This is a genomic window from Parasphingorhabdus sp. (assembly GCF_039977335.1).
Classification (GTDB): domain Bacteria; phylum Pseudomonadota; class Alphaproteobacteria; order Sphingomonadales; family Sphingomonadaceae; genus Parasphingorhabdus.
Window position 1 is genome coordinate 542144 of sequence record NZ_JBDWDI010000001.1, and the last position, 57671, is coordinate 599814.

A 57671-nucleotide genomic window follows, 5' to 3' on the forward strand; every position below is an offset into this window, starting at 1 on the left:
CACCCGATGGCAAGACGCTCTATGCTGCGGAAACCTATACCTGCCGCCTGATAAAATTTAACATTACCGAACCGGGTAAAGTAGCGCCCGATGCAGGCCCTGGCGGCCCGGGCATCCCTGTTTACCGCCCCGCTGGCTATAAGTTTTTCGACAGCCTTGCGATTGAGGAAAGCGGCAATATCTGTGTTGCCACCATCGGCGAATGCGGGATCAGCGTGATCTCGCCAACTGGTGAGCTGGTCGAATTTGTCGGCACCGATGATATCTTTACCACCAATATCTGTTTTGGCGGCGATGACATGATGGATGCATGGCTCTGTCTGTCGGCATCAGGCCGCCTTGTTAAAACCCGCTGGAAACGACCCGGCCTCAAACTGGAATATCTCAATAAATGAACACTAATGTTATGAACTACGACACCGTAATTTTCGATTTCGGCGGGGTCATTACGTCCTCGCCTTTTGATGCGTTTAACCGGCTGGAGGCGGAGCAGGGTGTGCCGATCCATAGCGTGCGGACGATCAACAGTACCAATCCGCATGATAATGCCTGGGCCAAGTTTGAGCGCTCGGAAATTGATGCGGCGGGTTTTGATGCCCTTTTTGCCGAGGAAGCGCGCGCCATTGGTATCGAATTGAAGGGCAGCGATGTGCTGGCCTGTCTGGCTGGCGATATCCGGCCAGCGATGGTGGAGATGCTGGATACGCTCAAGGCCAAGGATTTCACCATTGGCTGTATCACCAATAACGTGCCGTCCGGCAAGGGCTCCGGCATGGCGCTGGATGATGGCAAGGCAGCGGCAATCGCGGCGATCATGGCGCGGTTCGATCATATTATCGAGAGCAGCAAGGCGGGTATCAGAAAGCCCGACCCGCGCATTTATCAAATGATGTGCGAGGCGTTGGACGTTAAGCCGGAGCAGTGCATTTATCTCGATGATCTCGGCATCAACTGCAAACCCGCCGCGACTCTGGGGATGGCGGCAATCAAGGTGACGGGCGAGGAGCAAGCGCTGAAAGACTTGCATGCATTGCTGGATATGCCGTTCGGATAGCTTCAGCTCGCGCGAATTTTTACAGATCACTGCAAGATTTAACATGCTGAAAGCAAAGTGCTTTCGGTTCCAAACACCATTGGAGCACGCTGCTAAATGACTCTTCAATGACACAATTATTACAGTTATGTTGCAACATAAGTCACAAAAGTGTAATAAAGGGTCAAAGAAACAGGAGAGTGAGTATGAAAAACGCGAAGAATATTGCGGTTGCCGTGGGCCTGACCATGGCCGCTTTGCCCGCACTGGCACAGGCGCAAGAAGGCGAAATTGGCTATGCCAAGGGCGCTTTGGCATATGATGCCCTGATGGCTGGCGATAATCAGGCGGCTGTGAAAAAGCTTGAGAGCGGCAAGCTGAAAGATCCCGCTGTCATGATCAATCTGGGCCAGGCCTATGCCCGCACCGGCCGCACTGGCGATGCAGCGAAAATGTTCACGGCGGCGATGAATAGCAACCGCAGCTTTGATCTGGTTCTGGCTGATGGTGAGGTGATCAATTCTCGCAAGGCGGCCGAAATCGCTCTCAACGACCTCAACGGACGGTTGGCTTCGCGCTAAACCGGCATTACCGATCAATGTAATCAGGCGGTCGTTATTGCGGCCGCCTTTTTTGTTTTAACAATATTCACGGCGATGCGTTTTTGCATCTCAGCTTGAAAAACCAAGTGCTTCAGCCACTCCTGAACCAGCTGCAATAATCCTGAAATATTATTGTCTCCAAAGAGTCATGCAAACAGCATCGGCAGGTCATTTGCCGCGCCTAGTGCCCAAGCTCGAAGGCGATGGGGGCATCTTTGATTCGTTTCCACATCATCTGATCTGAATTGTTTGAAATCAGTAATCTGCGGAGACTCTATCCATGTTGAATAAGCAAATTCGTTCTGTTCTGTTTGCAAGTGCTGCGGCGCTCGCGGTAACGGCATGTGGCGCTGATGATGTGGCTTCCCCGGGTGAAGGTGTAGTCATTATACCACCAACCCCGACGCCCACACCTACGCCGACACCAACCCCCACACCAACCCCCACACCAACCGGTCCTGCGGCGGATTGCCCCACCGGCACATCTAATGTCGGAACAATCACGACTGGCAATAATGAAGAGCTACGCAACTGCCAGATCTCAGGCGTAATCACCGGAAATCTGGTTGTCCCCGATAATGATGGCACAATCTACTCGCTCAACGGCGCGGTTGAGATTGGCGTTGATGGCGGTGCAACCGGGATCATTACCATCGAACCTGGCGTTGTCATGTTCGGTTCTTCTGGCGGCGATTTCCTGCTGGTCAATCGCGGGTCCCAGATTTTTGCGGAAGGGACAGCCTCTGAGCCGATTATCATGACCTCGCGTCAGAATATTGAAGGCTCGACCAATGTGAACAGCATCGGCCAATGGGGCGGTGTGGTCATATTGGGCCGCGCTCCGATCTCAGATTGCGCCACCGGCGGTGCATCCAACCCGGGTGGTACGAGGACAGATTGCGAAGCGATTGTCGAGGGTCCGACCAACGCGGTTTACGGCGGCACCTTGCCAACGGATTCCAGCGGCCGGATGTCGTACGTGCAGGTCCGCTATCCCGGTTTCGAAGTTTCTCCCGGCAACGAGCTTAACGGTATCACCTTGGCCGGTGTTGGCAGCGGAACATTTTTCCAGAATATTCAGGTCCACAACAGCTCGGACGATGGTGTCGAATGGTTTGGCGGCCGCGTAAACGGCAAAAACCTGGTGATGACCGGCATTGACGATGACTCGGTTGACTCAGACTCCGGCTATAAAGGCAACAACCAGTTTGTTCTGGTCGTACAACGTGCCGGTGGCGGTGACCACGTCATGGAAGCGGATTCGAATGGCGACGAGGACGCCGAGCCACGTCAAGATCACAAGCTGGCCAACGTCACGTTCGTGTCCAGTGGTCAGGATCACGTAATCCTGCTGCGCGGTGGCGGCGATTATGCTTTTTACAACAGCGTCTTCAATAGCCCAGCCGCGTGTATCGATATCGACAGTGCGACCACCATTCAGGCCGCGGGTGCAGCAGCGGATGAAAACGGCCCACCGGTGTTTGAATCCTTGTTCATGAGCTGCGCAACAGCATTTGTGGATGATAGCAATATCACGGTGGCGCAGATCCAGACGCTGTTTAACGCCGGTAGTAACAATACCGAATCCGGTACATCGACCCTTGCCAATACTGCAGCAGCCTTCCCGTTCATCAATGGCGCCAATGAAAATGCAGTGACCCCATTTGCAGTCAGCGGTGTCGACGCTTTCTTCGAAGATGCGGCTTATATCGGCGCGGTGCAGGACGCGAATGACACCCGGTTCCAGGGTTGGACATGTGGTCTCTACGCAGATGACTGTGCGACCGCTCCAACAATTGGTTGATTGAAAACATAATGTTGGGATGGCGGCTCGCGCAGTCGCCATCCCCTTTTTTGAGTTATAAAAAGGAAAATTTCCGATGACGAAGCGGGCATCTTTGGTCACCAGTCTATTTTTGAGCACGGCGCTGTTTTCGCCTGCTGCATTGGCACAAACCACAACGGATGATGCGGCCGCACAACCGGAACCAGCCGATGATGGGCCTGTGGACGATGAAGATGTTGATATTTCTGCGCCTGGCGGAGATTTCAGCGGAGAGATTATCGTTCGCGGAAAGTTTATTCCAAATCCAATCCGGGCGACGTCGGAAGTCGTGTCGGTCCTTGGCGAAGAAGAAATTGCGCGTGCGGCTGACGGCGATATCGCAGGATCACTCCAACGTGTTACCGGTTTGAGCGTTGTCGGCGGCCGCTTTGTTTTTGTCCGCGGCCTTGGTGAGCGCTATTCGCTGGCTCTGCTCAATGGTCTGCCATTGCCATCTCCCGAGCCACTGCGACGGGTTGTCCCGCTTGATCTTTTCCCAACCAGCGTGATTGCCTCGACCGTCGTGCAAAAAAGCTATTCGGTAAACTATCCCGGCGAATTTGGCGGCGGCGTGATCAACTTGACGACCAAAGCGACCCCGGAAGAGCCGTTTTTAAAGTTCAACTTTGGATTAAGCGGCGACACCGAAACCACCGGAAATCTGGGCTATACCTATGACGGTTCGGATCTGGACATAATCGGCTATGATAGCGGTGTCCGTTCAATCCCCAACGGACTGCAGCAAGCCATCGGCCAGAATGTACCTATTTCTGTTGGCAATAATTTCTCCAGCCTCGACTTGCAAAATTTTGCAGCCAGCCTGAACAATGCCGAAACGTCTTTGATACAACGGAATAATGATATCCCTGCCAATTTTTCGGCAGAGGTGACCGGCGGTACCACTGTGGATGTAGGTGATGCCTTTGTCGGCATCATCGCAACGGCGGGTTTTGAAAATAGCTGGCGCACGCGCGGTGGTGTCCAGCAAACATCGCAGGGCATTGTTAATATCGACGGCACGCCGGGACTGCGACCCGATCAGAATTTCAATTTCCTGACCACTGAAAATCGCATCATTGTCAATGGCTTGCTGGCGCTGTCAGCCGAAATTGGCGAACATAAATTACGGTTTACCAATCTCTATATTCATGACACGGTCAAAGATGCTTCGATCAAACAGGGCATTGATGCGATTAATGTCGATGAAGAAACCTTGCTCAATCAAGGCCGGACCAGTTGGTTTGAGCGTCAATTGTTTACGACCCAGTTTGTTGGCGAGTTTAAATTTGACGAACTGTCTGTCGATCTGCGCGGCAGTTATGCGAACTCGAAACGCGATGCGCCCTATCAGCGTACGTCAAGCTATGCCTTTGATCGGCTTATCGCCAATGACTTTGTCAATGACCTGACGTCGCCTGGCGAATCCGCCCGTATTCGGTTCAGCAATTTGAATGACGATGTTTATGGTGCCGGGATCGACTTCGGCTACGAGACCAATATTGGCGTGCCGATCAACTTCACCGCCGGTTATAACTATTATCTGAATGACCGCGATGCCGAACGCCGCGACTTCCGCTTTGTTCCAGCCAATGGCTTGGATAACCCGTTTGATCAACAGCGGATTGATTTCCTGCTTTCCGATTTCAATATCTTCACGCAGGAAATTGAGTTGCGTGAAGTAGCGGCTCAAACCTCGGTGCCTGCTTATACGGCGGAACTTGAGATTCATGGCGGCTATGGCCAGATTGACGCTGAATTGACAGAGGGCCTGCGTTTGAATGTCGGTGTGCGCTACGAAGACGCGCAGCAGGAGGTCTTGCCGATTACGTTGACCGGTGGCCAAGCCACCGTGGCGACCAGCTTGGGCAATGACTATTGGCTGCCCGCCGGGACGCTTACCTGGAACTTTGCGGATGATATGCAATTCCGTCTTGCTGCATCCAAAACCGTGGCGCGCCCGCAATTCCGCGAATTGGCGCCGCAACAATTTCTCGATCTGGAAACTGATCGGACATTTATAGGTAATCCGCTGTTGCAGGACAGCGAGCTGGTCAATCTGGAAGGCCGTTTTGAATATTATATCGGCCGTGGTGAGCGGATTACGCTGGCCGGCTTCTACAAGGATATTGATAATCCGATAGAAAATGTCGCTTTCGTGCAAGGCGGGGGTACGCTTTTTACCGGTTTTTCCAATGCCCCCAATGCGAAACTCTACGGAGCGGAAGTCGAACTGGTGAAATATTTTCCGCTCGATACCGTATTTGGCGGCCAATTTTTTGAAGATCGCCGCCTGTTGCTGGCAGCAAATTACACCTATACAAAATCGGAAATAAGCGTTTCCGATGGGGATACTGCGATCAACCCGGTTACGCTGCAACCCACAAGCGCTTTGAACCTGTTTGATGATGGCGACCGCCTGACCGGGCAGTCCAAACATGTCGCGAATTTGCAATTCGGCATGGAAGCAGAGGAAGGCTTGTCACAGCAGACATTGTTGGTGAGCTATAACAGCCCCCGCGTCACCGCACGTGGGCCGCAGGATCAACCTGACCTGATTGAACGCACTGGCTGGCAACTGGATTTCGTGATGCGCGAAGCCCTCGAAATTGCGGGTCAGGAGTTTGAACTAAAATTCGAGGCGCGCAATCTTCTGGGGACGGACTATCGCGAATCCCAGACGCTGAACGACAGCACCATCATAAATAACGGTTATGATATTGGTACGCGGCTTTCGATGAGCATTGGTATCAACTTCTGATCATTGGATTTTATGGTCAATTCCCGCTGAAACGAGCCGCTGACAGGACGGTGTAATTTTTCTGTCATCAATGAGTCGCAGGTTGGTCACCAAACCGTTATAGCAACTCTGGGAAGCAGAGTGCGGGGATTCGTGGTTATTCAATCTTCTAACCAATTTTGGGGAAAGGGCCGGGGTATATCCATGCCGGGCCTTTATCCGGTCTTATTGGGCATATTGGCAGTTTTGCTGGTGATTCAGGTGGTCAGATTGATCTGGTTGCTGGTCACGCCCTTGGGGCCGGTGGGGGATTGGCAGGCGCGGGAGGTGCAGATTTTGTCGCCGCAATCGCGTTTGTCACTGTTTAACAGTTTCGATCCATTTTACCGCAAAGGTCCAGCGACAACTGCCAATGTCGTCACTTCACTGCAACTCACCCTGTTCGGTATTAGAATGAATGAAGGCTCCGGCCTGGGATCAGCCATATTGGCTGGACCAGACGGCGTTCAGGAAAGCTATGCCGTGGGTGAGGAGATTATGTCTGGCGTGAAGCTGGATGTTGTCCACTTTGACCATGTCGTGATCGATCGCGGCGGGACCAAGGAAAGCCTGTATCTGGATCAATCGGTCCCGGCACAGACTGTGGGCGGTGAGGATACAGATGCAGAAGCACAGCAAACAGCCGGATTGCAGGTTCAATCGTCAGAAGGTCCAATCGGACAAGCTCCGGCAGCGGCAGTAATTGCCAATGCGCTTGATCTGGCGCCGCGCAGTGCGGATGGCAAGGTGACGGGTGTCGTTGTATCACCGCGTGGTGATGGTGACTTGTTTCGGGCGGCCGGTTTCATGGATGGCGATATCATCGTTTCGGTCAACGGGCAGCCAATCTCGTCGACCAGCGATATCGCAGCTTTGAAAAACCAGCTTGCACCGGGTGGACGGGTTTCTGTTGAAGTAGAGCGCGGTGCCGATACTGTTCCCATAGCGATAAATATGGGGGCACAATGATGAAGCACACTCTAACCAAAATGGCGGCGAAATTGTCGGTATCGCTTGCGGTTCTTGGACCTTTGGCCGTCGCGCCGGCTCTTGCACAGCATAGCTTGAATGTGCGCGATGCAGATATCCGCGCGTTTGTGCAGGATGCGGCCCGGGTCACGGGGCGCACCTTCATTGTTGATAGCCGGGTGCAAGGCAAAGTGTCGGTTGTGACCGACCGGCCGCTGTCCCGGTCCGAATATTTTGAGATTTTCCTGTCGACATTGCGCGCGAATAATCTGGTGGCCATTCCGACCACGCGCGGGGCTTATCGTATCCAACCTGCCGATGGTGCAGCCACTCAGCCAACTCGGATAGGAACAAAGCAGTCTGCGGCCAATCAATTTGTCACAGAGGTCGTACGGCTAAAATCGATTGAAGCGACCGCTGCCTTGGAAACATTGCGCCCGCTCATCAGCAAACAGGGTGCGATTACCGCCAATCGCAATGCCAACAGCCTGGTAATTGTCGATTATGCGGATAACATCCGCCGTATTCGTGCTCTTGTCCGCAAGATTGATCAAGACAGCGCTGCATCCACTATCGTGAACCTCAGAAATGCGGGTGCCCGTGAAATCGCGACATCTTTACAAGCGCTTGCTCAGCAAGGCGGTGAAGGTACGGTTGCCCCGGTCACAGTGGTGCCGATTGACAGCAGCAACAGCATCGCGCTGCGCGGTGATCCAGGTGCTGTGGCAAAGTTCGCGCAAATGGCGCGGGAGCTAGACCAGCGCGCAGAATCCGGCACGGAAATCCGCGTACACCAACTGGATTATGCCAATGCAGAACAATTATTGCCGGTGATTGAGCAACTGATGGGACAGGGCAGTGCAGGGTCTCCCGCGACGGCTCCGTCCTCGGTTGCACCGGCATCCGGAACCAATGGTGGCGGTAGCAGCGCCTCTGCTCCTGCGGTAACACCCGTGTCAACGGGTTCGGGTAACGGTATATCCCGCCATGGACCGGCTGTGGTCACCCGCTATGAAGGCACTAACGCGATCATCGTCGCCGCCAATCCCGATGTGCAGCGCATGGTCGGTGAATTGATCCGGCAGCTTGATAAGCGGCAGGAGCAAGTCTCGGTTGAAGCAATTATTGTTGAAATTTCGGACTCACTGGCCCGCGAGCTGGGCATCCAGTTCCTGATCGGCGGCAAGGACACACCCTTTGCTGTCACCAATTTCTCCAACGCTGGTCCGAATATTGTGGATATTGCAGGGGGCTTGCTCGCGGATCAGTTCGATACCACGACGACAACCACCACCGATACGGCGACGACCACCACCACGAATAGTGCGGTTGGCGACAAGCTGCTGGAAAATGCGGCTGATGCCATATTGGGCTCACGCGGTTCCTTTACCGGTTTTGCGACCTCGTTGGGTGGTGACACGATTTTGGGGACAATCATCAATGCCGTGCAGCGGGATTCCGATTCCAACCTGTTGTCGACGCCTTCGCTGACGGTGAACAACAACCTGAAAGGCAGTATTTTATTCGGTCAGGAAATTCCGGTTTCTACCGGCGAAGCCTTGTCTGATAATTTCGATAATGCTTTTCGTACAATACAACGGCAAAATGTCGGTATTGAGCTGGAAGTGACTCCGCAAATTAACGCCGGAGATGAAGTGCGGCTCGACCTCCGTCAGGAAGTCAGCTCCATCGCCGGACCAGTTTCGAATGATTTTAACGAGCTGATCATCAACAAGCGCGAAATCAAGACCACCGTAACCGTTGGCGATGGTGAGATTATCGCATTGGGCGGTTTGCTCGACGACAATGAACGCCGCACGATTGAGAAAATCCCTTTCCTCGGGGATATTCCGCTGATCGGAGAGCTGTTCAAGTCGCGCGGGAAGGAGCGGGTCAAAACAAATTTGATGGTGTTTATCCGGCCTAAGATTCTTCGTAACCGTGCAGATGCACGAGCTTTTTCAGCACGTCGTTATGGTTATATCCGGAACCGCCAGTTGGCCCGCGACCCAGAGCTTGAACCTTCGCTGGATGTGCTTATTCGAGACTATATGGGGGCTGTACCGCCAGCGGACGAAACAAGGCCTGATGATCAGATTATCTATGCGCCGGGGGCGGTCGCCGCACCACAGAATAGCGGCTCTGTTGAATCTGTACCGGTGACGCCAAGCAGATCTGATGCGGAGAAGAATGACTGATGAAAATCGCGAAGGGAACAGATGCTGAGGTTTCCGGCGATAATGATAAGCCTGTCGGTGAAGAACTGGCATCTTCGCCCCTGCTAGATATTCCCTATGCGTTCGCGCGCGATCACGGCGTGTTGTTGATGCGCAGTGATGGCGAACGTCTGTCCGTCGCCATGCGAGAAGGGGCTGATCCGCAAGCTTTGCTTGAACTGCGTCGCTATCTCGCCATGCCCTTCGATGTTGATCTGGTATCACCAGAGGTTTTTGAGCAATCCCTGTCGGACCATTATGCGATGGATGGCAGCGCCGCCGCTATGGCGGGCGACATGAGCCTCAGCAATGATGCTCTGGATGACATTGCCGGTGATATTCCCAGCGCCGAAGACTTGCTCGACAGCGCCGATGATGCGCCGACGATCCGGCTGATTAACGGGATCATTGCAGAAGCGGCCAGACAGGGCGCTTCGGATATTCACATTGAACCATATGAAACCGGTCTTGTGGTGCGGATGCGTGTCGATGGCGTATTACAAGAAAAACTGCGCATGCCGCCGCATGTCGCCTCAGTTATTGTCAACCGGATCAAGGTCATGGCGCGGCTCGATATAGCCGAGCGGCGTATTCCGCAAGACGGTCGGATCAGTCTGACTCTGGCTGGCAAATTGCTGGATGTGCGTGTGTCCACTTTGCCTAATCGCGCCAATGAACGGGTTGTTATGCGGATATTGGACAAGGAAAGCGCGGCGATATCGCTGGACCTGCTTGGCATGTCTGAAACGACGCATGAGATTTTGACCGAAGCTTTGGCAGAACCCAATGGTATCATATTGGTCACCGGGCCAACTGGTTCGGGTAAGACAACAAGCCTCTACGCTGGTTTGAAACAGTTAAACGACGGCAGCCGCAATATCCTGACCGTCGAAGATCCAGTGGAATATGCGATTGAAGGCATTGGCCAAACACAGGTAAACGCCAAAGTCGGTTTGACCTTTGCCGCTGGATTGCGCGCCATTTTGCGCCAAGATCCCGACGTCGTAATGGTCGGTGAAATTCGTGACCGGGAGACGGCGGAAATCGCCGTGCAAGCCTCGTTGACCGGGCATCTTGTACTGTCCACAGTGCATACCAATGATGCTGTCGGCGCGATTACGCGGATGCGCGATATGAAGGTGGAACCGTTTCTGCTCGCCTCAACTCTCCGCGCCGTGATCGCCCAGCGGTTGGTGCGGAAACTATGCCCGCATTGCCGCGTGCCGATACAAGCGGATGGTAGTCTCGCCTCCTTGCTCGGCTTTGACAATGGCACTGTTGTGTACCGTGAGGTCGGGTGCGATGAATGCAATCACACCGGTTTTCAAGGCCGAATTGGTGTCTTCGAGGCGATCCGTGTCGATGAAACCATTCGCAAATTGATCAACGATGGGGGAGATGAAGCCCGCATTGCGGCCCATGCTTTCCTGAAGAAGCCCAATCTGGGTTCGGCGGCGCGTGCGCTGGTCCGTGAAGGGCTGACTACGGCAGAAGAAGGTATCCGCATCTCGCGCCGCGAAGTGCTGGATGAACAGGTCGATGCCTGACTTTTCTTATACGGCGATTGATCCGAAGGGACGCGAGAAAACTGGGCGATTGGCGGCGGAAAGCAATGATGCGGCACGCGCCAAACTGACCGAACGTAATTTCTATGTTGTGAAGGTGGAAAACGCTCAGGGAGCCGAGGCCAAACCGGCTCGCGCTTTATTTGGTGCCAAAAAGCTGCGGTCCAAAGAGCTGACCTTGTTCACTCGCCAATTGTCGTCGCTAGTGCAAGTCAGTCCGCTCGAAGAAGCATTGCGGACCATTGGTAACCAGAACGAAAAAGCCCATGTCCGCGACAGGATCGGGTCCGTTCATAGCGGTGTTATTGAAGGGCAGCGACTGGCTGAGGCCATGCGCCGCGAACCAGCAAGCTTTCCGCCGCTATATCGCGCGATGATTTCGGCGGGCGAAAGTTCCGGTACATTGCCGGATATCACGGAGCGTCTGGCCAATCTTCTCGAACGCCAGGCAGAGATGCGCGGCAAGCTGATCAGTGCGCTGGCTTATCCGATCGTGCTTGCCTTGGTGGCTATACTGGTTGTCGCTTTGTTGATGATCGCGGTTGTGCCCAAAGTGGTCGAGCAATTTGATGATGTGAATCAGCAGCTTCCATTCGTTACCCGGCTGGTGATCGGAATTTCTGATTTTCTCGCCAATTGGTGGTGGGCGCTTCTCGCTGCCATAGCGGTTCTTGTTCTAATCGCCTGGCGCGCTTTGAAAGAGCCGCATATTCGATATCGTTTTGACAGTTTTCTGCTGCGTCTTCCCTTTTTCGGTCGTTTGCTGCGGGATTTGAATGCTGCCCGTCTCGCCCGAACATTGTCGACAATGGTGGCGAGCCGTTTGCCGATATTGGAAGGTCTGCGGCTCACAACTAACACGATCAGTAACTCGGTGCTGCGTAAGGCTTCAGAGGATATGGTTGAATCGATTAGAGGCGGCGGCAGCCTATCCAAAGCGCTTAAGAATACCGGTGTTTTCCCGCCGATGCTTGTTTATCTTACCGCCAGCGGTGAAGCATCGGGACAATTGGATGATATGCTGGCCCGGGCCGCGGATTATCTGGAACGCGAATTTGATAATTTCACCTCCACCGCCTTATCGTTGTTGGAGCCGCTGATCATTGTTTTGTTGGGCGGTGTTGTTGCCGTTGTGATTTTGGCTATATTGCTCCCAATATTACAGCTTCAAAATCTCGCCGGACTATAGTGCCGGGTTGATAGGAATATATATGTTCAGACTTTCAAACAGATTATCGGCAGATATCAGACGCGTGGATGCACGTGTTGATAAGAAAAAACCAAAGCCCAATGGATTCACGCTTGTCGAGTTGATGGTCGTTATTTTCATTCTCGGCCTGCTGACAACGGTCGTTGTCATCAACGTGCTGCCGAGTCAGGACCGCGCAATGGTCGAGAAGGCACGGGCTGATATTGCCACTTTGGGGCAGGCGCTGGAAATGTACCGGCTCGACAATCTTTCTTATCCCGCGTCTTCCGATGGTTTGGCGGCATTGACCGGCGCTCCAGCGTCGCTTCCGCCATCGGCACGATATCGGCAGGGCGGCTATATCAAGAAGCTTCCCGATGATCCGTGGGGACGGCCTTATCAATATGATAATCCGGGACGCAATGGCCCCGGCTTTGATCTTTATTCACTGGGTGCAGACGGTGCGCCGGGCGGTGAAGAGGACAATGCGGATATCTATGCGGAATAGCCAAATTGCGAAAGGTGACAGCGCCGCGAAAATTGATTAGCTAACGGCTATAAACGCAATAAATTCTTTCAGCCGAGTCGGGGAGGTCATGTTGGAACAAAATCCGTTACTGCCTCTTATCGTTCGTTTATTTGACAGGGCCCTTTACGACTAATGTCGATATCTCAGGTCCTTATAACAGCCTTTCCCAGTACAGAGGTTCAAGCGTTGCAATGGTGGCTTGTGGCGGATGGCGCGTTGGAAGCCAAAGGCTGCGATACAGACCCCTTGGTTGCTGCTGGCTTGAAATTGCCATCTGCCGAGAGCGAACCGGTTATCCATATCGCTCTCATGCCGTCGGCACTGGGGGTTGTGCGCTGGCATGAGCCACTGGATGATCTCACCGAACAACAAGCATTGGCTGCGGCTCGTCTTGCGGCTGAGGAAAATAGCCTGGGCCCTGAAAATCTGCATATTGCGGTGGTCGCAGATGAGTCCGGGCAGGCGGCAACAGCGTCAGTTGGCAAAGATATTATCGCCAATGGACTATTGCAGCTCCAAACCCTTGGCATTGACCCGGATGTAATTGTCCCGGCGGGGTGGTTGATCTCACCTCAGGATGATGCCGTGATCGAAGCCGATTTTGGTTTCGAAACCGTTTTACGGACGGAACGGATAATTGCTCCTGATGAACCGTCCTTACGGGCGCATCTGGTTGGCGACGGCCGTGTAGTCGTTTTGCCAGAATCGTCGATCGATCAGGCATTGATTGGTGCGGCAGATAATAGCTCGCTAAACCTGCGCTCGGGTATCTTTGCCAAAAAAGTCGATAGGTACATGACCGCGCCGCAAAAGCGGATACTGGCGTGGCTGGCCGCAGCTGCTGTTGTCATTTCATTGCTGATCCCGGTCATCCAATTGGCCAAATACCATTGGGCTGCGGCGGATGCCGATGCCGCCGCGCTGGCTGCTGCAGAGCCGGTGATTGGAGCCGTAGAAAGCGTAGAAGAGGCCGACCGCCTACTGAACGAGCGCTTGGTCCGGGAAAACCGCGGCAATATTGCCTTCTCGGTTCCCGCTTCCGCTTTGTTTTCTGCCGTTCAGCAGACGCAAGGCGTGTCGATTGAACGGATCAGCTATCGCAAAGATGGGACGGTTTTTGCTGGACTCACGGCCGTGAGGAACGAGGATATGAACCCGGCGCTAATCGCGCTGCAAAATGCGGGATTTGTCATCACGGCGACACCGCGGACCGATGCAACAGGATCGTCGAAAGCCGATATCACGGTGCGCGCACCATGATAGACTCGATCAGAAACTGGTTTCATGCGCTCAGTCCGCGTGAGAAGATATTAATCGGTGTGGGCGGTGTTCTCTTCGCCTTAGTGGTCGGATATTATGCGGTCATTGCAACCTTCATGAGCGCCTTTGATTCGGCGGAACAGCGCTATCAGGAAGCTGTTGATGGTCAGGTGCGGATCGAAGCGAAAGTTGATGCCTTAACGGCCCCTGCGGACAAGACGGTGAAACCAGTTACTGGACCGCTGGATGTTTTCATTAGCCAGAATGCCGGAGAAGCCGGTTTCGCGGTCGGGCGGCTGGACCCGCAAACCAATGGCACGGTTAAACTGGCGATTTCTTCTGCCAAACCAACCGCCTTGTTTGGCTGGCTGGCTATGCTGGAAAGGCGCGGCATAGCGGTCGAGGAACTCGCGGTTAATGCTGGGCCCAATGAAACCGTGACCGCAACATTGATATTGCGATCGGTTCAACCAAGCTAGATATCAGAGCGTTTCGGCCGCCGTTTTTACTTTGCTCGGCTTTGCATCTTCGGCAAACATTATGCCGCCGTCATCCTGAGACATTGTCTCCGGACTTAAAGCTTCAGAACTCGGCTGTGCGTGCTGCTTTTTCGCCTGCACCCAATTGCCATCGGCATCGCGGATATATTTCGGTGCGCGCTGCACGTTCCAGACCAGGCCCATTTTCTCCCAAGCTGAGATAATATATCCGTTCACATCGACTTCCCACCACATGATACCTGCATAGGCCGAGCGCGGGTGCTGGTGATGGTTGTTGTGCCAGCCATCGCCGAAAGTCATCCACGCCATGAACCAGTTATTGCGCGATCCGTCTTTGGTTTTGAAGCGTTGCGAACCGAAAACATGGCCAATGCTGTTCACGCCCATAACGAAGTTGAGAAAGAAGAAATTGCGGAAAAATCCACCAATCAGGATGGTGCCGATAATATATTCAGGTCCGCCAAAGGCCAGTGCCCAAAGCGCCGGAAACACCACACTGGAAAAAATAGCGATGGACCAGCGATGGCGATGGCACCACAGGACCTGCGGGTCATCGATCAGGCCCTTGCCATAGACATTCATATCCGACGTCGTGTTGTCAAACAGCCAACCGAAATGGGCAATGCCAAGGCCTTTCCATTTCGACATTTTCTTGCCATGGCCATCAATATAGGGGCTGTGAAGGTCACCAACCCGGTCTGAAAAGGCATGATGACGGCGGTGATCCGCGGCCCATTTTAGCACGGATGCCTGACAGGCCATTTGCGCCATAATGCCGATGGCGAGGCGCATTTTTGGCCCGGCTTCAAAAGCCCGGTGCGTATAAAATCGGTGATAGCCAATGCCGACACCCATGTTAATCAGGACATAGCCAAACAGGAAGGCCGACCATTCGACCCAGCCTGTGGCATGGGTCAGCGTCCAATAAAGCGCACCGAGTGATCCGATGACCATCGACGACAGCAGGATCCCATATTCGATCCGTTTAGCCCGCGCGGCAGGGCCACCGATAATGACACCATGTTGTGGATGGGCTTCCGTCGGCTCAAATTTGTCCGGTTGAATGTCACGAAACGCGGTCGCCATAAGCTTGCCCCTGATACTATTTACATCAGTGAAACTAACGGTTTCGGGCAAAGATTACAATTATCTTAACTATTATTCGCACCGATATGGAGGCGATTGGCTGAAATGGAAAAAATTTCGTTTGGAATCAGGTCAATAATACTGCCGCAACTGTGCTCTTACCGCACCGCCAAAGCATCTCATCGGACGATATCGCGCGTTCATGAACCGGAAAGCGCTTTTCGTTCGTTCTGTCCCGGTCGAAATATCGATAAGGAGAATGAACATGAAGATTCGCACTATGATATTGACTGCCACTGGCGCGACGATGATTATTTTGCCGGTCGCTGGTGCTGCTGCCCACTCATCCCATCGTGGGGCGCATGAAAAGATTTTAACGCATCCGATTGCGGATGTGCAGAATAATTACTGGTTCGATTATGTCTCCGATATTCGCGAAGCGGAGCATGAGCTGAAAAAAGACCTTGCCCGGGCCACGGATGACGAAGACCGCGCCGATGCGATGGAAGAATATCGCAACGAGATCGCGGATGCCAACAAGGATTACAAAAAGGAGATGCGCGAGAAAGGCTATCGCGTAGGACGGGTAACAGTTGGCGAATAGCCCCCTTATTACTGATATCTAAACAATGCGGAGCCGCTCCATATAATTAGTGCGGCTCCGCTCTTTTTTGATGAAGATCTAGTTCCGATTTTTCTCGGTGCCGCGATGCTGTCGGATCAAAAAAGCGATTGTTTCGGAGGGAAACTCAATCGTCATTGACGTTTCGCCGAGATACTTCGCTGCGGGAAGATCGCCGCGCAGCACGTGCCTGAGGTGCCGGTCTTGGCGCTTTGCGAGCGACGGGCGCTGATCTTTGCCGAACTGCAGGACGAGCTTGCTGGGTGCGCTGCTGTGTCGCTGCTCGTTGGCCGCGGGGTTGACTGCGCGCGCTGTTACCCTGGCGATTCGTGCGGCGTGCTTGTCGGGCTTCTCCTCCGCGCTGACCACGTATCGCACCGTCACGTAAGCCAGCCCGACCAGTGCGGGCGCCCGCTGTGCGATTGCCGTCATTGGCTCTGCGTTCACGTCTTTCTGCTCTGCGCTGCTGTCGCTCGGCCCGCTGCTCCGGCGTTAGGTTACGCAGTCGTTCTGCTCTCCGTTCGCTACGCTCAGCGCGTTGTTCCGGAGTCAAATTTTGCAAGCGTTCCTCGCGCCGGTCGCGACGTTCAGCGCGCTGCTCTGGCGTTAGATTGCGCCATCTTTCCCCCCGGCGTCCACCTTTGCGCCAGCCATATTCCGCTCGTTTCCGGGACCAATGACGTTTATGATGGCGCTTCATTGCATAGCGCGAACCGTGCCGGTCAAAAATATAGACGCCGTAGCCAGGGTAGTAAAACCTGTCATACCAGCCGCCGCCAAATCCGATATTGGCATAGCCATAGCCATTGTCACATGCATAATAGTCATCAAAGGGCGCATAAGGATCGCAATCATAGTCGGCACCGTTGACATAACCGTCACCATAAGAGCCGCCGCCATAGGCACATGCGCTGAGGCCAAGCACCGCTCCGCTGAGCAATGCCGGTCTGATAAACTGCCGGATCCAAGATTGTGCCATATTTTATCCCCTGTGATGCCGGTCGCGCCTTATACACAGCGCCTGCCGATTTTTTCGTATTCTAGACTGGCTTGGCCCAGCGAGTCTGAATAAATTTCCTGTTGCCCTATTTTGTAACATTGATGGATTGAATTGGAAATGAACGCAGATGCTTGCTGACATTAATGAAAGTAGCTATTAGGGTGGCATAACCTAGAATTTCAGGAGTTTTCACTTTGGCCAGCGCAGCACAAGCCCATGGGCACCTCTACACCGAGACCGCCAATCCGCACTGGGTGAAACCACCGAGCAAAGAAGCATTGGGACATATTCCTGGCGAAGATGGCATACCAGTTTTCGGTACGACCCTTCAGGTGATCAAAGACCCTATAGGTTTCGGCCGGAAGATGTTTGAGAAATATGGCTCGGTCTATCGGACATATAGTTTCGGCAAAGACAATGTCATGTTGCTGGGTGCAGATGCCACCGAATTGGTTATGTTCAACAAGGATAAGATTTTTTCCAGCGAACAGGGCTGGGGGCCGGTGCTCAATAATCTCTTCCCGCGCGGGTTGATGTTGATGGATTTTGAACGCCATCGTGCTGACCGCAAGGCGTTGTCCGTGGCATTCAAACCCGGACCGATGAAGCATCATTGCAAGGTTCTGAATGAGGGAATTACAGAACGCGTTGCCGAGTGGAGCGGAAGCAGCTTTGAATTTTATCCCGCCATCAAATCGCTGTCGTTGGACACTGCGGCGAGTGCGATTTTAGGCATTCCCTGGGGACCGGAAGCCGACAAAATCAATAAGGCCTTTGTGGATGAAGTGCAGGCCTCGGTCGGCATCGCCCGGTCGCCAATTCCGTTCACCAAAATGTGGCGCGGCGTGAAAGCGCGCGAATATCTGCTGAGCTATTTCACTCCGCAGGTGAAGGAGAGGCGCGAAAAGGGCGGCGAGGATATTTTTACCCAGATTTGTCTCGCAACCCATGAAGACGGTAGCCTGTTGACCGAAGACGAAGTCGTCGATCACATGAATTTCCTGATGATGGCGGCGCATGATACGATCACCTCTTCGGCGACCAGCATGATCTATTTGCTGGCGAAGAACCCCGAATGGCAGGACAAATTGCGCGAAGAATGTCTCAGCGTAGCGCCTGCGGGGCAGCCGCTTGCCTATGAAGACCTCGGTAAACTGGAACTGACCGAAATGGCGTTCAAGGAATCCCTGCGTCTGATCCCGCCGGTGCCGAGCATTCCGCGTCGTGCGATCAAAGAATTTACCTTCCGCAACTATACCATTCCAGCGGGTACAAATATTGGTATCAGTCCGCAATTTGTCCACAAGATGGAAAAGCACTGGCCCAATCCCGACAAGTTTGATCCGATGCGCTTCACACCAGAGAATAGCGCTGGTCGCCATAAATATGCCTGGGTTCCCTTTGGCGGCGGTGCACATATGTGTCTGGGCCTGCATTTTGCCTATATGCAGATCAAGATCCTGATGCATGCCATGCTGACGCAGAACCGGGTCGTGCTCAGTGGTGGGCCGGACTATGAACCGAGTTGGCAGGTTTTTCCGATCCCGCAACCCAGAGATGGCTTGCCCGTCAAGCTGGAAGCGCTCTAGCTCGAAAGCAGCAATCATTGCCCTAAACAGGCGTGTTTTGACGAAGTGGTCGATTGGCGGGTTGCCCGATCGCGCTGTCCCTATGGATCGCTTCGTCCCAAAAGCGTGCATTTTTCGCGTTCTGAGGTCATGCGCGAGATAGAAATGGAATTGGCTTTCATTCGTTTCCACCTATTGTCGGTGCATGCCAATGCCCACACAATTGCGGCCATTCGCAAGGCGCTTACGTAACAGAATTGTCAGCCATGATCTTTCGCGGCTTTCCCGTTCTGTCAGGAAGGAAGGTCTGACCTATCTTTCACCTGCCAAGCTGCTCAGGATTGAGAAAGCTTTGCAATCCGTCAGCGATATCGAAGGGGATTTTGCCGAATTTGGCGTAGCTCTGGGTGGTTCTGCCATTCTGATCGCGAGCCAGTGTCAGGCGCGCCAAATTCCAAGTCAATTCCATGGCCTTGACGTTTTTGGCATGATCCCGGAACCGACGTCTGAGAAAGACGACCCCAAATCAAAATCGCGTTATGAAGCGATTAAATCAGGCGCATCGTGCGGTATTGATGGTCAGCAATATTATGGCTACCGGGATGATCTGCTGGCGGACGTTAAGCACAGCTTCTCTCGCCATGGACTGATAGTCGGTGAAAACGGTATTTTTCTCTACAAGGGATTGTTTGAGAATAGCTGGCCCACCGTGAAGGTTGATCGGCTCGCTTTTGCCCATGTGGATTGTGACTGGTATGAACCTGTCGCCTATTGCCTGGAAGCTATTGCAGCGAAACTAAGTCCAGGCGGCGTGATCGTGATCGATGATTTTCATGACTATGGTGGCTGCAGAACGGCAGTGGAAGAGTTTCTCTCGCAAAACCCGGCATATGCTTTTGAAGACGGCGCTAACCCGATCTTGCGGCTCAAAGCCTGAAACGATCAGCGCGTCGCGGTGGATGGACGGCAGGAACAGTTTTAGCGAACCACTGCTTTATCCACTATTTCTGAGCGCAGTTGCAATAGCATTGAGCGACAATTGTATGCCTTCACCAATCCGCGAATCTTCTTCTCCGGCGCGGAGGCGTTTCATCAGCTCGATCTGCAAGTGGTTAAGCGGCTCAATATAAGGCAAGCGCAGCTCGATACTGTTGAACAGGGAAGGGTTCTTCGCGAGCAGATGGGGCTGGTCTGTAATTTCCAGCAAAATGTCGCGGGTTTGTTCCCAGCTTGAGCGGATGCGATTGAAATAGCCCTCTCGCATGGTCTCGTCCTCAACCAACTCGGCGTAGCGAGCGGCTATCCCCATGTCAGATTTGGCGAGGACCATTTCCATATTGGACAGGCTCGCCTGAAAAAAGGGCCAGCTTTGCGCCATATCTTTGAGTTTCTCGACATCATCAAAAGCGGCTAGCGCCTGTCCGACACCATACCAGCCCGGCAGCATCACTCGCGCCTGTGCCCAACTGAATACCCAGGGAATGGCACGTAAATCTTCGATCTTGTCGCTTTTGGTCCGACTGGCAGGGCGCGATCCGATTTTCAGTTTGGCAATCTCAGTGAGCGGCGTCATCTGGCGAAAGAAGGTCCGGAAACTGTCGTCACCATAGACCAGATCACGATATTCAGCGAAGGCCGTTTGAGAAATTTCGTTCATCGCATCGGCAAAACCGGCCTGAACTTTCTCATCCGATGGATCGGGTTCTAGCGAACGCAGCAAAACAGCCGAAGTCATCGCTTCGAGATTGGCCTCCGCGACGCCCATGGTTCCATATTTCGCGGCAATGACTTCGCCTTGCTCGGTGATCCGGATGCGTCCGTCGACTGTGCCTTTAGGCTGCGCCTTGATCGCGCCAAAAGCCGAACCGCCCCCGCGACCTACAGCGCCGCCGCGGCCGTGGAAGAGTTGCATTTTTACACCGGCTTTCTGGAATACGGGCGTTAGCGCTTGGCTCGCCTTGAACAAGCTCCAGGTGGAGGTCAGATAGCCGCCATCCTTGTTGCTGTCAGAATAGCCGATCATCACTTCCTGTGCGCCGCGTGCGCGGGTGAGGGTGTGCATTTCCGGCAAAGCAAAGAAGTCGGTCATGACCTGCGGTGCGTTTTCCAGATCGGCGACGGTTTCAAACAGAGGCACGGCCATAATGGGGCAGGTGGGGGCTGCTTTTTCATCTGCCGATGCGCGGTAGAGGCCTGCCTCCATCAGCAGAACATATACTTCCAATATGTCGGATACGGTCTCGCCATTGCTGATGTTGTAATTGACGATAACTTCAGGCCCATATTGGTCATGCGCCTCGGTCGCCGCACGCAATATGGAAAGCTCTTTGGCTGTCTCTTCGCTATAGTTGATCCATGGGCTTACCAATGGGCGGTTATTCGCCAGTTCCTGCCGCAGGATTTTGACGCGGGTGTCTTCATCGAGCGAAAGATAATCTGCCTCAACGCCAGCCTCGGCGAGTAATTCGGCAACGACGCGCTCATGAATGCGACTATTTTGGCGCATATCGAGTGTGGCGAGGTGAAAGCCGAATAGCTCGACCGTTCGGATAAGACGTCCCAAGGCTCCTGAGGTTGCAAATACACCCTTGCCGCCGGAACGCAGACCATGTGCAAGCGTGACAAGGTCTTCACGCAATTGCTGCGGATTCTCATAAGGCTCGGCCATAATTGGCGAGGGTCGTCCGGGAACGTGACCGCATAATTTCAAATGCGTGGCGGACAGGCGCGCATAAATGCCGGACAGTGCCCGGCGATAGGGTTCGTCCTTGCGGCTTGGCGCATCATCACCGCTGGCTTCAGCTAAGGCGACCACTTCTGCCGGTACATCAGCCAGCTCAGTCGAGATGCTGAGTTCGGCCCCCATGGCGTGGATGCGAGCAAGATAATAGCCGATGACGGTCTCTGCAGCACGCGACAAAGCTTCGCGCATGGCATCGGCGTCGACAAACGGATTGCCATCGCGGTCACCACCGATCCAGCTGCCAAGTCTCAGGAAATTGGGCAGGCGAGCGCCGAGGACTTTTTCCCATTTGCCATAGAGTTTCGGCAACACGGGCAGGAATACATCGCGCATATAGCTTTGCGAAATCTGCACCTCATCGGTCACAAACAGGCGCTCGCGGCGCAGTGGCCGGGTCTGCCAAAGCAGCGCGATCTGACGCATGATCGCTTCATCGAGCACGTCACCTTCGGGTGTATTGTCTGCCCCGGCATCTTTCATCAGCAGCAATTCAGCAATGCGTGCCTTGTGATCGATCATACTCTTACGCCGCACCTCGGTGGGGTGAGCGGTCAGCACCGGGGCGATCAGGGCATCATCGAGCAATGCCAAAATCGCTTTTTCATCGACCCCTTCGCTGGCCAGTTTTGCGATGGCCTCGGCAACGCTGGCGCCTTCTTCTGCCGCGACGCCCTGGCGATCCTCAGCAAGATTGGCGAGCAGAGAAAAGAGCATGAAGCCGCGTACAAAGGCGGTAGTCTCATCGAGTGAAAGCGCATCCAAACCCGGATCAATCGCATCTGCATCGGCCAGTCCGCGATGCCGATCAACACTGGTCGAGCGGATATATTCGGTGCGGCGATATAGTTCTTCGCCGCCATAGCTGCGGATCACATCACCCAGCAATTTGCCGAGATATTTAATGTCGGGATTTTGGCGCACAACCAGTGAGGGTGTTGCCGATGAATCATTGGGGAGGTTATCAGTCATGACGCGTTGCTGCACCGCTGTGACAACGTGGTCAAGAAAATCTGGGGCCAAAAGGGAAGAAATTACTAGTTCTCGTTCAGCACCTTATATTTTGAACCGATCAAACCTGATGGGAAGCTCTCGGTTTCGATATGGTCCAGTTTGATATCAGCATCCAATGCGCCAAAAAGCGTTAGCCCATCGCCGATTAAAACGGGCACCCGCGTCAGAACTATATCGGATATCAGGCCGGCGCGGAGAAAGGATTGAATGATCTTGCCGCCATCCACATAAGCCTTGCTCCAGCCTTCCTTATCCAGGGTTTCCATCAACGCATCGGGCGTCTCATTTGAGATACGGACCTTGTTTTTCAGATTTTCCGGAACATCTTTTTCGGTCAATCGGCTGCTCATGACGATCACTGGTCCCTGATAGGGCCATTCGCCGAATGTCAGGACTTTTTCAAACGTACCACTGCCCATGATCAGCCCGTCAACCGATTCCATGAAAGCGTCATATCCATGGTCTTCATCGCCGGTATCATATGCCATCAACCAGTCGAGATCGCCATCTTTACGGGCAATAAAACCATCAATACTGGTGGCAATGAACACATGGCCCGTTACCATATTTCTTATCCTTCCGATGCTGCCCCGGGGAATGAGTGGGCAATATATCATGAAGAGCATCACTCAGGAAGGCGTGATCCCCGGCTTAGCGATGAGCCGTGCAGCATAGAAAAAAGCCCGTCCTCTTTCGAAGGCGGGCTCTTTTTTCACGATTATCTGATCAGCTTGAACTTGAACCGTCCTGCTGCTCGGACCAAGGGCCTTTTGGTTTTTCAGCTTTTGACGGCGCAGGGTTTGTCGTTTTTGGTTCAGCGATTTTCTTCGATTTCGCTTTCGCCGGTGCGGCAGCCATTTTCGGTTGCGCCTTTGCTGGAGCTTCTAGCGGAGCCGCTTCGAGAGAAGCCGCCTCAGCCGCTGTTGCTCCGCTGATTAAGCTGTCCAGCGACGATCCGTCCAGACCAAGTTCTTTCATCAGCCCGTCAATAACCGGTGCCTGTGCCCGGTAGGATAATGCAGCGGCGACAGCGTCGGTGGCAAGATTGCCGCCTCCACCACCATTTGCGCCTCCACCATTGCCGGAGCCGTTTCCGCCTCCACCATTTTGGGTGATGCCGTCAACCTGTACGATCTTGATAGAGTCGATAGCCTCCATCGGTTTCGCCGATTCCTTGACCACTTCAGGCAACACGTTGAGCAAGGCCAGTTTGGTCTGCAGTGATATCTGATCGGATGACAGGATATTGGCTGCTTCGTTTACGGCCCGTTGACCAGCGGCTTCTACTTCAAAACGGACCCGAGACGCTTCGGCGCGTAATTTCTCGGCCTCGGCTTCGCCTTCTGCATCCAGTCGGATCGCGGCAGCACGGTTTGAAGCCGCTTCTTTTTCAGCCTCTGCCTGCACCTTAACACCAATGGCTTCGCGTTCTGCCTGTTTCGATGCCTCGATCAGTTCAATGCGCTTGTCGCGGTCAGCAACCTCGGTTTCTCTTGAGGTCGTGACTTGCTCTTCAGCTGCCACGGCTTTGGCGCGCGCTTCATCAGCTTCGGCCTTCGCCTGACTTTCTTCGCGACTTTTGTTCTGGATCGCGATTTGCTGCTCTTGCCGGGCAATTTCGATCGCTTGCTCTTGGGCGATGGAGGCTTCCTTGACGGCGCGATCGGCTTCGATCTGCGTGGAATCGATCTTTTGTTTCGCGGTAATCCGGGCTTCTTCCGCTTCGCGGTTGCGAACAGCCTGCTCACTCGCAACTTCAGAGGCCTGTTCAGCACGTCGCATTTCGACTTCCCGTTCCTGTTCGAGCCGCGCAAATTCATTGTCACGTCCGATGGTGAAGCTGCGTTGATCCGCTTCCAGGTTTTTGCTCTCAATTTGAACCCGGGTATCCTGCTCAATATCGTTCCGCGCTTTTTTGCGCAGTTCAATCTGTTCGGTGAGCTTGGTCAGACCCTCGGCATCGAAAGCGTTATTGGCGTTGAAATGCTCAATGCTCGTCTGGTCAAGGCCGGTCAGAGATACGGATTCCAGTTCCAGACCGTTCATGGCTAGATCGGCGGAGCTGGCTTGTTGCACCTTCTGGACAAAGTCGGCGCGCTGCTCGTGCAGTTCGTTCATTGTCATGCCTGCAGCAACCGAGCGCAGGGCGTCGACAAACTTACCTTCGACGAGATCCTTGAGGGATTCGGGCTGCATGGTGCGCAGGCCCAAAGTCTGTGCTGCCATAGCCAGGGACCCTGCATCCGGGCGCACGCGGACGTAAAATTCCGCCTTCACATCAATCCGTAATCGGTCGAGCGTGATAAGCGCATCAACATTGTTGCGCTCCACGGCTAGCCTGACCGTGTTCATGTTGACGGGCATGGTTTCATGCAAGACCGGCAGCACCATGGCACCGCCGTTCATTACAACTTTTTCACCGCCAAGTCCGGTTCGGACAAAGGCGATTTCTTTGGTTGCGCGCTTATAGAGCCGAGTAATGATCAACCCGAAAATGAGCAGGGTGACAAAAATAATGCCGGCATAGACGGCGAGGGAAACAAGATTCTCAGTCATATTTTTCTTTCTTTTTTGAGGTGCAGCGCGCGGAATATACTAGAGGACAATCTGGCGGATTTCCCGGGCGGCACTGATTTGAGGTTGAATATTTAGTTCGGGTTCATTCGAGAAATTTGACGGTATCAGGCGAAATGATTTTGAATGTACCTTCCTCTCGGCGAACAAGAAGAACCTCCTCCGCCTGACGAAAAATCTCGCCTTCATTGGCTGGTTCGACCATCACAAAATGGCCATGGCCGTGCAGATCAATAACCTTGGCGCGGGCTGGAGACCCAGTCTCCGCTTTGCCAATTTCGATTTTTCCGCGCCGCCCCACCAGCATATCGATATCAATTGCCGTGGTTTCATCACTGGGAATGACCCGTGATAAGGGACGTGCCAACAAACCAGTAAGCGGCAGGGAAACGGCAGCCGCCGCAGGAACGGCGAGCCATGGCGTGAGAAGCCATCCGAACAGATTGCTGTAAAACTCCTGACCAGCCAGTCCGATAATACCGAACAAGGCCAGAAAAAGCACAAGCAGCATGAGAAATGGCAAACGACCAAATCCCAAAAGAGAGAGCAGGCCCTGGCCAGCGCCATCTGCGCCAGCTTCGGCAATATCAGCGTCGGGATCCATGTCGGTGCCGAAATCCGGCCCAAAATCGCTTAATCCAACAAGCTGTAATATTCCGATGGCAAACATGAGAAGGATGGCGGCGCTAAAAAAAATATTCTCATTCGCCAACCAAAATTCAATCACGCAAAACCTCTCCTCTACCTTAATATAGGATGAATAGTTTGGGTTTCAAGGTGTTGAGCCAGAAATTCTATCAAAATAAAAAGGATGATAAACGTTATAACAATTTATTCTTCAGGAGAATTAATCTGTTCATCCTTCTAGTTCAATATCCCAATAGAGCCAGTCATGCCATGTATCATGGAGGAAATTTGGCGGGAAGGCGCGACCATGTTCCTGAAGCTGCCAATTGGTCGGTTTGATCGGCCTGTTCGAAAGCTGCATATGCGCTTCTTTCGGCGTCCGGCCACCTTTTTTCAGGTTGCAGGGCAGGCAGGCGGTGGCAACATTTTCCCACGTCGTGCGGCCTTTCTGGCGACGCGGAATGACGTGGTCGAATGTCAAATTATCGAGGCTGCCGCAATATTGGCAAGAAAACTTGTCACGCAGGAACAGGTTAAACCGGGTGAAGGCGGGGTATTCCGACGGCTTCACATAGTTTTTCAGCGCAATCACTGATGGAATTTTCATGTCGAGATTGGGGCTATGGACTTCGCGTTCATAGCTTGAGACAATATTCACCCGGTCCAGAAAGACCGCCTTGATCGCGGTCTGCCAAGGCCACAGGCTTAGGGGATAATAGGATAGCGGCGTATAGTCAGCATTCAGCACCAGTGACGGGCAACTTTCGGGATGCCGCAACAGGTCGGGATGATACATAGTCTAACTACTCCCTTAGTCTTTGACTGTCCGCCCTTTATCCGCAAGAACATGACATGGTCATTACAACTGACATGCAAAGAACATTATCTGCCCTATGACGTCAAGAGGGTATGTCAGCCAAGATATTGTGGTCCGCTTTGCGCCGAGCCCCAACGGATTGTTGCATTTGGGCCATGCTTACGCCGCTTGTGTTGCCCATGATTATGCGCGGGAACGAGGCGGAAAGCTGCTGCTCAGGATCGAGGATATCGATAGCGGACGGAGCAAACCGGAATTTATCGAGGCGATATTGGCCGATTTGCGATGGTTAGGACTGGACTGGGATGGCGAACCAATTTTTCAGTCTCAGCGGCTGGATAGCTATGCGGAAGTGGCCAAGCAGCTAGACAGGGAGGGATTGCTCTACCCGTGTTTCTGCACGCGATCTTCGATGCGGGCTGTTCAAGAGAAGGAAGCTTTGGAGGAGGGGCCGGACGGTCCGATTTATCCTGGAACCTGCCGAGGCCTTGGTAGAGATGAGGTTGCCGAAAGGATGGAACGCGAAGCACATAGTTGGCGGCTGGATGTGGAAAAGGCAGTTGGCCTGACAGGCGAGCTAACCTGGCATGATGATAGGCAGGGGCAGCAAATTGCTGATCCAATGGCACTAGGGGACGTTGTGCTAATACCCAAAGATACGCCGGTCAGCTATCATCTGGCTGTTACTCTGGACGATGCGCGAGATGGGATAACCCATGTAGTGCGCGGAGAGGATTTGTTCGCTTCCACCCATATCCACCGGTTGTTGCAAGCCTTGCTGGGTTTGCCGACCCCAATTTATGTGCACCATCCGGTATTGCTGGATGAGACCGGCAATAAGCTGTCGAAAAGCCGGGATTCTGCATCTTTAGCCGTATTGCGGGAAGACGGTAAGAATGGCTATGCATTAGCCAGTGATTTGAGGGAAAATATTTTCCCGGTTGGAATCACTCTGTCGAAGGACTAGTTATCGATTATGAGCTATTTATTGATATTGGCGATTTTGTTGGCCGCCGGTTTTGTTGTTTATGCTTTGGTCCGCGGACTCATCGCTTTTGTTAACATGGAACCGGAAGATGTTGATGCTGACGGGGTGACCGCATCCCACAAGAAACAGAATGAGATGATGTTTGCTCGGGTGAAATATCAGGCAATAGCCGTGGTCCTGGTGGCTTTGCTGCTGTTGCTTGCTGGCGGTCAAAGTTAAGACCACAGCAATGGTCAAGCTCAACAAGATATATACAAAAACTGGCGATGACGGCACAACCGGTTTGGTCGATGGGTCGCGCATAGCCAAAAATGATGCACGTATGGCCGCCATTGGCGATGTCGACGAGCTCAACAGCGCCCTTGGTGTTGCGATTTGTGAAGTTATCGATGCGGAATTGGCAAAGTCACTGCGTGTGATTCAAAATGACCTGTTCGACCTCGGTGCCGATCTCGCCACACCAGCAGGTGAGGGTGATGACTTTACGCCTTCGGACATGGTTTTGCGTGTCACGTCTTCGCAGGTCGAACGGCTTGAAGGCGAGATCGATGCGGTCAACGATCATCTCGATCCCTTGACTAGCTTTATTTTACCGGGCGGTGAAAAATCGGCCGCAGCCATTCATCTGGCAAGGGCCATTGCGCGGCGTGCGGAACGAACCGCCGTGGGCGCTGCACAGGTGATGGCGATTAATCCGCAGGCATTGGCCTATATCAACCGGCTGTCGGACTATCTCTTTGTTCTCGGTCGGATGCTTAATAATGGCGGTAAAGCCGACATCCTATGGGTTCCTGGCGCATCGCGCTAACAAAGCAGCACATCGCCTAAACGCACCGCAAACGACAAATTTGCACCTTGTCGGCGCAAATATAAGCAGTTGACCCTAAGGTCGTTCGCTCTATGTTCTAAAAGCATCGAACAAATTGACGGAGTAGGACTGATCTCTCGCCAAGCCGAAACCAAAACGACTACGCCGACGACCGTATTAAATAATGCTCGAAAGCGGGATTTGGCGGACAGGTTTGAAACCATCCGATCGCATAGTGTTTCATTAATTGCTGGACTAAGCGATGCTGATACTACCGCCCAGTCAATGGATGATGCCTCTCCTGCAAAATGGCATCTGGCGCATACAAGCTGGTTTTTTGAAACCTTCCTACTGCGCGACAATGTTGGGGGCTATAATGTCTTTGACGAAGCTTATGCCTATTTGTTCAATAGCTATTATGAAGCCGAAGGCGAACGGCATGCCCGGCCGGAGCGCGGCCTTTTAACCCGGCCATCATTGCAAACTGTGCTGGACTACCGTGCACATGTCGATGCCGCGATGGTCGAAGCAATGGGAGGTTTTTCTGCGGCATTGCTGGACCTTGTTGAGCTCGGCCTGCACCATGAGCAGCAGCATCAGGAATTACTGTTAACCGACATATTGCATTTATTCTCATGTAACCCGATCGGCCCGGCGTTACTTGAACCCAAGCCGCGGCCCGCGATTATCGATACTCCGCTCGGTTGGATTGAAGGTGCGAGTGGCGTTCAATCCGTTGGTCATAACGGGAAAGGGTTTGCCTTTGATTGCGAAGGCCCCCGACATGAAGTGATGGTGCATCCCCATATGATCGCTGATCGTCCGGTAACGAATGGCGAGTGGCAGGCATTTATTGCTGATGGAGGTTACACAGATCCGGTCTATTGGCTGTCCGATGGCTGGTCCTGGGTACAGGAACAGAAAATCCATACTCCGCTCCACTGGCGGGAGCGAGATGGCATCGTCGAAGAGTTTACCTTGCAAGGCTGGCGCGAGCTGGTTCTATGTGCGCCCGTCCGTCATATCAGCCTTTTCGAAGCCGATGCCTATGCTTCCTGGGCAGACGCTCGGCTCCCGACCGAAGCGGAATGGGAGATTGCGGCAGAAAATGGGTTGCCGGGCATTGGCAGTGTCTGGGAATGGACGGGCAGCGCCTATCGTCCTTATCCTGGGTTCAAGGCAGCCGAAGGCGCAGTTGGTGAATATAATGGCAAATTCATGTCCGGGCAGTTTGTCTTGAAAGGTGGCAGCGTGGCGACATCGCCCGGCCATATTCGAAATAGCTATCGTAACTTCTTCTACCCCCATCAGCGTTGGCAGTTTACGGGCCTGCGTCTTGCGAAAGATATCTGATCTAAGGATATCTGATCTTTAACACTGACCGCCAAGGACGGTTTTCTCATGGATATGACAATTAGCCGGGTTGATCCGGCGTTTCGCGATGACGTTCGGCGCTGCTTTGAAGAGGAAAGCCATGCCATTCCAGCGCGATGGCTCTATGACCGTGCGGGTTCGGAACTATTTGAACAGATCACGGAACTTCCTGAATATTATCCCACGCGCACCGAAACCGCCTTACTTGAAAGCTATTGTGGCGACGTGGCTGATAGGGGCGGCAAAGGCCGAGCTGTAGTCGAATTCGGTTCTGGTAGTTCGACCAAGACTCCTCATTTATTACGCGCGACACAATCCGCCGCCTATGTTCCGATTGATATTTCAGGTGAGTTTCTGGCTGCCAGCGCAGCACAACTGCAAGACCAATTTCCGCAACTCCCCATTTACCCGCTTGAGGCTGACTTTATGCGGCGGATAAATTTGCCGAATGAGGTTGCTGAAATGCCAAAGCTTGGCTTTTTTCCGGGTTCGACCATCGGTAATATGGTCGCACGAACATCGGTCGATTTGCTGCGTTTCATGCGCGAAACATTGGGTATCGGGTCACAATTACTCATTGGCTTCGATCGGGTCAAAGATCCGGACGTCCTCGTTGCAGCCTATGATGATAGCGCCGGAGTAACAGCGCAATTTTCGCTGAATCTGCTCCACCGGATCAATCGCGAAATGGATGGCGATATCGCGGTGGATCAATTCCGCCATATCGCCACTTGGAATGATCTTTATGCAAGGATTGAAATATATCTCGAGGCGCAGTCGGACGTCAGTTTCTCGATTGAAGGACGCCACCATCAAATGACGAAGGGTCAGAAAATCCATATCGAGAACAGCCATAAATATGGCTTGCGTGATGCGCGGTTGATGTTGCGGGCTGGTGGTTGGTCACCTGTAAAGGAATGGAGCGATGAAAAAGACTATTTTTCGCTGATCCTTGCAGAGGCGCATCCTCACAAAAATGCACCCTAGTTAGGCCTTAACGCCGGAATGTCTTTATTGACTTTCGAGCTCGTTTTGGGCGGCCAGCTCTTCGGCCTTTTGATATTTGGCGCGCCAGGTTGTGATCCACTCATAGGCTCCGCGACATTCCTGCATCCCGCTTGATTCGATCAATCGGAATTTCTCTCCGTCCCAAATGAAGCTCTCCGCACTGCCACAATCGCCAATTCCTCGTCCTTTGGCGAAGCTGCTTAAAATCTGACGATTTTCTTCCCAATGCGCGTTGACCAGCAAAGGTGGTCGACCTTCTCCATTCCACGCCGGTTGCAGGTCATAGGTCGCGGGGCGGAAGGCCCAACTCGCCCCTTTTTTCTCATCGCCTCTGATTTCGCCAATATAGGCAGCGCTCGAAAAATTATAGGCACCGGAACCGCAAGACATCAGAATCAATGCACGATATCGGCCGTCTTTTTGGCCCAACGGAAATATTTGATCCTCGACCACCCCAAATCTCTCGTCCTTGCAGGGCGAATTCTCAACCAGATCTACAATTTCGGTAGTAGCGGGGATCCGCTTGGCCGGGGTCCACGGGTTGACGGTTATGACCGGGACTTCTTTTTGGATCGGCCGGAATGTACGCCGGCCTTTAGCGACCAAAGCGGTTGGCGTACGGGCTCTGCGCTGTTGCTGATCAATATATCGGAGCGCCGCAGTAGAGCCTGCCAAGGAGATTTTTGTCAGACTGTCTCCATTCAGAGCCTGAACTTCTAATTTTCTACCACGAGCAATGGCGGTGGCTACTTTTCTAGCCTTTTTCCCGACAATCTCAATCGGATAATCGCCCTCGGCCATGGCGCCGGTATCGACAACTCTACCGTCAACAACCACCTGATAGCGTTCAATAGCTGTGACCTGCAACAGTACCCGTATTTTCAATATGTCGTCTGCGCCAGCCGTTCGGACAATAGTTATGGGTCCGCCCCATTCTTTGAAGCCTCCCCTCACATCATCAACTAAAGAAATTGCCTGACAATCGCCCCCATTGTCACAGCCTACCGACCAGTCCTTAAAGACTTTAACTTCTCCTGGAACGGGAACCGGCTGCGCATCGCCGGTCGTTGTTGCTGCAAGTGCTATAAGCGCAATAGTGGAAATAATAGGGGACATAATTGTAATCTAGCCAGTTTGCTCGACAATCGCTAGTGCCTTGTTACATCAGCATTAACAGGCAGGTTATGATAAGGAAAAGGGACGGCAAATGAAATCAATCGGTATCATTGGATCAGGGCAAATGGGTGCAGGAATTGCGCAGGTTTCCGCGCAGGCTGGATATCATGTTTATCTGTCCGATATGAACCAGGAGATAGCTGAAAAGGGCAAGGCTGGCATTGCCAAACAATTGTCGCGATTGGTCGAAAAAGAGAAAATTGAGCAACAGGCCGCACAGACCGCTCTTGACCGAATTGAAACAATCGGCTCGCTCGACCCAATGGCAAGCGCCGACATCATCATTGAGGCAGCCACCGAGCGGGAAGACATCAAGCGCCAAATCTTCGGAGCGGCTTCCGAAATCCTGGGTCATCAGGCGCTATTGGCTACCAACACATCTTCCATATCCATTACCCGGCTGGCGCAGGCGGTCAAAGATCCGTCCCGTTTCGTTGGTGTGCATTTCTTCAATCCAGTCCCGTTAATGGGCTTGGTTGAGGTTATTCGCGGACTTGCGACCAGCGACCAGAGCGTCGCTGTGGCGAACAGCTATGTGAAGGCACTCGGCAAGCAAGCCGTATTGGCCAAAGATTCTCCATGCTTTGTAGTCAACCGGATATTGCTGCCCATGCTGAACGAAGCATTTTTCGCACTGGGCGAAGGCACGGCGTCGATGGAAGATATTGATCGCGGCGTGCAACTTGGCCTCGGCCATCCGATGGGACCAATCACATTGGCGGACATGATCGGGCTCGATACATTGCTCGAAATTCTTCGCGTGCTGCAGAATGACTTTGGTGATCCCAAATATCGCCCAGCACCAATATTACTGAAATATGTGGAAGCCGGTTGGCTTGGCCGCAAAACCGGTAAGGGCTTTTATGATTACTCAGGTGAAGTGCCGACGCCTACAATGTAAACTGGCAATGTAAGCTGGATGAAATGGAGACGATGCGATGAGCGATGATATCAGGGATTTTCAGATCGATATTCCGCAGTCGGCATTGGACGATTTGCAGACCCGTCTGGCGATGGTTCGTTGGCCTGATCCAGAACCGGTAGACGACTGGTCGCAAGGCATTCCTCTGGCCTATGTTCAGCAAGTCACTGATTATTGGCGTGAAACTTATGACTGGCGGCGTTGTGAAGAGGCGCTCAACCAATATCCCCATCATATGACGGAAATCGACGGGGTGGATATTCATTTCATGCATATCCGCTCGCCCGAAGCGAATGCGCGTCCGCTGATTATGACTCATGGCTGGCCGGGCTCAATCGTCGAATTTTTGGATGTCATTGGTCCGTTGACGGATCCCGTCGCCCATGGGGGTGATGCAAAGGACGCCTATCATCTCGTTATTCCATCGCTGCCGGGATATGGCTTTTCCGGAAAACCGGCGGAAACTGGATGGAGCGTGGAGCGGATCGCGCGGGCCTGGGATGTGTTGATGGTGCGGCTGGGCTATGATCGTTATTTCGCGCAAGGTGGCGACTGGGGCGCGTTGGTGACATCGGCCATGGGCGTTCAGAATATCGGCCATTGTGCGGGTATCCATATCAATCTGGTCGTCGTCGGGACACCGCCGGAAGAGGTAATGAAAAATCCGACATCAGCGGAGCAGGCCTCGCTGGTGCGGTTCTCGGACTATCAGACACAGGGCGGTGGCTATGCCGAAATCCAGCGCACCAAGCCGCAGACATTGGGCTATGGTCTCGCAGATTCGGCCGTGGGGCAAATGGCTTGGGTGCTGGAGAAATTTCAAGGCTGGTCTGATGGCGCGATGACGCCTGATGACAGTTTTGACCGTGATCGCCTGCTCGACAATATCATGATTTATTGGCTGAACAATGCTGGAGCATCCTCTGCCCGGCTGTACCTGGAAAGCTTCGGCAATCCCAATGTAGACCCCGTGCACCTTGCGACAGGTTGCAGCATTTTTCCCAATGAGATTATGGCGCCCTCTCGCCGCTGGGCGGAGCAACGGTTCAAAAACCTCCAATATTGGGGTGAAGCGGACAAGGGCGGTCATTTCGCTGCCATGGAAGTGCCGGAACTGTTCCTCAGCGAAGTGCGTGGTTGTTTTGGCCAGATGGACCTGTAACGCCAGATGTTAGCGCTGGTCGCAAGGCGGTTGATGACAGCGATCCCAACGCTGCTTGCGATCATATTGGTTTCCTTTTTTCTGATGCGACTAGCCCCCGGCGGACCATTTGACGGCGAGCGACCGTTGCCGCCAGAAACACAGGCGGCCCTGCAAACTGCCTATGGACTGGATAAGCCGCTTTGGGAGCAAGCATGGCTTTATGTCTCACGGTTGGTGCAAGGCGATTTTGGACCGTCGCTGGTCTATCGTGATTTCACCGTGTCGGAACTGGTCGCACAGGGCTTGCCGATATCATTGACCCTTGGCGGCCTAGCTATATTATTGGCCTTGCTGATCGGTATTTCTGCGGGGTTATTTGCTGCCGTGCGAGCCGGTAAGGTTGCTGACAAGACGATCATGATGCTGGCGACCGTGGCGACTGCTTTGCCAACTTTTGTGACGGGACCGGCACTCGCGCTGTTTTTCGGGCTATGGTTAGGCCTGTTGCCAGTATCGGGCACTGGCGAAGGTTTCTCATGGTTGATCATGCCGGTCGTCGCACTCGCACTGCCGGTATCTGGTGCTATCGCCAAACTGACCAGGGCAGGTCTGGCGACGGTCCTGAAGCAAGACCATATTCGCACCGCCAGAGCGCGGGGATTGTCGGAAACCAAAATTCTGTTCAAACATGGCTTGCGACCCGCTCTTGTTCCGGTAGCCAGCTATCTGGGCCCCGCCGCAGCAGGACTGCTGACAGGTGCTGTGGTGGTGGAAACCGTATTCGGATTGCCGGGATTGGGCCGCTATTTTGTCCAAGGGGCGCTAAACCGGGATTATCCTTTGGTGCTCGGTGTGGTCACGCTGTACGCGGCGCTGATCATCTCATTCAACCTGTTTGCCGACCTGATTTACGGTTGGCTCGATCCCCGGATGCGTGAAGGATGAGGGCGTTGCTCAACCGCAAACACTGGCCGCTTTGGGTAGTGTTGATCCTGATAGCTTTGGCGCTGATCCTGCCAGCTATCCTGCCGTGGACATATGACCAGATCGACTGGGATGCCGTGCGCGCGCCGGCCTTTAGCGGGTCGCATATCTTTGGCACGGACGAAATTGGTCGCGACCGTCTTGCTCGACTGGCAGCGGGCACGCAGGTTACGTTGATGGTTGCGATTGCCGCCGCTCTCGTATCCCTGATCGTCGGCATTGCGTGGGGCGCCACCGCTGGCTGGATGGGCGGTAAGGTCGATGAAGCGATGATGCGATTTGTCGATGCGCTTTATGCGCTGCCCTTCATGTTCATCGTCATCCTGTTGATGGTGATCTTCGGTCGTTCGATATTGCTGGTTTTTATTGGCATTGGTTTGGTTGAGTGGCTGACTATGGCACGCGTGGTGCGCGGACAGGTCATGGCTCTTAAAGAGCGCCCTTTCATATTGGCCGCCGAGGCCTCAGGCACTTCGTCACTTATGATCATCCTGAAGCATATCCTGCCCAATATTGCCGGTGTCGCGCTGGCCTATCTGATGCTCACCGTGCCGCAGGTTGTGATGGTCGAGAGCTTTCTGTCATTCCTCGGTCTCGGCGTTCAGGAGCCGCTGACATCGCTTGGTATATTGGTCAAGGAAGGCGCTGATGACATGGACATGACACCGCTGGGACTGTTGTTACCCGGCGGATTACTTGTGCTGCTACTGGTTTGCCTGACTATAGAAGGCGAGCGGTTGAGAGATATCTACTCATGAGCCTTTATGAGATACGTGACATGGCCATTCAAATTGATGGCAGGCAGTTGGTAGAAGGCGTCAATATTTCGGTCGAGACTGGAAAATGTACGGCGATTATCGGCGAGTCGGGTTCGGGGAAAAGCCTGTCTTGTCTTACACCTTTTGGACTAACGCCGGGTGCGGCTTTGGGCTCGATCAAGCTTGACGGGATTGTACTAACCGGTGCTGATGCCGATCAAATGCGTAAAGCGCGTAGCCAGTTGACAGGGTTTGTTTTTCAGCAGCCATTGACGGCGCTAACACCCCATTTGACCATAGGTGCTCAGCTTCAGGAGGCCGCTGCACAAGCAGGACCGGCGCGTTTGTCGCGGAACGAATTGGCTGAAAAGCTCAAGCGTGTTGGATTGTCGCGTGCAGATGAACGGTTGGACCAATTCCCGCACCGGCTATCCGGAGGCGAGCGACAGCGCGTGATGATTGCAGCGGCGATTGCGCACCGGCCCAAACTGTTGATCGCCGATGAACCAACAAGCGCCTTGGATGCTAGTTTGCGGGGCGAAATCATGGCGTTGCTTGACGAGTTACGCGAAGAGCAAGGGCTCGCAATGTTGCTCGTCAGCCATGATCTTGCTTCGATGGAGGGGCATTCCGACGATCTGATTGTAATGGATCAAGGCCGGGTTGTGGAGAGCGGCCCAACGGCGGACGTGATCGCCAATCCCCAAAAAGACTATACCAAGCGCCTGATAGCCGCCACACCGCATCTCAATGAACCTGCGCCTGATCTGCCGTCCGTTGGCGATACCCTGATGGACACAGAAGCTGTGACCGTGCAGTTTCCCCGTCCGGGTTGGCGGCGGGGCAAAATTCTGGCGGTCTCGGATGCAAGCCTCATGGTGCGGGAAGGGGAGTCGTTAGCGATTGTTGGCGGGTCCGGGTCGGGTAAATCCACTTTGGGGAGAGCTATTGCAGGCATTGGTCCGCTGACGTCTGGTTCGATCAACTGGCAAGGCGAAAATTTACCGGAACGCCGCGCCCGCAGTCTTGCTATGCGTAGGTTGATCCAGCCAGTCTTTCAGGATCCAGTGGCTAGCCTCGATCCGCAGTGGAAAATAAGCGACATTATCGCGGAACCACTGAATAATCTGCGGCCAGACATATTGCGGAATGAACGTGAGGAGATGATCAAGAAAGCGCTTGATGATGTTGGATTGGGCATCGAATATCTTACCCGCGCGCCAACGAGCCTGTCGGGCGGTCAGGCACAGCGGGTGGCGATCGCTCGCGCAATCATTGCGGGACCAAAATTACTGGTTCTTGACGAGGCGACATCGGCTCTCGATCCGCTGGTTGGCTCTTCGATCTTGGAATTATTGGCGCAGTTACAGCGCGACCAGGGTCTCAGCATCATTTTCATTACACATGACATCGCTTCTGCTCGGCGGATTTGTCACCGAATAGCGGTACTTGATGACGGCGAGATAGTTGAAATGGATGATATGGCTGCGGTGATCAGCAATCCACAGGCCGAAACCACTAAGAAATTGATCGCGGCCAGTTGACCCATAGTGCTGAAAAAAGAAAGGCCGCTCTTTCCCAGAGCGGCCTCCTTTTTTGTGACGAACCTAAATGTGAATTCAGACCCAACAGGGCTTAGAAAGATACGCCAAGTGTAAACACAACCGCACTATCAGTGAAATTGTTCACGGATGGCGCGTCAGTGTCGGTATAAGCAACGCTAGCCGTAAGGTTTTCAGTGATTGCCCAATCTGCTCCGAGTGTCCAATCGATATAGTTGTTGTCACCAATTACGCCAACGGGATTACCCAACGATCCATCATTGATACCAATATTCGCGTTGAGCGAAATTGGTGTATTTGGAATACCGCCCGAAACGCCAGTATAGATGTAGACGTTATCGCTATCGCCGAGGCTTGCCTGAGACCAGGCATAAGCAATACCGGTAGTCAGTTCGACTGGGCCTACCGTCGTTGATACGGAGGCATAAGGCTCGAAATAGTCACTCGGGCCAGCAGCTCCGCCTTCCCCATTGGGATAGACGTAATAGAGCAGGCCAACATCAAGTGTCAGGCCGTCTGTGACATCGCCGGACCAACCACCATAGAGATCAAGCTCCGTATGGCCAAAGGTCGCGCTATCTTCGATAGAAGAAGCCCATGTGCCGATGTAGAAACCGCTTTCATGGGCAACATCAATGCCGCCTTGAACGGCAATATCACCGTCCGAGAAAGACAGGCCACGGAAACGATAATCAGATGTGATGGCTGCATTGCCGGAAATTGTAATTCCGCTGCCTTCAACTTCTTGAGCGAGGGCTGGTGCTGCTGTTGTTGTGAATAGGATGGCCGAAAGACCGATAATCCCCGATTTAGTTTTTTTGCCAAATGTGGCTTTTGTGGACGTGCGCATGAAAATCCCTTTCTGGTTGATGCGTATCGCCCCTCCTGGAATTTGTCCCGGTTGTCTTTTTATTGCGTCAGCAAGGCTGGCGGCAGACAATCTCAAAACATGCAGGAAAAATCTGCATCATATTGCTGCGCTGCACAACAGAAAAATGACAGTAAATATGACATATTTTGATAGTGTGGCAATCAAGCCACAGCAGGTTGGCTGGCCGCAATCCCGCCTGTTTAGGGCTTATTAACCATGGGCTTATATCGCAGTGTGATGTCGAAGATTGATTCCATTGAAAAAGCAAATGGTGAGGGTGATCCCTTTGCCGAGAGTTTTGCGCGTCTAAAAGCCGTCGAGTCGGTTGCTGGATTGGTGGCCAATTTGGCTGGGCCAGAAGAGACGGTTTCTTTCACGGTGGCAGACCCTGTCGTTATGGAATCTGCTTATCGCAATAGTTTTCCCATGACCCAAAAGCGTTTTGATCGTGGATGCGATGATCTGGCGGTTATGGCGCAGACCGGAGCCAAGGCTTTGCTTCAGCTAAACTCCGCGGGTAGAAGCCGGACGGACATCGCTGCGCAGCGATTAATGCGTGAAATCCAGATGTCTGGTCGTCGAACCCTGGACCTGCTTCAAAAATAAAAGCGCTATTCGGCCGAAAGTTTGACCGTTCCTTTCTCAGGAAGCGATCTGATATGGACATCGCGCTGCGGGAACGGAATTTCAACATCATGCTCTTTGAACAGATCCCAAACCCTTTTCAGTACCGCTGCCTTAAAATTACCGACGCCTGATTCTGGGTCTTTGATCCAGCATCTGATTTCGAAATTGACACTATTATCGCCAAATTCGAGCATCCAGACCACGGGCTTCGGGTGATTGAGTACGCGCGGGACATCGACGCAGGCTTGTTTCATCAATTCGATAACCTGATCCATATCGCTATCATAGGACACACCCACCGGAATACTGATCCGTACGTTTTTGTTCGAATAGGACCAATTCTCAACTTCCTGCGTCATCAGGTTTTCGTTGGGAATCAGGTGCTCCTTGCCCTCACGGGTTAGGACTGAAACGGCACGGACACCGATCTTATTAACCCAGCCAAAGCTATCGCCAACCGCGATCACATCACCGGGCTTGATCGAACGATCCATGAGCAAGATGATCCCCGCGATCAAATTACCAATTGTCTTCTGCATCCCGAAACCAATGGCCAGACCAAAGGCACCGGAGAAAACTGCTAAAGCGGTGAGATCAATACCCAGGACATCAAGGCCAAGGACGAAGGCTGCGCCCAAGATAGCAACGGTTGCAAGCTTTTGGCCAAGCACTTTTTGGGCGCCATCCAGCTGGCTATTCGAGATTACATGGCCGACAAGTTTCATCAGCACACGGGCAACGGCTAGCAGGATAACCGCTGTCATGATTGTTGTGACAACCGCTAGCAGCGATATACGGTTCGTGCCGACATCGATGCCGACCCGCTCCAGCGCAGTTGTGATACGGTCTATATTCCCCACAAGACCAAGGGCTGCGGATATAAAGACTGTCAGACCCATCACGGTACCAAGCCAATCCGGCATCCGAACACCGCGGATCAGGTCATTCGTAAACAAGCCCATGGTAATCGCGATGGTCAGGGCGAAGACCACCTGCGGGATAAGTTGCCAATCCCATACTGACAGGAAGAATCCGCACAATATGAAGGTCGTTGCCCGCCGCGTCATATCGCGGATGCGGCGGCCAGCTAGGTCGCTCTCATAGCCAGCCCGTGTTTCCCATATGTGGCGTAGTTTCGGACCAATATATTTGCTGAGGAACCAACCAGCGATAAGCGCCAGTGTAACCAGTCCTGCGGCGATAGCGCTTTCTATAAATTGCACATTGCGCGGCGTATCCGGCGCCAGGGATTCAATGTAGCCAAGAATTTCCTGCATCATAAGCTATTGTTATAGTGTTCAAACGCTTTGGCAAGATCAGCAATCAAATCCTCCGGGTCTTCCAAACCGATGTTTAGCCGCACCAGTACACCCTTCATGGTCCATTCCGTGGCTGTGCGATGTTTTTCCGGATCAACTGGCAAGGCCAGGCTTTCAAATCCACCCCAGCTATAACCGATCCCGAAGTGGGTCAGCGCGTCAATAAATACAGCCCGCGATCTTTCATCACCGTCAGCAAGCTCGAACGAGAAAAGGCCTGATGATCCTTTGAAATCGCGCTGCCATATTTCATGACCCGGACAATCAGGTAGCGCCGGGTGCAGGACTCGGCCGACTTCAGGGCGATCTTTTAACCAGTGGGCTATAGTAAGAGCCGATTGCTCATGTTGTTTCAACCGGACTTCCAGAGTCCGCAGGCCGCGCGCAGCCAAATAAGCATCATCAGGGGAAACAACCTGGCCGAGTTGTTGCGCCGTGCGTCTTAGCTGCGTCCAATATTTCTCGTGCGTAGTGGCCGCGCCCATCATCACATCACTATGGCCGACAATATATTTGGTCGCTGCTGTGATCGAAATATCCACACCATTTTTCAGTGCGGGAAAGAAACGGGATGTCGCCCAGGTGTTATCGAGCAACGTGACAATGCCAGCTTTTTGGGCGGCTTTGCAAATGACCGGGACGTCCTGCACTTCAAAGCTCAGGCTCCCTGGGCTTTCCAACAATATCGCTTTGGTTTTGTCGGTTAAAAGATCGGATATGCCTTCGCCGATCAGCGGATCATAATAACGCGCAGAGATGCCCATTCGTTTCAGGAATGCGTCGGCGTAGCTGCGACTTGGGTCATAGCTGCTGTCAGTCAGCAGCACTTCATCGCCGGGTTTTAGTACGGCCAGCATCGCGCAAGCAATGGCGGCGACACCGGAAGGATAGAGCATCGTTCCGACGGCACCTGGTTCCATTTCGGTCAGGGCGTCGGCAAGGGACCATTGTGTGGGAGAGCCCCGCCGGCCATAGAAAAAGCGGCCGTCTTCATTATTTTTCACGCCCGCCCGCAAATCAGCCACATTGTCATAAAGATGGGTGCTGGCGCGCCAAACCGGCGGATTGACAACCGCACCCGTCCATTCCTTACGCCTGCCGCCGGTAACAATCTGCGTTGCCGGTTTCTGTTTGGATTCGTCTTCTCTATTGGCCAATTGCTGTTCCGTTAGCCCTGAACCTGTCGAAGGGCGCTTCTAGACTAGAGACGGGCTTCGACAGGCTCAGCCCTAACGGTGAAAACAGACTCTATGTATCAGGCTGCCGTCTTGGGCGTATCCGCGTCGGCACCCCATTCGGACCAGCTGCCATCATAAAGAGCAACTTTTTCCCCACCCGCGACTGCCGCAGCAAAGGATACCACTGCGGCCGTCATTCCGGAACCGCAGGTCGTTACAATGGGTTTGCCAAGGTCAACATTCGCATTGTCGAACAGTGCTTTCATCTCATCTGCGCTTTTCCAAGTGCCGTCGGCATTGAAAAATTCGCTATGCGGAATGTTGACGGAGCCTGGAATGCTGCCAGAAACAATGCCTGGCCGAGGGTCTGGTTCAGCACCGGTGAAACGCCCAGCGGGGCGTGCATCGACAACTTGTTCATCTTTGCTGTGCAGGTTGGCCAGCATGTCCGCCTTTGTGCGGATATCTTTATCATCTTTCCACACCGTGAAATGACGATGGCGTAGCGCCTCCTTACCGGTTTCGAGCGGACGCCCTTCTGCTTTCCACTTGGCAATGCCGCCATCAAGGATTGCGACTTCATGGGCTCCAAAAATGGTCAGCATCCACCAGGCGCGCGCAGCGCTTTTCAGCGGGCTGTCATCATAGAGCACGATGCGACTGCCATCGCCGAGGCCAAGCGATTGCATCCGGCTGGCAAATTTCTCTGGTGGAGGTAGCATATTCTCAACCGGATTGCCGGTGTCGGTCAGCTCGCTCAAATCCATGAAAACAGCACCCGGGATATGGCCCGCTTCATATTCAGCGGCTGGATCGCGCCCGGCATCGGGCATGAATTTGGTGGCATCAACTATGCGCAAATCCGATGCGCCCAGTTCATTTGCAAGCCAGTCAGTGGTTACCAGCAGTTCCATTTTATGCTCCTTATGCAAGCGGGCGACCAGGTCGCCTCTACTTCAATATGCCAATGTCTATCGATTCGTATTCAGACCGTCGAGGCTATAATGCATTAGAGATGGAATCCACAGCTTATGTGGTTTTTCGGCAAATGATTGATTTATAATCGTTCCAGAAAGGCTTGCGCCTCGGTGCGGAGTTGTTGCTGAACATCGCCATCCATCGCATGCCAGATACGATAAGGCATCGTCAGCCTGTTATTATTCTCTAGTTTTTCTTCGTTCCGCGCGAGGAAATCCCAATAAAGCGCATTGAACGGACAGGCTTTCTTCCCCATGCGTTGCTTCACATCATAGCGACAGGACGCGCAATGATCTGACATTTTGTTTATATAGTTGCCAGACGAGGCATAGGGTTTTGAGGCGATAATCCCGCCATCACCAAATTGGCTCATCCCCAATGTGTTTGGCAATTCGACCCATTCATAAGCATCAGCGTAGACTTCGAGATACCAAATGTGCACCGCGTGAGGATCAACTCCAGCGATGAGCGCAAAGTTGCCAGTGATCATCAGCCGTTGAATATGATGTGCATAGGAAAGGTCTAATGTCTGTCCAATTGCTTCGGACAAGCACAGCATATCGGTGTCACCGGTATAGTAAAAGTCCGGCAGCGGGCGCTGGGCATCCAGAAAATTACGCCCTGCGTAATCAGGCCCTTCGTGCCAATAGATACCGCGAACATATTCGCGCCAGCCGATAATCTGGCGAATAAAGCCCTCGGCGGCGTTGAGCGGCGCTTTTCCATCTGCATAGAGGTCTGCGACCTCCTGACAGAGATCAAGCGGGTCAAGCAGTCCGCTATTGAGATAAGGCGAGAGGATTGAGTGCCAGAGAAAGGGGTCGCCTGTCAGCATGGCATCCTGATAATCACCAAATTGCGCCAGTGCGTGGTCCAGAAACTGGCGTCTTTGTTGCAGTGCTTCCTCACGTGTTACTGCGAAATGAAAATGTTCCAGCGAACCGGGATGATCGGCAAATTTCTCTGCGACCATTTCGATCACTTCCTTCGTTATCTCATCCGGCGCAAAGCGGATCGGCTTCGGCATCATCAGGTCACTTTGCGCTGGCTTGCGGTTCTCCGCATCATAGTTCCATTTTCCGCCTTCCGGTTTGCCATCGTCATCCAGCAATAAACCCGTCTTGCGGCGCATCTCGCGATAGAAAAACTCCATTCGCAACTGCTTCTTGCCCTCCGCCCAGTCATCAAATTCTTGGTGTGTGGCAATAAAGCGGTCATCCGGGCAGATGGTGACAGGGACATCAAACTGATCCTGCCAGTTTTCGATCATCGTCATGACCCGCCATTCGCCCGCCTCGGTAATCCGGATCGAATCAATGGCATGTCGTTCGCAAGCCCGCGCAATCTCACCGGTAAAGCTGCCGCTATTGTCTGGATCATCCAGCGTCACATAATCGACCGTCCAGCCGCCTTCTCGAAGCGCTGCGGCATGATGACGCATAGCCGAGAATATATAAGCGATCTTGGCTTTGTGATGCTTTACATAGGTGGCTTCCGCATCCACCTCCATCATCAGCAAGACTGATCGATCTTTCTCTTGATCCGCCAGTGATGAGATGTCCCAGGATAGCTGGTCGCCCAGGATGGGAATAAGTGTTTTCTTCGACATCCGCGTTCAATGGAAGGATATGCCGTGGAACACAGCCTGTGCTTTGGTGCATTAGTTCAATGGATTTCAGGTGTTTAGCGGTCGCTGTCCTACCGGCGTAAAAATCCGAGGTCCAAGATCAAGTCGAAAAGGCGCCATTTTTGGTCGTCGTGGTTCATATTCCCGGCCGATAATGAACGATGCGGCTTGTTGGCATTCGATACCATTCGGGTCGGTATAGGCGACGCCGAAACGAGCGAGAGGAATGAACAAGGCCTGTGATTTGAACGTAATCGGACGAATTGCATTGAGCGGCAAACGGATATCACCTGTCAAAGAAACGGTTTCGCCAGCCGCTAGGCTTTCGATCTCATGCAAAATTTCCCCTGCCTCGATACCTTCATTTCTAGCATTGTCAGAGTTGGCCTGCATCATCGCACCAGAGAGACGGATATCGCGCAATGGCTGGGCTGACTGGTTGGTTAGTGCGATGGTGTAATTCAGCACCGCGTTGAGCAAAGTCGATGACGCACCGTTGGCGATAAAATCGATCTGCAAGCTATCTGTTCTGCTGGGTATCGGATCTGGTTTAGGCGCTATGGGCTGGATTCCAGCGGGCTTTGCAGATGGCTTTGGGGCAACGCCGATTTTGGATGTCACAAATCCATTTGTGAACACCGGAGAGGGCGGTTCGGGTTTTACGGGATTGGGCGGTGAGTAGATTTTTGGTGTCGGTTTGCGAGATGATGGGGCAGGATCAGGGGCCGCAGCTGGAAATGATTCCGTATCACCTGCCACTTCTTCTTCTAACACTGATGCGGATGTGTTACGGCGCCAAAAATAGGCCCCTAATCCGCTGAGCAGAAGCAAGACTATTCCACCGCCAACATAATATGGGATGGTTCCACCGGAGCCTATTTCCGATGCCGGTGATGAAGGCGATGCTTCGGGCGTCACTTCCGGAGCTGATGGTTCGGTAGGTAAAGTTTGGCGGGGTAGATCCGTGGTGAAACCGGGCTGAGGTTGGTTATTGCCCGCCGCTGGTAAAGCTGGTGCTGTATCACCTGCTGGGGGACGGGCAGATGTAGCGCGCGGCGTGTTGGTAACTGGCGCTGTTGGTCGCGTATTGCCTGAGGGCACTGGGCGGGTTTGCGTTTCTGTTGCAGGAACGCCAACGGGTACCGGTGTGGTCGGTAGCGGGGCAGGCCTCGTTGTCGGCTGTGTGCTGGGTGCAATATCGCTGGCGGTGGGAGCCGCTTGCGGAGGCGGCGTATTTTCTTCTACCGGCCCTTCAGCTTGATTGTTCGCAGGATTCTGGCCTTCACCTGGGGGAAGGGAATAGTCGCTGACGGAAGGTAGTTCTGGCGGTGGTTCCGGCGGCAATTGCCGGGGCACTGCCTGGCCTTGTGCAGCAGGCATTGCGGCGATGGATAGGCCGAAGGTTCCGGCAGCCATCATTGCCAGCGTTCTTGCGCGCCTCATTCGTCTTATGTGATTTATCTTCATTGCCCTTTGTAGCCCTGAACCGCTATTTGCGGCCTTATTCGCTGAACCATCAATGAATATCAGGGCAGGGATGACATAAGCCGCCCCGTGCATTAGATGACCTGCATGACAGATAATGATACATCAAAATCCGCGCCGCGCTTCTTGGGTCAGGACAGCGCTCTGCCAACCTCGCCTGAAGACGCGATCCTGGACTATGTTCCAAACCCGCGAGCTGGGGAGCTTTATCTGACGCGCTTTGCAGTGCCCGAATTTACTTCACTTTGCCCGGTTACTGCACAGCCGGATTTTGCGCATCTCGTGATCGATTATGCACCGGATAAGACGATTGTTGAATCCAAATCGCTAAAGCTGTTCTTGGGGTCATTCCGCAACCATGCCGCGTTTCATGAGGATTGCACGGTGGGCATTGGCCAGCGGCTTTTCACAGAGATGAAACCCAAATGGTTGCGCATCGGCGGCTATTGGTATCCGCGCGGCGGCATTCCCATTGATGTGTTCTGGCAGTCAGCTGAGCCGCCCAAAGGCTTGTGGATACCCGATCAAGGCGTAGCTTCTTATCGGGGGCGTGGCTGATGGCTCATAAATTATACGCTGCACCGCTGTCGCTCTATTCTGGAAAAGCCCGCGCCTATCTTGATTGGAAGGGCGTGGATTACGAAGAGATTCTGTCTTCGGGCGATGTATACAAGGATATTATCGTCCCGAAAGTAGGGCGTCCGGTCATTCCGGTTTTGGACACGGATGATGGCCAGACGATTCAGGATACGACTTATATTATCGATCATTTTGAACAGGCTGAGGGCGGTCCGTCGGTCTATCCTGATACACCGAAACAACGATTGGTTGCTTTGTTGCTCGAAACATTTGGCGATGAATGGTTGGTGATACCGGCAATGCACTATCGCTGGAACTATAATGAAGAGTGGGTTTACGGTGAATTTGGCGCGACCGCTGCTCCTGATGCGAGCAAGGAAGAACAGCTCGCCATTGGTCGAGAAAGAGGTTCAAACTTTAAAGGCTTTTGTCCAATTCTCGGGATTAACCCGGTAACTATACCAGCGATAGAAGCCAGCTATGAGGCGCTGTTGGCTGATCTAGATGCGCATTTTGCGGAACATGACTACCTGTTGGGTTCGCGGCCTTCTATCGGGGATTATGGACTTATCGGCCCGCTTTATGCCCATCTCTATCGCGATCCGGCATCGGGTGAGATCATGAAGCGGCTTGCTCCACGCGTCGCATCTTGGGTTGAGCGAATGGTTCACGTCAAAGCGCCTCTATCGGGCGAATTTCTGGCTGATGACGAGGTGCCGGTTACGCTCGTGCCAATTCTTGAGCGGATGATGGGCGAGCATATGCCCTTTCTGCAAACGACAGCTGATATGCTTACAACATGGTCTGCGGCTAATCCCGATGAGGAACTGCCCCGCGCCGTCGGCATGGCTGAATTCACCATGGAAGGCGTGGAGGGGCAGAGGATTGCACCGCCCTTTAGCTTGTGGATGTTGCAACGGCCGTTGAGCTATTATCGAGAATTAGATAGCGCTGATAAATTGACCGTGGACGGGTTTTTGTCTTCCATTACCGGCGCACAAGGTTTCCAGAATTTTGATCTGAAACAGCCATTGGTGTTTGAAAATTTCAAGCTTAGGCTGGCTTAGTCGATCAAAGCGGGCTCTTACTGCCCGAAATCTGCAAACCATAAAGCCTCACAGCGCTGTACATAGGGCGCAAAATTTTCGTGAGACTTTGCCGCATCCAGTAACGGTCCGGGTAGTTCTTCGATCAAGCTATTGGCGATTGACGGATATGCGGTTGCATCAAGGCTGCTGGGCTGATCACCAAACATGAATGGTTTGCTACCCAGTTGCACCGCCAATGCTTCCAGATCAGCGGCGCCAAAGGCATAGATATCCTTCATGGCATGGCGTCCGATACCGTGCGCTTGCAGTCCGCTTTTGACCTGTTTTTGGGCAATTATTGGTACAAGACTGCGAATGACCGGCGGCATGCTTCCGAACCAGAAATTCTTGATGATTGGCCAATTATGATCATCGATCCAGCGACTATAGAGGGTCACCCAATAGAGCCGCTCCTCAATCATCCGCGCCATGGCGTGAGACACCGCGCGCTGTTCCATTGTCAGACCGGCGTCAAAATCCACGCCATATTTGCTTTCGAGATGCCACTGGATCAGGGCGGTATCGGCGACCTCGGTGCCATCATCGGTGAGAAACGGTAACTTCCCCTTGGGCGCTTTGCGCGGATCATCCATAATTTCGGTTTGATATTCGGCCCCTGCCATTTTCAGCAAGATCTCGCCTTTCATGCAAAAGGGACTGGGGCTCGGGACGCCGAAACCCGATTGAAACTGGATATATTTGATCGCCATGTTGTGCATTCCCCTTGATTTACCCAAGAGCGGCATATCATAAAATATCGTGTCCATCCGGCACTATATTGCACAGCGATGTTGCTTTTTTGCTTTTGCCCTATCAATCGGCGAGCGCTAACATTATTGTTAGCTTTATGAGCAGCATCCCCCATCATCACAATATTGCGATTTTACCCGATGATATCGATTTCATGGGACATGTGAATAATGCGAACTATCTGAAATGGGTTCAGGATGCGGTCGTGGCCCATTGGGAAAATATTGCTCCTTCAGAGGCGGTGGCAACGCATCTCTGGGTTGCTCTGAAACATGAGATAACCTACCGAAAACCAGCCTTTTTGGACGATGAGGTTATTGCTGAAGTACTGCTCGAAAAAGTCCATGGTGCTCGGGCCTTTTACAGCACAGTGATCCGGCGCGGTGAAGATGTACTCGCCGAAGTGCAATCCAGCTGGTGCTGTGTTGATGCGGATACCTTGCGACCCATGCGAATCGCGAAGGATATTGCAGCCAATTTCTTTGGTTCCAAGGACTAAGCTGGTTCCTTAGGCGGTCATTCGCTCCTCGCGCGGAGCACGTTGACCTTTAACGCATTAATCCGCCAATCAGATTACGGACGAAGCGTCCAGCCACCGGGCCAGCGAGTTCGGTCGCAATGGATCCAACAGCAGAGGTTACACCGGATCGCATCGGGTTTGCTCGTGACTTCTTGCCCAACATAGTGGAAGCGGCCATGCCCGCTGCAGAACCCATGGCGACCTTTGCACCGCGGCTAAAGGCTTTCTCCCACATGCTCTTGCTCTTACGTGGTTTTTTGCGAACTTCCTCTTCGCCTTTTTCTTCGACCTCTTTTGCCGTTTCGGTGGCGTCGATGACTTTCTGTGCCAATATTTCTTCGGCGCTATTGCGATCTACTTCTTCATCATATTTGCCGTCATAAGGAGAAATCGACTGCATGATAGCACGCTCTTTGGCGGTCACTGGTCCCAAACGGGAACGCGGCGGCTTAATCAAAGTTCGCTGAACAATTGAAGGGGCACCATCTTCCATCAGCGTGGAGACCAAAGCTTCGCCAACCCTTAACTCTGTAATAGCCTCTTCGACATCCAGATCAGGATTGATCCGAAAGGTGTCAGCGGCCGCCTTAATCGCTTTTTTGTCGCGGGGAGTGAACGCGCGGAGGGCATGTTGTACGCGGTTGCCCAGCTGTCCGGCAACATCCTCGGGAATATCCACCGGGTTCTGGGTGACAAAATAGACGCCAACACCCTTGGACCGGATCAGGCGCACAACCTGCTCAATCTTGTCCTCCAATGCCTTGGGCGCATCTTCAAACAGCAAATGCGCCTCGTCAAAAAAGAAGACAAGCTTCGGTTTTTCCGGATCGCCAACTTCGGGGAGCGTTTCAAACAGCTCCGCGAGCAACCAAAGCAGGAAGGTCGCATAAAGTTTGGGGCTGCGCATCAATTGGTCAGCGGCGAGGACGTTGATATAACCACGGCCCTGATCATCGCATTTGATAAAATCATCAATTTCCAGCGCAGGCTCACCAAAAAACTGTCCCGCGCCCTGGCTATCGAGTTGCAGCAACTGGCGCTGGATCGCGCCGACGCTGGCTTTGCTGACATTGCCGTATTTTGCTGAAAGCTCTTTTGCATTTTCCGCCGTGTAAGCGAGCATCGACTGCAGATCGTCGAGATTCAACAGCAACAGGCCTTCTTCATCGGCAAAGCGGAATACGATATTCAGCACGCCTTCCTGCGTATTGTTCAGGTCCATCAGGCGCGCGAGCAGCAGCGGTCCCATTTCGGTGATGGTGGTACGGATCGGATGGCCTTGCTTGCCATAGAGGTCCCAGAATATCGAGGGATTATCGGAATAGGCATAGTCACTCATGCCCAATTCCTTGGCGCGTCCTTCTAGCTTGTCCGCATGTTTGAAGGTTGAAGAACCCGCCATTGAGATACCGGCTAAATCGCCTTTAACATCAGCCACAAATACCGGAACACCATTGGCAGAGAAGCTTTCAGCCAAACCCTGCAAGGTCACGGTTTTACCGGTGCCGGTTGCGCCAGCAATCAAGCCATGGCGGTTGGCGCGTTTGAGGTTCAGGCTCTGGCGCTCATTACCGCCCAATCCCAAAAAAATCTCTGTTGCGTCAGCCATTCCCGAATCCCCTCAATCAATTGAATTGGAAAGATATCCATGACAAAGCAAAAAGGCCAGCGCGATGCGCTGGCCTTTGGGTAAAGTTACAATTTTTTGAACGGTTTATTCGTCGTTTAGTCGCACCGCTACAAATCGTGGATCACGGCCACCTTGTTTGACCTGCAACAGGACCGCTTCGCGGTTTGACCTTTTGGCGGCGCTGATCGCCTTGTCCAAATCTGAAGCGGTGTTGATAGGACGGCGGTTGACGCTAATGATCACGGTCGTGCGCCTGATGCCCTTGCGAGCTGCATCACTATTGGGATCTACTGTTGATACGACAACACCAGCTTGCGACGATGGCACACGGATCTGACGTGCGATAGAGGGGGTGATATCCACTACCGATAGACCTAATGCTTCTGCAGTCGCTTCAGCGCTGGCACCATCTTCGTCCGTACCCATAGGGTCTTCTGCATCAGGGTCAAAATTGGTGGCCAGCTCTTCTTCGGATGGTCGTTCGCCAAGTGTCGCGTTGACCTTCACCGTCTTGCCATCGCGTAGCAATTCGATCGGAACCTTCGTACCCACGGGCAGATTGGCAACCAGATAAGACAGCGTTTGATCCGGTGTCACGTTGCGCCCGTTCACCTTCACAATCACATCACCAGCCTGAATACCGGCTTTGGACGCGCCCTCGCCAGGGACAACGCTTTGAATAAACTCACCGCGGTTTTTCTTCAGGCCAAGTGAATCAGCCAAATCTTCCGTCAAAGGACTGATTTGAACGCCAAGATAGCCGCGTTCAACTTTTTCACCCTTACGTAAAGTATTGACGATTGGAACGGCAACTTCCGCGGGAATGGCAAAGCCGATACCGACATTGCCGCCCGTGGGTGAGATAATCGCATTGTTGATACCGATAACATTGCCGTTCAGATCGAACATCGGGCCGCCGCTGTTGCCGCGGTTGATTGACGCATCGGTTTGAAGGAAGCGGTCATAGGCCCCGCCCTGTCCGGTGTTACGGTGAATGGCTGACAAAATGCCGGTAGTCACTGTGCCGCCAAGACCGAAGGGATTGCCGATCGCGATGACCCAGTCACCGACACGGGCACCTTGGCTATCACCAAATTTAACAAAAGGCAGGTCTTTATCGGCATTGATTTTCAGAACTGCGATATCCGAAGCAGGATCACGTCCTACTAGAGTCGCTTCATATTCTGTACGATCCGGCATGATGACAGTGATCGTTTCAATTGTCGCGTTACGATTGCCAGGGGCGACCACGTGATTATTTGTTACCACATAACCGTCTGCGGAAATAATGAAGCCGGAGCCGAGAGATTGTGCCTGACGCGTTTGTCCATTACCATTATCGTTACCACGAGGGTTACCGAACAGACCGCCAAACGGTGTGCCTGCGAACGGGTTATTTCTGACGCGTACGCGCTGCGTGGTGGAGATGTTGACAACGGCTGGTTGCAATTGCTCGGTCAGATCAGCAAAACTCATGGGCGCACCAGCACGCGGCGCGGCTGCTCTCATGACCTGACTGTCATTGGCAGCGACTTGAGCACCAGCAGAGCCGATGCCGGATAGCGTCGCTGCGCCTCCTGCTAAAAGCAAAGCTGCTGAAATTCCGTAAGCGTAACGCACAATATATTCCTCTCAATTTGCCGGTATCGACAGTGTTTATTCGATACCAAATTCGTTCAAGTTACATAAATCATTGGCGCAGAATTTATGAACCGAATTTGAATGTTACCATAGTCAATCGTTAAGATCAGCCTTAACATAAGCGTTTTTAGCCCCACCACTTAATATCTGGGTGTGACAAAGGGCATTCGCAACCCAGAAATAGCTGATTTGTCGAAAAAAATCGGTTGTCGGCAGAAAAAACGACAAATGTAGTCAATGCCGTGCAGTTGGACGATATTTTCAACCAAATATACCACTATAAAGTAAAATTCCCGTCCGTCTGACATGGTGGTTTGCCAGTGAATTCGAGTGATTCATTTGCCAGATGCGTATCGAAAAATTCATGAACAGAAGCTATCTTGCCATCGCGGAACGAAAAGATGTGGGCGTAACGCTGGTCATAGCGTTTGCCGTTTCGCGCAACGCCGTTGGCTTCCATGATCGCCGTAATGCCATCAGGTCCTTCGTTCATGATCTTCCAATTTTGGGCGAACTGAAACTGCTCAAAGTCGAGCGCATCGAATATCAGCGGCAGGACGGTTTTCAGGGCCGTAAAACTGTCATAGCGTCCTGAGATGATCGTATTTCCCGAGACATTATACACGACATCCGGATGATGCAGCGCTTCAAACGCGTCGACGTCCAAGCGGGCAAGTGCCTCATAATAGGCATCTACTATGGCCCGGTTGGACGTCAAAAGCGTTTATCTTCCTTGGAACTGGCGCAGATATTCATTGTCTGGCGACAGGACGAATGATGAGGTCGGATCGCCTTCCTGACCTCTACGGAAGGTTGTCTCATAGCTTTTCATGGCGCGGTAGAAATCATAGAAGTCTGCATCCTTGCCAAAGGCTTCTGCATAAGTACGAGCGGCGCTAGCATCAGCCTCTGCGCGGATGATCTGGGCCTGTTTGGCGCCTTGGGCCTTAATCGTGCGGGCTTCTTGTTCACGCGCTGTACGCATCCGCTGATAGGCGCTTTCCAAAGGCGTGCCATCGGGCAAATCAGCGCGCTTGATCCGAACATCCACGATTTCCGCGCCATATTGGCGAGCTACGCGATTCAAGCCGGTACGGATATTGTCCATCACCTGACCCCGTTCGGGACTGAGTAGTGCGGCGAAGGGTCGTTTGCCTAGCTCGTTCCGCAGAGCTGAGCCAAGAATGGGGCGCAGCTCGTCGGCTACACGGGCTTCGTTGCCAGCGGCAATGAACATGCGAAGTGGATCGGTGATCCGGAAGCGCGCAAAAGCATCAACTTGCAAGCGCAACTGGTCGGTCGAGAGCACTTGTTGCTGTTCCATCTCAACATCGAGAATGCGTTTATCAATCCATTCTACCTGCTCGATAAAAGGAATTTTTGGCAGAAGGCCCGCACCGGTTTGGCCAAATGGTGTGTTATCCTGATAGCGATTGATGATCCGAACGGGTTCACCAAATCGTACCACAACACCCTGGCGGGTTTCCGGCACGATAATCAGGGTGTTGACCAAGATGAGGATCAAGCCAAAAACGACGATGGCCAGCGCGACGGGGTTTTTCATATTGTTACCCATTATTTCGCCTCCACAACTTGCGGCGCGGGCGCTTGCGCGCGTTTCTTGATTTCCGGTAGTGGCAGATAAGGTGTTACGCCGTCGGCCTCGATAATAGTTTTATCCACTTGCGACAAAACGCGCTCCATTGTTTCATAATACATCCGGCGTTTGGTGACACGCGGGGCCAGGCGGTATTCTTCATACACCTTGTCAAACGCGGCTGATTCACCTTGCGCTTGCGCGGTCAGTTGCTGGGCATAAGCACGGGCTTCGTTGAGATATGTCTGTGCAGTTTGTTGAGCGGCCGACACTTCTTTAAAGGCATCGTTCACGGCAGCAGGAGGATCAGCCTTCTTAATGGCGATACCGCGGATCACGACGCCCGCACCGTAACCATCAAGCAAAGCCTGCATATTCTGTTCGACCTGTTGCTCAATCTCGGTACGCTCCGATCCGATTGTGTCATCGAGCGTGAAGTTCGCAACCGCCGCACGCATTGCGGATTCAGCCACTTCCTTAATCGTCTCTTCTTGCTCGGCAATCTGGAAAAGGAATAATTCGGGTGACTTGATATTCCAACGCACGGAGTAAGCAAGATCAACAATATTCTGATCACCGGTCAGAATGAGTTTCTCTGACTCGCCGGTTGGAATATCGATTGTTCGAATTTCCTCGACATCAAGTTTCACGACTTGCTCAAGTGGGGAAGGCCACGAGAAATGCAGACCAGGCTGCATGGTCCGGGAATAAGAACCAAAAAAAGTGACAACGCCGCGTTCTTGAGGGCTAACCCGATGGATTGAAGTCAACGCTGCCCATAAAATGATAAAACCGATGAGGAGAACCGGCCACCAGGGCCTTCCACCGGGCCTTTTGGGAATACCGCCTTTGAATCCGCCGCCGGTTCCTTTCTTGAACAACTCTTCCAGCGACGTTGCACCGCTTTTGCCGCCGCCCGAAGATCCGCCTGAAGGATTGCCCCACGGGTTGCGCGGACCACCACCTTTTCCGTCGTCTCCACCGCCATTGCCCCAAGGGCTAGCCATGTTTAATATTGATCCCAAGACTGTTTTTTGGGAAGCTTGCCCATCAATTTTTTTATCCATGTTTTCATTATAGGTAGCGTGGTGGCAGAAAAACAGTGTCAATCGGATAAAAGTGTAACTATGCGAACCAAATGACCAATATTTCTAAGATTGAGGCGGCTCTTGAAGAAGTCGCCAGCGGAAGATTTAGCGCAATTCGTTTTGATGAAGGCCGCATCTCCCTGGTTCTAAACGTCAGTGGGCTCAACGTTCGTGACCGTGGACAGATTGAAATTGCTGTAAAGGGTAAGTTGCTCGAACTGGATGACGTGGAGAAGGTCGATATCGTCATGACGGCCGAAAAAATCGAACGCCGCTTGATTGCCGTAGGAAGCGGTAAGGGCGGGGTTGGCAAATCTACCTTGTCTACCAATCTCGCGATTGCACTTAAAGCCTTGGGCCATAAGGTTGGTATGGTCGACGCCGATATTTACGGTCCTTCACAACCGCGCCTGTTAAACTGCGAGGGCAAACGGCCAGAGGCGGAAGAAAAACAGCTAATCCCTGTGCCGAACGAATATGACATTCCGGTGCTTTCGATGGGGCATCTGGCGAAACCTGGTCAGGCCATAGCGTGGCGCGGACCGATGGCGGGCAAGGCGCTCGAACAGTTGATCAATGCCCATTGGGGTGATACGGAAATTTTGATCGTCGACATGCCGCCGGGTACGGGCGATGTGCAATTGTCGATGATGCAAAATCATAAACCTGTCGGTGCGTTGATTGTTTCAACGCCACAGGATCTTGCCCTGATGGACGCGGTGCGCGCGGTTGACCTGTTTGAACAGGCGAAAATCCCGATCATCGGCATGGTCGAAAATATGGCAGGCTATATATGCCCTCATTGCGGTGAAGTAAGTGATCCATTTGGTGCTGGCGGTGCAGAGGCTGCGGCTAAAACTATGGGCATGGCTTTCATGGGGCGCGTTCCGCTGGATATCGAAATTCGTAAATCCAGCGATGGAGGTGTACCGCCTGCTTGCTCCGATAGCCTGCAGGGAAAGGCTTTTCATGATATTGCCAAAAGGCTCGCGACGTGGTTGGATAACCAATAGTAGCTTTTTGGGAGGGGAAAGACCTGTCATGCTTTTGGAAACCGATCAGGATATCGCCCGTCTGTTGACCGAAACCAAGCGTATCGCCCTCGTCGGCGCTTCGGCTAAACCGGAGCGAGCCAGTAACCGCATTCTGAAATTTCTGATCGACCAAGGCTATGCTGTTGTTCCGGTCAATCCGGGACTGGCGGGACAGCAATTGCATGGCGCAGAAGTCGTGCCATCCTTGGATGCAATCACAGGCCCCATCGATATGGTCGATATTTTCCGCAATTCAGAGGCGGCAGGTGGCGTTGTTGATGAAGCTATAGCAATAGGTGCGAAATCAGTTTGGATGCAGCTAAACGTTATCAATCGGCCAGCGGCTGAACGGGCAGAAGCGGCGGGTATGGAAGTCGTGATGGATCGTTGTCCGAAAATCGAAATTCCCCGACTTGGCTTGATGAAGGGCGACAATGCCGACTGAGCCGGAAACAGAAATCGGATCGGAAGAAGGTGAAAAAGGCACAAAGCTTTTTACGCGTCGAAATTTTCTGATTGGTGGTAGCGCCGCGACCGGATTGGTGCTGGCTTGGGCCATTTGGCCGCGGTCTTATGAACCCAATATCAGTGCTACCGAGAATGAAGAAATCTTTGGCGCCTATCTCAAAATTTCCAAAGAGGGGCAGGTAACTGTCGTTGTACCCCAGAGTGAAATGGGGCAGGGCGTCTATACCGTTCTGCCGCAAATCTTGGCAGATGAACTTGGTGCCGACTGGCGGACCATTGCGGTAGAACCGGCGCCGATCAATCCGCTTTACGCCAATGATTTTCTGGCGCTTGAATGGGCAGAGACATTGCTGCCGGCCGGTGCAGAAAAACTGACTGAGGAAGACGCAGCACGCTGGGCAGCAAAGAATGTCGCGACCCGCAATGATTTCATCGTCACGGCAGATTCTTCTTCCATTCCGGCCTATGCCAGCAGCTTTCGGGAAGCTGGCGCAGCCGCACGGGTCTTGCTCAGCAAGGCAGCGGCGGTAAAATGGGATGTCGAATGGGAGTCCTGTACCGCTGAAAATGGCTTCATCTCCAATGGAGAGCGAAACATGCGCTTTGGCGAATTGGTCGCTGACGCGCTGAAGCAGGATTTGCCAGATCCGGTGCCGCTTCTGTCGAGTCCAGCGAATAATTTGGTCGGTCAGGACCTTCCGCGCCTGGATATGCCGTCCAAATTGGATGGATCGGCCAATTTTGCTGGCGATATTCGTTTGCCTGATATGGTCTATGCGTCGATCCGCCAGGGGCCCATTGGGGCTACTCGCCTGAAATCGTTTAACCGCGAAGGGGCAAGCAAGATTATTGGTCTGGTCGATGTGGTAGAGCAGGATCAGTGGATTGCAGCGGTCGCAACCAATTGGTGGGCGGCCAATGACGCGCTCGATAAAATGAGTCCGATGTTTGAAACCACCGGCTTGCTTCCGAACAGCGACAAAATGGATGCGGCGTTGGAAAAGGCGCTGGCAGAAGGGCCGGGCACTCGATTTGCGAGCCGCGGGGAAACTAAGCCCGCTTTTGATGAACATGATAATGTTCAGGCGCGCTATCAAGTGGACGCAGCGTTGCATGCTCCCATGGAAACCCGGACGGCGGCGGCTGACTATCAAAACGGGCGCCTGGAACTCTGGTTGGCGACCCAAGCGCCTGCTGCGGCTGTAAAGTCGGCGGCCAAGGCCATCGGTATCAGTACCGACAATGTGACGCTCTATCCGATGCTGGCTGGCGGATCTTTCGGGCGTAATCTTGATAGCAAAATTGCTGCACAGGTTGCCATTATCGCAGAAAAAATCGGCCGTCCGGTGCAGTTAATGTGGTCGCGTGTGGAAGAAATGATGCACGACCATTACCGCGCGCCCGCCTTCGCTCGACTGGATGCAGCGACCGATAAGGCGGGCCGGATACAGGCATTGCAGATCAAAGTCGCTGCGCCTGCTTCAGCAAGAGAGCAGAGCAAGCGTGTGGTGCGCGGGATGGACGAGATCGCCGCCATGCGTGCATCAATTGATGAGGCGGATGCCAAAGCGGTTGAGGGTGCGGATGTGCAGTATAACATCCCGAATTTCTCGCTGGACCATCATCCCGCCCATATCGGCGCACCTACGGGTAATTGGCGAAGTAACGCGCATAGTTACAATGCTTTTTTTGTTGAATCGTTCATCGATGAACTCGCAGCCAAGGCTGGAATTGAGCCCTTATCCTACCGGATGCAACTAATGTCTGGTCGGCCACGTCTGGCCCGCTGTTTAACCGGTGTGGCGGCGATGGCTGGATGGGACGGGGGGCTGGACGGCAGCGGCCAGGGACTGGCCTGCCATTCGATGCGCGGCGGCCATATTGCTGTCATCGTCAGCGCCAATCGCGGCGAAAGCGGATTAAGAGTGCGACGTATTTCCGCGACGGTCGATGTT

The 57671-nt window shown here is 53.1% G+C and carries 53 protein-coding genes (2 of these 53 running past the window's edge); 33 read left to right on the forward strand and 20 right to left on the reverse strand.

Translation table 11 applies throughout. The features are described from left to right. The 12 genes from ABJM21_RS02635 to gspM all read left to right on the forward strand — a co-directional run. Positions 1–395, forward strand: the 3' portion of a protein-coding gene (locus ABJM21_RS02635) for an SMP-30/gluconolactonase/LRE family protein (protein ID WP_348302950.1). 526 nt of this gene lie to the left of the window's left edge; 395 of the gene's 921 nt are visible here — the last part of the coding sequence; the start codon falls outside the window, past its left edge; its stop codon occupies positions 393–395. Then, positions 392–1054: an HAD-IA family hydrolase gene (locus tag ABJM21_RS02640; protein ID WP_348302949.1), complete on the forward strand. Its 663-nt coding sequence runs from the start codon at positions 392–394 to the stop codon at positions 1052–1054. Before ABJM21_RS02635 ends, ABJM21_RS02640 begins: the two co-directional genes overlap by 4 nt. 185 nt (positions 1055–1239) lie before the next feature. Beyond that, complete coding sequence (locus ABJM21_RS02645; protein ID WP_348302948.1) at positions 1240–1614, forward strand: hypothetical protein; 375 nt, start codon at positions 1240–1242, stop codon at positions 1612–1614. Positions 1615–1915: 301 nt separating this feature from the next. Continuing rightward, positions 1916–3439, forward strand: a complete 1524-nt coding sequence (locus tag ABJM21_RS02650) for a hypothetical protein (RefSeq protein ID WP_348302947.1) — start codon at positions 1916–1918, stop codon at positions 3437–3439. Between the two features lie 76 nt (positions 3440–3515). Beyond that, positions 3516–6218: a TonB-dependent receptor gene (locus ABJM21_RS02655; protein WP_348302946.1), complete on the forward strand. Its 2703-nt coding sequence runs from the start codon at positions 3516–3518 to the stop codon at positions 6216–6218. Between the two features lie 183 nt (positions 6219–6401). Further along, complete coding sequence (locus ABJM21_RS02660; protein WP_348302945.1) at positions 6402–7205, forward strand: type II secretion system protein N; 804 nt, start codon at positions 6402–6404, stop codon at positions 7203–7205. Beyond that, entirely contained in the window at positions 7202–9403 is a 2202-nt protein-coding gene (gene gspD / locus ABJM21_RS02665; RefSeq protein ID WP_348302944.1) for a type II secretion system secretin GspD, read from the forward strand. Before ABJM21_RS02660 ends, gspD begins: the two co-directional genes overlap by 4 nt. Continuing rightward, positions 9403–10968 carry a type II secretion system ATPase GspE gene (gene gspE / locus ABJM21_RS02670; RefSeq protein WP_348302943.1) on the forward strand — a complete coding sequence of 522 codons (1566 nt, stop codon included), beginning with the start codon at positions 9403–9405 and terminating at the stop codon, positions 10966–10968. Before gspD ends, gspE begins: the two co-directional genes overlap by 1 nt. Continuing rightward, complete coding sequence (gspF, locus tag ABJM21_RS02675; RefSeq protein WP_348302942.1) at positions 10961–12175, forward strand: type II secretion system inner membrane protein GspF; 1215 nt, start codon at positions 10961–10963, stop codon at positions 12173–12175. The genes gspE and gspF overlap by 8 nt, the downstream gene beginning before the upstream one ends. A gap of 22 nt (positions 12176–12197) precedes the next feature. After that, complete coding sequence (gspG, locus tag ABJM21_RS02680; protein ID WP_348302941.1) at positions 12198–12683, forward strand: type II secretion system major pseudopilin GspG; 486 nt, start codon at positions 12198–12200, stop codon at positions 12681–12683. A 153-nt stretch (positions 12684–12836) separates the two neighbouring features. Then, positions 12837–13964 carry a hypothetical protein gene (locus tag ABJM21_RS02685; protein WP_348302940.1) on the forward strand — a complete coding sequence of 376 codons (1128 nt, stop codon included), beginning with the start codon at positions 12837–12839 and terminating at the stop codon, positions 13962–13964. Next, entirely contained in the window at positions 13961–14443 is a 483-nt protein-coding gene (gene gspM, locus ABJM21_RS02690; protein ID WP_348302939.1) for a type II secretion system protein GspM, read from the forward strand. The genes ABJM21_RS02685 and gspM overlap by 4 nt, the downstream gene beginning before the upstream one ends. Before the next feature lie 3 nt (positions 14444–14446). On the opposite strand, the gene ABJM21_RS02695 is transcribed toward gspM, so the two are convergent. Further along, complete coding sequence (locus ABJM21_RS02695; protein ID WP_348302938.1) at positions 14447–15550, reverse strand: acyl-CoA desaturase; 1104 nt, start codon at positions 15548–15550, stop codon at positions 14447–14449. 265 nt (positions 15551–15815) lie between these two features. Here ABJM21_RS02695 and ABJM21_RS02700 point away from each other — a divergent pair, with 265 nt between their 5' ends. Continuing rightward, the gene (locus ABJM21_RS02700) at positions 15816–16154 is read left to right on the forward strand and encodes a hypothetical protein (protein WP_348302937.1); all 339 of its coding nucleotides are present in this window, start codon (positions 15816–15818) and stop codon (positions 16152–16154) included. Between the two features lie 145 nt (positions 16155–16299). On the opposite strand, the gene ABJM21_RS02705 is transcribed toward ABJM21_RS02700, so the two are convergent. Then, entirely contained in the window at positions 16300–17151 is an 852-nt protein-coding gene (locus tag ABJM21_RS02705; RefSeq protein WP_348302936.1) for a hypothetical protein, read from the reverse strand. A gap of 275 nt (positions 17152–17426) precedes the next feature. Here ABJM21_RS02705 and ABJM21_RS02710 point away from each other — a divergent pair, with 275 nt between their 5' ends. Next, positions 17427–18761 carry a cytochrome P450 gene (locus ABJM21_RS02710; protein WP_348303364.1) on the forward strand — a complete coding sequence of 445 codons (1335 nt, stop codon included), beginning with the start codon at positions 17427–17429 and terminating at the stop codon, positions 18759–18761. Between the two features lie 190 nt (positions 18762–18951). Beyond that, positions 18952–19677 (forward strand): TylF/MycF/NovP-related O-methyltransferase, encoded by a 726-nt coding sequence (locus ABJM21_RS02715; protein WP_348302935.1) that lies wholly within the window; start codon positions 18952–18954, stop codon positions 19675–19677. A gap of 57 nt (positions 19678–19734) precedes the next feature. Here the strand turns inward: ABJM21_RS02715 and ppc are convergent, their stop codons facing one another. The 5 genes from ppc to ABJM21_RS02740 form a co-directional block, all read right to left on the reverse strand. Further along, positions 19735–22452, reverse strand: a complete 2718-nt coding sequence (ppc, locus tag ABJM21_RS02720) for a phosphoenolpyruvate carboxylase (RefSeq protein ID WP_348302934.1) — start codon at positions 22450–22452, stop codon at positions 19735–19737. Between the two features lie 65 nt (positions 22453–22517). Further along, entirely contained in the window at positions 22518–23060 is a 543-nt protein-coding gene (locus ABJM21_RS02725) for a dihydrofolate reductase family protein (RefSeq protein ID WP_348302933.1), read from the reverse strand. A gap of 160 nt (positions 23061–23220) precedes the next feature. Further along, positions 23221–25050 carry a flotillin domain-containing protein gene (locus ABJM21_RS02730; protein ID WP_348302932.1) on the reverse strand — a complete coding sequence of 610 codons (1830 nt, stop codon included), beginning with the start codon at positions 25048–25050 and terminating at the stop codon, positions 23221–23223. A gap of 103 nt (positions 25051–25153) precedes the next feature. Continuing rightward, complete coding sequence (locus ABJM21_RS02735) at positions 25154–25795, reverse strand: OB-fold-containig protein (protein ID WP_348302931.1); 642 nt, start codon at positions 25793–25795, stop codon at positions 25154–25156. A 129-nt stretch (positions 25796–25924) separates the two neighbouring features. Next, positions 25925–26491 (reverse strand): HNH endonuclease, encoded by a 567-nt coding sequence (locus ABJM21_RS02740; RefSeq protein WP_348302930.1) that lies wholly within the window; start codon positions 26489–26491, stop codon positions 25925–25927. A 97-nt stretch (positions 26492–26588) separates the two neighbouring features. Between ABJM21_RS02740 and gluQRS the strand changes: the two genes are divergently transcribed. The 5 genes from gluQRS to egtD all read left to right on the forward strand — a co-directional run bounded on the left by gluQRS (position 26589) and on the right by egtD (position 30669). Then, a complete protein-coding gene (gene gluQRS / locus ABJM21_RS02745; RefSeq protein ID WP_348302929.1) occupies positions 26589–27479 on the forward strand; it encodes a tRNA glutamyl-Q(34) synthetase GluQRS in 891 nt (296 codons plus the stop codon). Positions 27480–27488: 9 nt separating this feature from the next. Then, positions 27489–27719, forward strand: a complete 231-nt coding sequence (locus tag ABJM21_RS02750) for a hypothetical protein (RefSeq protein ID WP_348302928.1) — start codon at positions 27489–27491, stop codon at positions 27717–27719. A gap of 10 nt (positions 27720–27729) precedes the next feature. Then, the gene (locus ABJM21_RS02755) at positions 27730–28308 is read left to right on the forward strand and encodes a cob(I)yrinic acid a,c-diamide adenosyltransferase (RefSeq protein WP_348302927.1); all 579 of its coding nucleotides are present in this window, start codon (positions 27730–27732) and stop codon (positions 28306–28308) included. A 201-nt stretch (positions 28309–28509) separates the two neighbouring features. Then, a complete protein-coding gene (gene egtB / locus ABJM21_RS02760) occupies positions 28510–29661 on the forward strand; it encodes an ergothioneine biosynthesis protein EgtB (RefSeq protein ID WP_348302926.1) in 1152 nt (383 codons plus the stop codon). A gap of 48 nt (positions 29662–29709) precedes the next feature. Then, on the forward strand, positions 29710–30669 hold the full coding sequence (egtD, locus tag ABJM21_RS02765; RefSeq protein ID WP_348302925.1) for an L-histidine N(alpha)-methyltransferase: 960 nt from the start codon (positions 29710–29712) through the stop codon (positions 30667–30669). A 24-nt stretch (positions 30670–30693) separates the two neighbouring features. Here egtD and ABJM21_RS02770 read toward each other — a convergent pair whose 3' ends face one another. Continuing rightward, on the reverse strand, positions 30694–31806 hold the full coding sequence (locus ABJM21_RS02770; protein ID WP_348302924.1) for a DUF1176 domain-containing protein: 1113 nt from the start codon (positions 31804–31806) through the stop codon (positions 30694–30696). Between the two features lie 91 nt (positions 31807–31897). Between ABJM21_RS02770 and ABJM21_RS02775 the strand changes: the two genes are divergently transcribed. The 5 genes from ABJM21_RS02775 to ABJM21_RS02795 are packed head-to-tail and all read left to right on the forward strand — an operon-like array spanning position 31898 to position 37218. Continuing rightward, complete coding sequence (locus ABJM21_RS02775; protein ID WP_348302923.1) at positions 31898–32767, forward strand: 3-hydroxyacyl-CoA dehydrogenase NAD-binding domain-containing protein; 870 nt, start codon at positions 31898–31900, stop codon at positions 32765–32767. 37 nt (positions 32768–32804) lie between these two features. Then, the gene (locus tag ABJM21_RS02780) at positions 32805–33950 is read left to right on the forward strand and encodes an epoxide hydrolase family protein (RefSeq protein WP_348302922.1); all 1146 of its coding nucleotides are present in this window, start codon (positions 32805–32807) and stop codon (positions 33948–33950) included. A 6-nt stretch (positions 33951–33956) separates the two neighbouring features. Next, positions 33957–34877 carry an ABC transporter permease subunit gene (locus ABJM21_RS02785; RefSeq protein ID WP_348302921.1) on the forward strand — a complete coding sequence of 307 codons (921 nt, stop codon included), beginning with the start codon at positions 33957–33959 and terminating at the stop codon, positions 34875–34877. Continuing rightward, entirely contained in the window at positions 34874–35674 is an 801-nt protein-coding gene (locus ABJM21_RS02790) for an ABC transporter permease subunit (RefSeq protein WP_348302920.1), read from the forward strand. The genes ABJM21_RS02785 and ABJM21_RS02790 overlap by 4 nt, the downstream gene beginning before the upstream one ends. Positions 35675–35694: 20 nt before the next feature. Beyond that, positions 35695–37218 carry an ABC transporter ATP-binding protein gene (locus ABJM21_RS02795; protein WP_348302919.1) on the forward strand — a complete coding sequence of 508 codons (1524 nt, stop codon included), beginning with the start codon at positions 35695–35697 and terminating at the stop codon, positions 37216–37218. Between the two features lie 91 nt (positions 37219–37309). Here the strand turns inward: ABJM21_RS02795 and ABJM21_RS02800 are convergent, their stop codons facing one another. Then, on the reverse strand, positions 37310–38086 hold the full coding sequence (locus ABJM21_RS02800) for a TorF family putative porin (RefSeq protein WP_348302918.1): 777 nt from the start codon (positions 38084–38086) through the stop codon (positions 37310–37312). Here ABJM21_RS02800 and ABJM21_RS02805 point away from each other — a divergent pair. After that, on the forward strand, positions 38085–38321 hold the full coding sequence (locus ABJM21_RS02805) for a hypothetical protein (protein ID WP_348302917.1): 237 nt from the start codon (positions 38085–38087) through the stop codon (positions 38319–38321). The genes ABJM21_RS02800 and ABJM21_RS02805 overlap by 2 nt on opposite strands. Positions 38322–38344: 23 nt before the next feature. Further along, a complete protein-coding gene (locus tag ABJM21_RS02810; RefSeq protein WP_348302916.1) occupies positions 38345–38713 on the forward strand; it encodes a hypothetical protein in 369 nt (122 codons plus the stop codon). A gap of 5 nt (positions 38714–38718) precedes the next feature. Here ABJM21_RS02810 and ABJM21_RS02815 read toward each other — a convergent pair whose 3' ends face one another. The 5 genes from ABJM21_RS02815 to ABJM21_RS02835 form a co-directional block, all read right to left on the reverse strand. Further along, the gene (locus ABJM21_RS02815) at positions 38719–40014 is read right to left on the reverse strand and encodes a mechanosensitive ion channel domain-containing protein (RefSeq protein WP_348302915.1); all 1296 of its coding nucleotides are present in this window, start codon (positions 40012–40014) and stop codon (positions 38719–38721) included. Further along, complete coding sequence (gene metC, locus ABJM21_RS02820; protein ID WP_348302914.1) at positions 40011–41210, reverse strand: cystathionine beta-lyase; 1200 nt, start codon at positions 41208–41210, stop codon at positions 40011–40013. The genes ABJM21_RS02815 and metC overlap by 4 nt, the downstream gene beginning before the upstream one ends. Before the next feature lie 98 nt (positions 41211–41308). Further along, positions 41309–42145 (reverse strand): 3-mercaptopyruvate sulfurtransferase, encoded by an 837-nt coding sequence (sseA, locus tag ABJM21_RS02825; protein WP_348302913.1) that lies wholly within the window; start codon positions 42143–42145, stop codon positions 41309–41311. Positions 42146–42288: 143 nt separating this feature from the next. Further along, positions 42289–43818 carry a cryptochrome/photolyase family protein gene (locus tag ABJM21_RS02830; RefSeq protein ID WP_348302912.1) on the reverse strand — a complete coding sequence of 510 codons (1530 nt, stop codon included), beginning with the start codon at positions 43816–43818 and terminating at the stop codon, positions 42289–42291. 66 nt (positions 43819–43884) lie between these two features. Next, entirely contained in the window at positions 43885–45279 is a 1395-nt protein-coding gene (locus tag ABJM21_RS02835) for a hypothetical protein (protein ID WP_348302911.1), read from the reverse strand. Positions 45280–45408: 129 nt separating this feature from the next. Here ABJM21_RS02835 and queF point away from each other — a divergent pair, with 129 nt between their 5' ends. Together queF and ABJM21_RS02845 are read left to right on the forward strand one after the other, a co-directional pair. After that, positions 45409–45879, forward strand: coding sequence for a preQ(1) synthase (queF, locus tag ABJM21_RS02840; protein ID WP_348302910.1), 471 nt, complete (start codon positions 45409–45411; stop codon positions 45877–45879). Further along, positions 45879–46967, forward strand: a complete 1089-nt coding sequence (locus ABJM21_RS02845) for a glutathione S-transferase (protein ID WP_348302909.1) — start codon at positions 45879–45881, stop codon at positions 46965–46967. The genes queF and ABJM21_RS02845 overlap by 1 nt, the downstream gene beginning before the upstream one ends. A gap of 17 nt (positions 46968–46984) precedes the next feature. Here ABJM21_RS02845 and ABJM21_RS02850 read toward each other — a convergent pair whose 3' ends face one another. Next, positions 46985–47698, reverse strand: a complete 714-nt coding sequence (locus ABJM21_RS02850; RefSeq protein WP_348302908.1) for a glutathione S-transferase family protein — start codon at positions 47696–47698, stop codon at positions 46985–46987. Between the two features lie 137 nt (positions 47699–47835). Here ABJM21_RS02850 and ABJM21_RS02855 point away from each other — a divergent pair, with 137 nt between their 5' ends. After that, positions 47836–48237 (forward strand): thioesterase family protein, encoded by a 402-nt coding sequence (locus ABJM21_RS02855; protein WP_348302907.1) that lies wholly within the window; start codon positions 47836–47838, stop codon positions 48235–48237. 49 nt (positions 48238–48286) lie between these two features. Here the strand turns inward: ABJM21_RS02855 and ABJM21_RS02860 are convergent, their stop codons facing one another. From ABJM21_RS02860 to hflK, 5 genes are all read right to left on the reverse strand, one after another. Further along, the gene (locus ABJM21_RS02860) at positions 48287–49867 is read right to left on the reverse strand and encodes a helicase HerA-like domain-containing protein (protein ID WP_348302906.1); all 1581 of its coding nucleotides are present in this window, start codon (positions 49865–49867) and stop codon (positions 48287–48289) included. Positions 49868–49972: 105 nt separating this feature from the next. Next, positions 49973–51508 carry a DegQ family serine endoprotease gene (locus ABJM21_RS02865; RefSeq protein WP_348302905.1) on the reverse strand — a complete coding sequence of 512 codons (1536 nt, stop codon included), beginning with the start codon at positions 51506–51508 and terminating at the stop codon, positions 49973–49975. A 298-nt stretch (positions 51509–51806) separates the two neighbouring features. Further along, positions 51807–52247, reverse strand: a complete 441-nt coding sequence (locus tag ABJM21_RS02870) for a nuclear transport factor 2 family protein (RefSeq protein WP_348302904.1) — start codon at positions 52245–52247, stop codon at positions 51807–51809. Positions 52248–52253: 6 nt separating this feature from the next. Then, on the reverse strand, positions 52254–53105 hold the full coding sequence (locus ABJM21_RS02875; RefSeq protein WP_348302903.1) for a protease modulator HflC: 852 nt from the start codon (positions 53103–53105) through the stop codon (positions 52254–52256). Continuing rightward, positions 53105–54133, reverse strand: coding sequence for an FtsH protease activity modulator HflK (gene hflK, locus ABJM21_RS02880; RefSeq protein ID WP_348302902.1), 1029 nt, complete (start codon positions 54131–54133; stop codon positions 53105–53107). Before hflK ends, ABJM21_RS02875 begins: the two co-directional genes overlap by 1 nt. 131 nt (positions 54134–54264) lie before the next feature. Between hflK and ABJM21_RS02885 the strand changes: the two genes are divergently transcribed. The 3 genes in view from ABJM21_RS02885 to ABJM21_RS02895 are tightly spaced (at most 28 nt apart) and all read left to right on the forward strand, a layout consistent with a single transcriptional unit that may run on beyond the window. Beyond that, positions 54265–55227, forward strand: coding sequence for an Mrp/NBP35 family ATP-binding protein (locus ABJM21_RS02885; protein ID WP_348302901.1), 963 nt, complete (start codon positions 54265–54267; stop codon positions 55225–55227). 28 nt (positions 55228–55255) lie between these two features. Further along, on the forward strand, positions 55256–55693 hold the full coding sequence (locus ABJM21_RS02890; protein WP_348302900.1) for a CoA-binding protein: 438 nt from the start codon (positions 55256–55258) through the stop codon (positions 55691–55693). Next, a protein-coding gene (locus tag ABJM21_RS02895) for a molybdopterin cofactor-binding domain-containing protein (protein ID WP_348302899.1) crosses the window boundary here: on the forward strand, positions 55683–57671 show its 5' portion. 312 nt of this gene lie beyond the right edge of the window; 1989 of the gene's 2301 nt are visible here — the first part of the coding sequence; the start codon lies at positions 55683–55685; its stop codon lies off the right edge, out of view. Before ABJM21_RS02890 ends, ABJM21_RS02895 begins: the two co-directional genes overlap by 11 nt.

Bases quoted from the DNA above. Each gene is read 5' to 3' on its own strand.
- queF (WP_348302910.1), top strand. From the start codon at position 45,409: ATGACAGATAATGATACATCAAAATCCGCGCCGCGCTTCTTGGGTCAG.
- ABJM21_RS02650 (WP_348302947.1), top strand. From the start codon at position 1,916: ATGTTGAATAAGCAAATTCGTTCTGTTCTGTTTGCAAGTGCTGCGGCG.
- ABJM21_RS02850 (WP_348302908.1), bottom strand. From the start codon at position 47,698: ATGGCGATCAAATATATCCAGTTTCAATCGGGTTTCGGCGTCCCGAGC.
- ABJM21_RS02875 (WP_348302903.1), bottom strand. From the start codon at position 53,105: ATGGGTAACAATATGAAAAACCCCGTCGCGCTGGCCATCGTCGTTTTT.
- gluQRS (WP_348302929.1), top strand. From the start codon at position 26,589: ATGACGTCAAGAGGGTATGTCAGCCAAGATATTGTGGTCCGCTTTGCG.
- ABJM21_RS02655 (WP_348302946.1), top strand. From the start codon at position 3,516: ATGACGAAGCGGGCATCTTTGGTCACCAGTCTATTTTTGAGCACGGCG.
- ABJM21_RS02730 (WP_348302932.1), bottom strand. From the start codon at position 25,050: ATGACTGAGAATCTTGTTTCCCTCGCCGTCTATGCCGGCATTATTTTT.
- ABJM21_RS02640 (WP_348302949.1), top strand. From the start codon at position 392: ATGAACACTAATGTTATGAACTACGACACCGTAATTTTCGATTTCGGC.
- ABJM21_RS02810 (WP_348302916.1), top strand. From the start codon at position 38,345: ATGTCGAAGATTGATTCCATTGAAAAAGCAAATGGTGAGGGTGATCCC.
- ABJM21_RS02890 (WP_348302900.1), top strand. From the start codon at position 55,256: ATGCTTTTGGAAACCGATCAGGATATCGCCCGTCTGTTGACCGAAACC.
- gspM (WP_348302939.1), top strand. From the start codon at position 13,961: ATGATAGACTCGATCAGAAACTGGTTTCATGCGCTCAGTCCGCGTGAG.
- ABJM21_RS02645 (WP_348302948.1), top strand. From the start codon at position 1,240: ATGAAAAACGCGAAGAATATTGCGGTTGCCGTGGGCCTGACCATGGCC.
- sseA (WP_348302913.1), bottom strand. From the start codon at position 42,145: ATGGAACTGCTGGTAACCACTGACTGGCTTGCAAATGAACTGGGCGCA.
- ABJM21_RS02770 (WP_348302924.1), bottom strand. From the start codon at position 31,806: ATGTCCCCTATTATTTCCACTATTGCGCTTATAGCACTTGCAGCAACA.
- ABJM21_RS02835 (WP_348302911.1), bottom strand. From the start codon at position 45,279: ATGAGGCGCGCAAGAACGCTGGCAATGATGGCTGCCGGAACCTTCGGC.
- ppc (WP_348302934.1), bottom strand. From the start codon at position 22,452: ATGACTGATAACCTCCCCAATGATTCATCGGCAACACCCTCACTGGTT.
- gspE (WP_348302943.1), top strand. From the start codon at position 9,403: ATGAAAATCGCGAAGGGAACAGATGCTGAGGTTTCCGGCGATAATGAT.
- ABJM21_RS02715 (WP_348302935.1), top strand. From the start codon at position 18,952: ATGCCCACACAATTGCGGCCATTCGCAAGGCGCTTACGTAACAGAATT.
- ABJM21_RS02860 (WP_348302906.1), bottom strand. From the start codon at position 49,867: ATGGCTGACGCAACAGAGATTTTTTTGGGATTGGGCGGTAATGAGCGC.
- ABJM21_RS02660 (WP_348302945.1), top strand. From the start codon at position 6,402: ATGCCGGGCCTTTATCCGGTCTTATTGGGCATATTGGCAGTTTTGCTG.
- ABJM21_RS02855 (WP_348302907.1), top strand. From the start codon at position 47,836: ATGAGCAGCATCCCCCATCATCACAATATTGCGATTTTACCCGATGAT.
- ABJM21_RS02685 (WP_348302940.1), top strand. From the start codon at position 12,837: ATGTCGATATCTCAGGTCCTTATAACAGCCTTTCCCAGTACAGAGGTT.
- ABJM21_RS02805 (WP_348302917.1), top strand. From the start codon at position 38,085: ATGAAAATCCCTTTCTGGTTGATGCGTATCGCCCCTCCTGGAATTTGT.
- egtD (WP_348302925.1), top strand. From the start codon at position 29,710: ATGGATATGACAATTAGCCGGGTTGATCCGGCGTTTCGCGATGACGTT.
- gspG (WP_348302941.1), top strand. From the start codon at position 12,198: ATGTTCAGACTTTCAAACAGATTATCGGCAGATATCAGACGCGTGGAT.
- ABJM21_RS02740 (WP_348302930.1), bottom strand. From the start codon at position 26,491: ATGTATCATCCCGACCTGTTGCGGCATCCCGAAAGTTGCCCGTCACTG.
- ABJM21_RS02750 (WP_348302928.1), top strand. From the start codon at position 27,489: ATGAGCTATTTATTGATATTGGCGATTTTGTTGGCCGCCGGTTTTGTT.
- ABJM21_RS02705 (WP_348302936.1), bottom strand. From the start codon at position 17,151: ATGGCACAATCTTGGATCCGGCAGTTTATCAGACCGGCATTGCTCAGC.
- ABJM21_RS02725 (WP_348302933.1), bottom strand. From the start codon at position 23,060: ATGGTAACGGGCCATGTGTTCATTGCCACCAGTATTGATGGTTTTATT.
- ABJM21_RS02800 (WP_348302918.1), bottom strand. From the start codon at position 38,086: ATGCGCACGTCCACAAAAGCCACATTTGGCAAAAAAACTAAATCGGGG.
- ABJM21_RS02830 (WP_348302912.1), bottom strand. From the start codon at position 43,818: ATGTCGAAGAAAACACTTATTCCCATCCTGGGCGACCAGCTATCCTGG.
- ABJM21_RS02815 (WP_348302915.1), bottom strand. From the start codon at position 40,014: ATGATGCAGGAAATTCTTGGCTACATTGAATCCCTGGCGCCGGATACG.
- ABJM21_RS02785 (WP_348302921.1), top strand. From the start codon at position 33,957: ATGTTAGCGCTGGTCGCAAGGCGGTTGATGACAGCGATCCCAACGCTG.
- gspF (WP_348302942.1), top strand. From the start codon at position 10,961: ATGCCTGACTTTTCTTATACGGCGATTGATCCGAAGGGACGCGAGAAA.
- ABJM21_RS02695 (WP_348302938.1), bottom strand. From the start codon at position 15,550: ATGGCGACCGCGTTTCGTGACATTCAACCGGACAAATTTGAGCCGACG.
- ABJM21_RS02845 (WP_348302909.1), top strand. From the start codon at position 45,879: ATGGCTCATAAATTATACGCTGCACCGCTGTCGCTCTATTCTGGAAAA.
- ABJM21_RS02700 (WP_348302937.1), top strand. From the start codon at position 15,816: ATGAAGATTCGCACTATGATATTGACTGCCACTGGCGCGACGATGATT.
- ABJM21_RS02790 (WP_348302920.1), top strand. From the start codon at position 34,874: ATGAGGGCGTTGCTCAACCGCAAACACTGGCCGCTTTGGGTAGTGTTG.
- ABJM21_RS02885 (WP_348302901.1), top strand. From the start codon at position 54,265: ATGACCAATATTTCTAAGATTGAGGCGGCTCTTGAAGAAGTCGCCAGC.
- ABJM21_RS02780 (WP_348302922.1), top strand. From the start codon at position 32,805: ATGAGCGATGATATCAGGGATTTTCAGATCGATATTCCGCAGTCGGCA.
- ABJM21_RS02775 (WP_348302923.1), top strand. From the start codon at position 31,898: ATGAAATCAATCGGTATCATTGGATCAGGGCAAATGGGTGCAGGAATT.
- ABJM21_RS02795 (WP_348302919.1), top strand. From the start codon at position 35,695: ATGGCCATTCAAATTGATGGCAGGCAGTTGGTAGAAGGCGTCAATATT.
- gspD (WP_348302944.1), top strand. From the start codon at position 7,202: ATGATGAAGCACACTCTAACCAAAATGGCGGCGAAATTGTCGGTATCG.
- hflK (WP_348302902.1), bottom strand. From the start codon at position 54,133: ATGGCTAGCCCTTGGGGCAATGGCGGTGGAGACGACGGAAAAGGTGGT.
- ABJM21_RS02755 (WP_348302927.1), top strand. From the start codon at position 27,730: ATGGTCAAGCTCAACAAGATATATACAAAAACTGGCGATGACGGCACA.